General features: G+C 43.5%; 54 protein-coding genes and 6 pseudogenes (2 of these 60 cut by a window edge). 39 read left to right on the top strand and 21 right to left on the bottom strand.

Annotated elements, in window-relative coordinates; all coding sequences use genetic code 11:
• Window positions 1-128, top strand: the 3' end of a protein-coding gene (locus tag XZ46_RS08790) for a four-carbon acid sugar kinase family protein (protein ID WP_008049783.1). The gene continues 1,189 nt to the left of window position 1, outside the view; only the last 128 of its 1,317 coding nucleotides appear in the window; the start codon falls outside the window, past its left edge; its stop codon occupies window positions 126-128.
• An 8-nt stretch (window positions 129-136) separates the two neighbouring features.
• Here XZ46_RS08790 and rpaA read toward each other — a convergent pair whose 3' ends face one another.
• From rpaA to XZ46_RS32120, 3 genes and pseudogenes are all read right to left on the bottom strand, one after another.
• A complete protein-coding gene (gene rpaA, locus XZ46_RS08795) occupies window positions 137-901 on the bottom strand; it encodes a two component system response regulator RpaA (protein ID WP_006620392.1) in 765 nt (254 codons plus the stop codon).
• A 234-nt stretch (window positions 902-1,135) separates the two neighbouring features.
• Window positions 1,136-1,411 (bottom strand): annotated as a pseudogene (locus tag XZ46_RS36410) (IS1 family transposase); the annotation flags it as partial.
• A gap of 19 nt (window positions 1,412-1,430) precedes the next feature.
• Window positions 1,431-2,308, bottom strand: a pseudogene (locus XZ46_RS32120) (IS630 family transposase).
• A 50-nt stretch (window positions 2,309-2,358) separates the two neighbouring features.
• On the opposite strand from XZ46_RS32120, the gene XZ46_RS08810 reads away from it, so the two are divergent.
• The gene (locus tag XZ46_RS08810) at window positions 2,359-2,592 is read left to right on the top strand and encodes a hypothetical protein (RefSeq protein WP_035759725.1); all 234 of its coding nucleotides are present in this window, start codon (window positions 2,359-2,361) and stop codon (window positions 2,590-2,592) included.
• 225 nt (window positions 2,593-2,817) lie between these two features.
• Here the strand turns inward: XZ46_RS08810 and XZ46_RS08815 are convergent, their stop codons facing one another.
• Window positions 2,818-3,153 (bottom strand): antibiotic biosynthesis monooxygenase, encoded by a 336-nt coding sequence (locus XZ46_RS08815; RefSeq protein WP_006615878.1) that lies wholly within the window; start codon window positions 3,151-3,153, stop codon window positions 2,818-2,820.
• Window positions 3,154-3,808: 655 nt separating this feature from the next.
• Between XZ46_RS08815 and XZ46_RS36415 the strand changes: the two are divergent.
• From XZ46_RS36415 to XZ46_RS08865, 10 genes and pseudogenes are all read left to right on the top strand, one after another.
• Window positions 3,809-3,961, top strand: a pseudogene (locus tag XZ46_RS36415) (ISKra4 family transposase); the annotation flags it as partial.
• A 63-nt stretch (window positions 3,962-4,024) separates the two neighbouring features.
• Window positions 4,025-4,900 (top strand): annotated as a pseudogene (locus XZ46_RS08830) (IS630 family transposase).
• 17 nt (window positions 4,901-4,917) lie between these two features.
• Window positions 4,918-5,217, top strand: a pseudogene (locus XZ46_RS08835) (transposase); the annotation flags it as partial.
• Window positions 5,218-5,738: 521 nt separating this feature from the next.
• On the top strand, window positions 5,739-5,957 hold the full coding sequence (gene gvpA / locus XZ46_RS08840; RefSeq protein ID WP_006616598.1) for a gas vesicle structural protein GvpA: 219 nt from the start codon (window positions 5,739-5,741) through the stop codon (window positions 5,955-5,957).
• A gap of 229 nt (window positions 5,958-6,186) precedes the next feature.
• Window positions 6,187-6,642, top strand: coding sequence for a gas vesicle protein GvpC (gvpC, locus tag XZ46_RS08845; protein ID WP_228116518.1), 456 nt, complete (start codon window positions 6,187-6,189; stop codon window positions 6,640-6,642).
• The gene (locus tag XZ46_RS36420) at window positions 6,633-6,770 is read left to right on the top strand and encodes a hypothetical protein (protein WP_008049827.1); all 138 of its coding nucleotides are present in this window, start codon (window positions 6,633-6,635) and stop codon (window positions 6,768-6,770) included. The genes gvpC (XZ46_RS08845) and XZ46_RS36420 overlap by 10 nt, the downstream gene beginning before the upstream one ends.
• Window positions 6,771-7,282: 512 nt before the next feature.
• Window positions 7,283-7,501, top strand: a complete 219-nt coding sequence (gene gvpA / locus XZ46_RS08850; protein ID WP_006616598.1) for a gas vesicle structural protein GvpA — start codon at window positions 7,283-7,285, stop codon at window positions 7,499-7,501.
• 229 nt (window positions 7,502-7,730) lie between these two features.
• Window positions 7,731-8,585 (top strand): gas vesicle protein GvpC, encoded by an 855-nt coding sequence (gene gvpC / locus XZ46_RS08855; protein ID WP_008049836.1) that lies wholly within the window; start codon window positions 7,731-7,733, stop codon window positions 8,583-8,585.
• A 222-nt stretch (window positions 8,586-8,807) separates the two neighbouring features.
• A complete protein-coding gene (gene gvpN, locus XZ46_RS08860) occupies window positions 8,808-9,992 on the top strand; it encodes a gas vesicle protein GvpN (RefSeq protein ID WP_006620381.1) in 1,185 nt (394 codons plus the stop codon).
• Complete coding sequence (locus XZ46_RS08865) at window positions 9,992-10,375, top strand: gas vesicle protein (RefSeq protein ID WP_006670797.1); 384 nt, start codon at window positions 9,992-9,994, stop codon at window positions 10,373-10,375. Before gvpN ends, XZ46_RS08865 begins: the two co-directional genes overlap by 1 nt.
• Here XZ46_RS08865 and XZ46_RS08870 read toward each other — a convergent pair.
• On the bottom strand, window positions 10,372-10,677 hold the full coding sequence (locus XZ46_RS08870) for an ArsR/SmtB family transcription factor (RefSeq protein ID WP_006620379.1): 306 nt from the start codon (window positions 10,675-10,677) through the stop codon (window positions 10,372-10,374). The two genes, XZ46_RS08865 and XZ46_RS08870, sit on opposite strands and share 4 nt — an antisense overlap.
• A 531-nt stretch (window positions 10,678-11,208) precedes the next feature.
• On the opposite strand from XZ46_RS08870, the gene XZ46_RS08880 reads away from it, so the two are divergent.
• Entirely contained in the window at window positions 11,209-11,751 is a 543-nt protein-coding gene (locus XZ46_RS08880; RefSeq protein WP_046320591.1) for a hypothetical protein, read from the top strand.
• A gap of 135 nt (window positions 11,752-11,886) precedes the next feature.
• Window positions 11,887-12,765 carry an alpha/beta fold hydrolase gene (locus tag XZ46_RS08885; RefSeq protein ID WP_006620377.1) on the top strand — a complete coding sequence of 293 codons (879 nt, stop codon included), beginning with the start codon at window positions 11,887-11,889 and terminating at the stop codon, window positions 12,763-12,765.
• 54 nt (window positions 12,766-12,819) lie between these two features.
• Here the strand turns inward: XZ46_RS08885 and XZ46_RS08890 are convergent, their stop codons facing one another.
• Window positions 12,820-14,493 carry a glycosyltransferase family protein gene (locus XZ46_RS08890; RefSeq protein WP_008049841.1) on the bottom strand — a complete coding sequence of 558 codons (1,674 nt, stop codon included), beginning with the start codon at window positions 14,491-14,493 and terminating at the stop codon, window positions 12,820-12,822.
• Window positions 14,494-14,582: 89 nt separating this feature from the next.
• Here XZ46_RS08890 and XZ46_RS08895 point away from each other — a divergent pair, with 89 nt between their 5' ends.
• The 14 genes from XZ46_RS08895 (at window position 14,583) to XZ46_RS08960 (ending at window position 34,839) form a co-directional block, all read left to right on the top strand.
• Complete coding sequence (locus XZ46_RS08895) at window positions 14,583-18,026, top strand: glycosyltransferase (protein WP_048895016.1); 3,444 nt, start codon at window positions 14,583-14,585, stop codon at window positions 18,024-18,026.
• Complete coding sequence (locus XZ46_RS08900) at window positions 18,004-18,249, top strand: hypothetical protein (RefSeq protein ID WP_006620374.1); 246 nt, start codon at window positions 18,004-18,006, stop codon at window positions 18,247-18,249. Before XZ46_RS08895 ends, XZ46_RS08900 begins: the two co-directional genes overlap by 23 nt.
• Before the next feature lie 556 nt (window positions 18,250-18,805).
• On the top strand, window positions 18,806-19,558 hold the full coding sequence (locus tag XZ46_RS08905) for a peptidylprolyl isomerase (RefSeq protein ID WP_006620373.1): 753 nt from the start codon (window positions 18,806-18,808) through the stop codon (window positions 19,556-19,558).
• Entirely contained in the window at window positions 19,555-22,539 is a 2,985-nt protein-coding gene (locus tag XZ46_RS08910) for an ABC transporter transmembrane domain-containing protein (RefSeq protein ID WP_008049843.1), read from the top strand. The genes XZ46_RS08905 and XZ46_RS08910 overlap by 4 nt, the downstream gene beginning before the upstream one ends.
• An 80-nt stretch (window positions 22,540-22,619) precedes the next feature.
• Entirely contained in the window at window positions 22,620-24,497 is a 1,878-nt protein-coding gene (locus XZ46_RS08915) for an HlyD family secretion protein (protein ID WP_006669752.1), read from the top strand.
• Window positions 24,498-24,513: 16 nt separating this feature from the next.
• Complete coding sequence (locus XZ46_RS08920; protein ID WP_048895017.1) at window positions 24,514-26,277, top strand: hypothetical protein; 1,764 nt, start codon at window positions 24,514-24,516, stop codon at window positions 26,275-26,277.
• Window positions 26,278-26,337: 60 nt separating this feature from the next.
• Window positions 26,338-26,886, top strand: a complete 549-nt coding sequence (gene rfbC / locus XZ46_RS08925) for a dTDP-4-dehydrorhamnose 3,5-epimerase (RefSeq protein ID WP_008052766.1) — start codon at window positions 26,338-26,340, stop codon at window positions 26,884-26,886.
• The gene (rfbD, locus tag XZ46_RS08930) at window positions 26,886-27,764 is read left to right on the top strand and encodes a dTDP-4-dehydrorhamnose reductase (RefSeq protein ID WP_008052767.1); all 879 of its coding nucleotides are present in this window, start codon (window positions 26,886-26,888) and stop codon (window positions 27,762-27,764) included. Before rfbC ends, rfbD begins: the two co-directional genes overlap by 1 nt.
• Before the next feature lie 69 nt (window positions 27,765-27,833).
• Window positions 27,834-28,907 (top strand): glucose-1-phosphate thymidylyltransferase, encoded by a 1,074-nt coding sequence (locus XZ46_RS08935; protein WP_008052768.1) that lies wholly within the window; start codon window positions 27,834-27,836, stop codon window positions 28,905-28,907.
• A 233-nt stretch (window positions 28,908-29,140) separates the two neighbouring features.
• Window positions 29,141-29,989: a glycosyltransferase family 2 protein gene (locus XZ46_RS08940; RefSeq protein WP_006620366.1), complete on the top strand. Its 849-nt coding sequence runs from the start codon at window positions 29,141-29,143 to the stop codon at window positions 29,987-29,989.
• 31 nt (window positions 29,990-30,020) lie between these two features.
• Entirely contained in the window at window positions 30,021-30,719 is a 699-nt protein-coding gene (locus XZ46_RS08945) for a Uma2 family endonuclease (protein ID WP_008052769.1), read from the top strand.
• Window positions 30,720-31,185: 466 nt separating this feature from the next.
• Entirely contained in the window at window positions 31,186-32,253 is a 1,068-nt protein-coding gene (locus XZ46_RS08950) for a glycosyltransferase family 4 protein (RefSeq protein ID WP_006620364.1), read from the top strand.
• Window positions 32,254-32,338: 85 nt separating this feature from the next.
• A complete protein-coding gene (locus XZ46_RS08955; protein WP_006620363.1) occupies window positions 32,339-33,487 on the top strand; it encodes an iron-containing alcohol dehydrogenase family protein in 1,149 nt (382 codons plus the stop codon).
• A 140-nt stretch (window positions 33,488-33,627) separates the two neighbouring features.
• Complete coding sequence (locus XZ46_RS08960; RefSeq protein WP_006620362.1) at window positions 33,628-34,839, top strand: aspartate aminotransferase; 1,212 nt, start codon at window positions 33,628-33,630, stop codon at window positions 34,837-34,839.
• Between the two features lie 81 nt (window positions 34,840-34,920).
• On the opposite strand, the gene psbM is transcribed toward XZ46_RS08960, so the two are convergent.
• The 8 genes from psbM to XZ46_RS32130 form a co-directional block, all read right to left on the bottom strand.
• Complete coding sequence (gene psbM, locus XZ46_RS28790; RefSeq protein ID WP_006620360.1) at window positions 34,921-35,034, bottom strand: photosystem II reaction center protein PsbM; 114 nt, start codon at window positions 35,032-35,034, stop codon at window positions 34,921-34,923.
• Between the two features lie 79 nt (window positions 35,035-35,113).
• Complete coding sequence (rimK, locus tag XZ46_RS08970) at window positions 35,114-36,019, bottom strand: 30S ribosomal protein S6--L-glutamate ligase (RefSeq protein WP_006620359.1); 906 nt, start codon at window positions 36,017-36,019, stop codon at window positions 35,114-35,116.
• Window positions 36,020-36,155: 136 nt separating this feature from the next.
• Window positions 36,156-36,644, bottom strand: a complete 489-nt coding sequence (locus XZ46_RS08975) for an SAM-dependent methyltransferase (RefSeq protein ID WP_008049847.1) — start codon at window positions 36,642-36,644, stop codon at window positions 36,156-36,158.
• A 14-nt stretch (window positions 36,645-36,658) separates the two neighbouring features.
• Window positions 36,659-38,650 carry a mechanosensitive ion channel family protein gene (locus XZ46_RS08980; protein ID WP_008049849.1) on the bottom strand — a complete coding sequence of 664 codons (1,992 nt, stop codon included), beginning with the start codon at window positions 38,648-38,650 and terminating at the stop codon, window positions 36,659-36,661.
• 168 nt (window positions 38,651-38,818) lie between these two features.
• Window positions 38,819-39,307, bottom strand: coding sequence for a DUF2752 domain-containing protein (locus XZ46_RS08985; protein ID WP_006620354.1), 489 nt, complete (start codon window positions 39,305-39,307; stop codon window positions 38,819-38,821).
• A 16-nt stretch (window positions 39,308-39,323) separates the two neighbouring features.
• A complete protein-coding gene (locus XZ46_RS08990; RefSeq protein ID WP_006669746.1) occupies window positions 39,324-39,518 on the bottom strand; it encodes a hypothetical protein in 195 nt (64 codons plus the stop codon).
• 21 nt (window positions 39,519-39,539) lie between these two features.
• Window positions 39,540-39,812, bottom strand: a complete 273-nt coding sequence (locus tag XZ46_RS36425) for a DUF5684 domain-containing protein (protein WP_498366212.1) — start codon at window positions 39,810-39,812, stop codon at window positions 39,540-39,542.
• A gap of 1,281 nt (window positions 39,813-41,093) precedes the next feature.
• Window positions 41,094-41,970, bottom strand: a protein-coding gene (locus tag XZ46_RS32130) for an IS630 family transposase (protein ID WP_006667970.1) whose coding sequence is annotated in 2 segments (ribosomal slippage) — window positions 41,094-41,639 and window positions 41,641-41,970 — 876 coding nt in all. Because the reading frame shifts where the segments join, the coding sequence is not laid out codon by codon here.
• A 198-nt stretch (window positions 41,971-42,168) separates the two neighbouring features.
• Between XZ46_RS32130 and XZ46_RS09010 the strand changes: the two genes are divergently transcribed.
• Both XZ46_RS09010 and XZ46_RS09015 read left to right on the top strand, forming a co-directional pair.
• Window positions 42,169-44,226: a sensor histidine kinase gene (locus XZ46_RS09010; RefSeq protein WP_006620350.1), complete on the top strand. Its 2,058-nt coding sequence runs from the start codon at window positions 42,169-42,171 to the stop codon at window positions 44,224-44,226.
• A gap of 116 nt (window positions 44,227-44,342) precedes the next feature.
• Window positions 44,343-44,753, top strand: coding sequence for a hypothetical protein (locus XZ46_RS09015; protein WP_006620349.1), 411 nt, complete (start codon window positions 44,343-44,345; stop codon window positions 44,751-44,753).
• An 11-nt stretch (window positions 44,754-44,764) separates the two neighbouring features.
• Here XZ46_RS09015 and XZ46_RS09020 read toward each other — a convergent pair whose 3' ends face one another.
• Window positions 44,765-45,640: a LysM peptidoglycan-binding domain-containing M23 family metallopeptidase gene (locus XZ46_RS09020; protein WP_006620348.1), complete on the bottom strand. Its 876-nt coding sequence runs from the start codon at window positions 45,638-45,640 to the stop codon at window positions 44,765-44,767.
• Between the two features lie 236 nt (window positions 45,641-45,876).
• Between XZ46_RS09020 and XZ46_RS28805 the strand changes: the two genes are divergently transcribed.
• From XZ46_RS28805 to XZ46_RS09030, 3 genes are read left to right on the top strand one after another with little or no spacing between them, the layout of a single operon-like run.
• A complete protein-coding gene (locus XZ46_RS28805; protein WP_071533505.1) occupies window positions 45,877-46,536 on the top strand; it encodes an IS607 family transposase in 660 nt (219 codons plus the stop codon).
• Entirely contained in the window at window positions 46,448-47,557 is a 1,110-nt protein-coding gene (locus XZ46_RS28810) for an RNA-guided endonuclease InsQ/TnpB family protein (RefSeq protein WP_230428095.1), read from the top strand. Before XZ46_RS28805 ends, XZ46_RS28810 begins: the two co-directional genes overlap by 89 nt.
• A gap of 36 nt (window positions 47,558-47,593) precedes the next feature.
• A complete protein-coding gene (locus tag XZ46_RS09030) occupies window positions 47,594-48,808 on the top strand; it encodes an HhoA/HhoB/HtrA family serine endopeptidase (RefSeq protein WP_048895391.1) in 1,215 nt (404 codons plus the stop codon).
• 43 nt (window positions 48,809-48,851) lie between these two features.
• Here XZ46_RS09030 and XZ46_RS09035 read toward each other — a convergent pair whose 3' ends face one another.
• Window positions 48,852-49,205, bottom strand: a complete 354-nt coding sequence (locus XZ46_RS09035; RefSeq protein ID WP_006620345.1) for a DUF760 domain-containing protein — start codon at window positions 49,203-49,205, stop codon at window positions 48,852-48,854.
• Between the two features lie 48 nt (window positions 49,206-49,253).
• Window positions 49,254-49,778 (bottom strand): SMC-Scp complex subunit ScpB, encoded by a 525-nt coding sequence (scpB, locus tag XZ46_RS09040; protein WP_006669738.1) that lies wholly within the window; start codon window positions 49,776-49,778, stop codon window positions 49,254-49,256.
• Window positions 49,779-49,907: 129 nt separating this feature from the next.
• Here scpB and XZ46_RS35000 point away from each other — a divergent pair, with 129 nt between their 5' ends.
• The 3 genes and pseudogenes from XZ46_RS35000 to XZ46_RS37330 all read left to right on the top strand — a co-directional run bounded on the left by XZ46_RS35000 (window position 49,908) and on the right by XZ46_RS37330 (window position 51,464).
• On the top strand, window positions 49,908-50,168 hold the full coding sequence (locus XZ46_RS35000) for a hypothetical protein (protein ID WP_035758531.1): 261 nt from the start codon (window positions 49,908-49,910) through the stop codon (window positions 50,166-50,168).
• Window positions 50,169-50,329: 161 nt separating this feature from the next.
• Window positions 50,330-51,079, top strand: a pseudogene (locus XZ46_RS09050) (serpin family protein).
• Complete coding sequence (locus XZ46_RS37330; protein ID WP_006620339.1) at window positions 51,069-51,464, top strand: serpin family protein; 396 nt, start codon at window positions 51,069-51,071, stop codon at window positions 51,462-51,464. Before XZ46_RS09050 ends, XZ46_RS37330 begins: the two are co-directional and overlap by 11 nt.
• Before the next feature lie 73 nt (window positions 51,465-51,537).
• On the opposite strand, the gene XZ46_RS09055 is transcribed toward XZ46_RS37330, so the two are convergent.
• Window positions 51,538-52,455: a vitamin K epoxide reductase family protein gene (locus tag XZ46_RS09055; RefSeq protein WP_006620338.1), complete on the bottom strand. Its 918-nt coding sequence runs from the start codon at window positions 52,453-52,455 to the stop codon at window positions 51,538-51,540.
• A gap of 274 nt (window positions 52,456-52,729) precedes the next feature.
• Between XZ46_RS09055 and dusB the strand changes: the two genes are divergently transcribed.
• Both dusB and argF read left to right on the top strand, forming a co-directional pair.
• Window positions 52,730-53,737, top strand: a complete 1,008-nt coding sequence (gene dusB / locus XZ46_RS09060) for a tRNA dihydrouridine synthase DusB (RefSeq protein ID WP_006669735.1) — start codon at window positions 52,730-52,732, stop codon at window positions 53,735-53,737.
• A 12-nt stretch (window positions 53,738-53,749) separates the two neighbouring features.
• Window positions 53,750-54,673: an ornithine carbamoyltransferase gene (argF, locus tag XZ46_RS09065; protein ID WP_006620336.1), complete on the top strand. Its 924-nt coding sequence runs from the start codon at window positions 53,750-53,752 to the stop codon at window positions 54,671-54,673.
• A 208-nt stretch (window positions 54,674-54,881) separates the two neighbouring features.
• Here the strand turns inward: argF and XZ46_RS35320 are convergent, their stop codons facing one another.
• On the bottom strand, window positions 54,882-55,055 hold the full coding sequence (locus XZ46_RS35320) for a hypothetical protein (protein WP_006620335.1): 174 nt from the start codon (window positions 55,053-55,055) through the stop codon (window positions 54,882-54,884).
• 616 nt (window positions 55,056-55,671) lie between these two features.
• Between XZ46_RS35320 and XZ46_RS09070 the strand changes: the two genes are divergently transcribed.
• A complete protein-coding gene (locus XZ46_RS09070) occupies window positions 55,672-56,538 on the top strand; it encodes a pentapeptide repeat-containing protein (RefSeq protein ID WP_006669734.1) in 867 nt (288 codons plus the stop codon).
• A gap of 18 nt (window positions 56,539-56,556) precedes the next feature.
• Here the strand turns inward: XZ46_RS09070 and hpsJ-A are convergent, their stop codons facing one another.
• On the bottom strand, window positions 56,557-57,300 hold the full coding sequence (hpsJ-A, locus tag XZ46_RS09075) for an HpsJ-like protein, cyanoexosortase A-associated (RefSeq protein WP_006620333.1): 744 nt from the start codon (window positions 57,298-57,300) through the stop codon (window positions 56,557-56,559).
• A gap of 35 nt (window positions 57,301-57,335) precedes the next feature.
• Window positions 57,336-57,671, bottom strand: the 3' portion of a protein-coding gene (locus tag XZ46_RS09080) for a cyanoexosortase A system-associated protein (protein ID WP_006669733.1). 321 nt of this gene lie beyond the right edge of the window; 336 of the gene's 657 nt are visible here — the last part of the coding sequence; its start codon lies off the right edge, out of view; the stop codon is at window positions 57,336-57,338.

Genomic DNA, 57,671 nt, shown 5'->3' on the forward strand with positions numbered 1-57,671 from the left:
GTTGTTCAATGGTGAAAACCCCCGCATCACATACCCAATTCCCTAATCTTCCCGTTGTCCTGTTTCCAGGTAATGTGGGTGATGCTAACGGGTTAGTCACTGTCTATCAACGACTCAAAAACCATTGATTGAGGTGCTACACCTGATCAGATACATCAGATAGATCAGTCTCTCCCACCTCTGATGAGTTTTTGCCGTTACCTGCTGGAAGTTCCAAACAGTAACCAGCACCATAAACGGTTTTGATGTAGCGAGGATGACGTGGATCGGGTTCCATTTTGGTGCGTAAATGGCGAATATGAACCCGGATAGTTTCGATATCATCGTCCGGGTCATAGCCCCAAACTTCCTTGAGAATTTCACTGGGGGCTACGGTTTGACCGTGACGTTGTAGCAAACAGTGCAGTAACTCAAATTCTAGGTGAGTTAGTTTGACTGTCTGATCAAACCAGATCGCCTCGAACCTTTCGGGAACTAGGGTAAGAACTCCATAACTGAGGATCTCGCTGTGTTTAGCCGCTTGCGGAATGCGATCGGTGCGTCGCAATAGCGCGCGGACACGAGCCAGCATTTCTTCGAGTTCAAAGGGTTTAGTTAAATAATCATCAGCCCCTGCGTTAAAGCCTTCGACTTTATCTTGGGTTTGTCCCAAGGCTGTCAACATCAAAACCGGGATATCTCCGGTGCGTTCATCTCGGCGTAGACGCTGACAGACGGTGAACCCATCGACTTTGGGCAGCATTAGGTCTAAAATAATCAGGTCGGGCAGTAGTTGCAGCGCTAGTGCTTGTCCTACTATACCATCAGGGGCTAGGGTGACTTCATAACCAGCCATCTCTAGGTTAATCGCCACCAGCTCTGCGATCGCGGGATCATCATCAATCACTAAAATTCGGGGCATTGTCCAAAACTCTGTCTAAAGGTTTTCAGCTTTAACCGCCTATAGGGACTAATCCTTCCCTTCCAGGGAGGCTATGCGAACAGCAAAACTGCCTATATATTCTACCATATATGGGTATTTCACACCTCCCGCTTGAGTTTGATTGACTAGGGCCAGCCCTAAACACTATAAATGCTAAAAAACGTACAGAAATTTGATGTGAACTGCTAGTTTATTATTGATGGTACTGGTCACTTAAGGTGGCAAGTCTCGAAAGCTCCTCAGAGAAAGCATTGGGCCAACACTCACCGCTCGTGAGGCGAAACCGAGCGCCATGGCAGGAGTCTCCCAACTCGACCATCGCGGTCTAACCAAATTATGGATTAAACGCTGTACCGAGAGTGCTCGATCGAGTCCTGATGGCGTTTTGGCGTAGAGATTTTGTCGGCGCCGAAAGGCACTACAACGACGACGTCAGGCAGCATTGTGTGCTTCACAGTGGTTGCCATGGACTTCGCTCTCGGCACTGATATAGCACTAGTCAATGCGGTTAGGACGCAGCCTTGAGAACGGAATCCATGGCATCATGGAGAGAATCAAACTGCTCACGTGCAGTGGCGAATACGGGCTTTCAGCCACGACCAACATTTCTCTATCTTGTTGAGGTCTGGCGAATAAGGCGGAAGATAGAGTAAACGGCATTGAGCTGCCTCCACCAGTTCAGCAATCCGTCCCCCTTTATGAAACGTTGCATTGTCCAATACTAGAGTCTGACCTGGCTTCAATGTTGGAATTAAGATGAACTCCAACCACAACTCAAACACTGTCCGATTACAACAACCCTCAAAGGTAAAGGGGGCTAAGAGTTGTTGATGACACCATGCCACAATCATGCTCACCCTGCCCTGCCTCTTCCCGGATTTGAGGGCATGGAAGCGTTGTCCTTCCTCGCAGTAACCATAAGGGTAATCCGAGTCCTGACTATTCATGCCGGCTTCATCGAGGTAGACCACTTCTTCCGGCTCCATCTGTTCAATCTGAGCCATAAACTCCTCTCGCTGTTGCTCATCACGTTCTTGGTAGCCGTAAGTTTTTTTTTCTGGTGAAGCCAATTTTCTTCAAGGCTCTGGATATGGTGCGAGGAGAGATGTCGTCATCCCAAAGTTCAGCCATTTGAGCTGCTGTTTTGTGGCCATGCTCTTGGGCAAAAGCCTTGAATTTTTGCCAGTCGGTAATTTTGTGGTTATTGCCAGGTCGGTGATGAGGTTTAGGGAGGAAGTCTCCGGTCTGTGCTTTTCTTTGCAGCCAGAGATTAATGGTGTTCCTGCTGACATGGAAAACTTGACTGGCTTCTGTTTTGGGCATACCGTCTAGTTCAATGGCATCAATAACTTTTTGTCTGAGGTCGTAACTATAGGGGGCTGGCATTTTTGGTCTTCTTAGTCATCTCGTCCTCTCCATTATACGTCCTAACTTTCCTGTCTGGTGCTATATTACCTGAGATAGTCAAACTGGGAACTGATGGCATTACCGTTTTTTTAGTCTGGCAGTTAATGAAGCAAAATCAGAAACTGATATCAGAGGTTAACTCCAGAGACAACGAATTAATGAAGCTGATTTACACAATCCTAAATCAATATAGGCAGTACCCAACAGGATTAAGCGATCGCACTAGCCGAATTAACCATCCTAGGGAAAAAGCCAAGGAGTAATTAATCAGACTGACCCAATGGAGGACAACCTACTGGGAAGATGGACAAAATAAGTACAAATTCCCAGCTAGGGCAAAAAAGCGATCGCATTAAGTCCCTTGACACCAATCTGGACTTCTACAATTCCAAGACAACGGTAAACGCTTCTGTTTAACTCAACTCGACCAGGGTGATGATTAATCAAGGTTCATTATCTGCTTTTGAGTTACCAGCCCCAAGTTTTGATTAAACTAGAGATTCGGCGGCGGCACGAATTTCGCTGCGAACTTCGTAGAATGAAGTAGTCGGGGCTTTGGCGAATAGGGGTGTCATTTGATCTAGCAAAGCCTGATATGCTTCACTTTGATTGGCTTCCATGTCTTGGATATTTTCCCAGAAGATAATGGCAATACCACGATCAGTTCCCGGTTCCTGTAGCAAATAAGACCCTTTGAACCCGGTACTGTAGGTTGAAACTGCTTGTTCAAACAGTTCTCGGGCTTCTTCAAATTTACCAGGCTTAAACTCCCCGATCGCAATATAGGCGTGTTTGTGTTTCAGAAAATCAAAAAATTCGGACATAACTAACCACCGGTTATGAGTTGAGAACATTGGACTCCTGGTGCTAGACCAACCGATACATTTTGGCTAACCAACATTCACAAATGCCAGATGCTGAGGTACTTTACGCGCTCTATAGGAAACAAGTCTTGACACCCCCTCTTTTCCGCCACACGGAGAGGAACTGAGCCCAAAACCCATATTAACCCATATAGGTCAATTTTTATCAATTATTCGCTGTTAATTTCCCCTTAATTATCTATACAGCCTTTACCCAAAACACAAAGTACAGTATAATGTATGGGTAGAGTCGAGAATGGAGTCGCCCCCATCCCCTCCCTTTCCCAACCGTACTTGAGACTTTCGCCTCATACGGCTCCTGATGTGGTTGCCCAATTGTTATTGGTATAGTGTTGATTTCACCGCTTGGTCCTTCTTCGTTCAGAGCTATATGCACCACGTAGTCTTTCAACTCGCTCTCGCCGTAAAACTCCTACTTATTGCCGGATTTACATCTACACCGTGGCACGTCTGGTAGGGGTCGAGAATGGAGTCGCCTCCATCCCCTCCCATTCAAAGGGTGCATCTCAGTTAAGAAATGAGTAATTGTACTTAGTGCAACCTTCACCCACAGCCCTACATAATGAGCGAAGCACCACTCACCCTCCCTCTACTCATGGATTCTCAGAAACCAGCTCAACTCCAGCAACACCTTGACGCGATTGCGGCCATTCTCTACAGCGAAGCTAACCCTACTGAACTGACCACCCTTGAAGCCAATGAGAAGAGTGTTCGTGCTCTTACTCAAGAACACGTCTTGCCTCAACTATAGCATAAGACAGGAAAGTTAGGACGTATAATGGAGAGGACGAGATGACTAAGAAGACCAAAAATGCCAGCCCCCTACAGTTACGACCTTAGACAAAAAGTTATCAATGCAATTGAACTATACGGTATGTCCAAAACCAAAGCCAGTCAATTTTTCCATCTCAGCCGGAACACTATCAATCTCTGGCTCCAAAGAAAAGAACACACCGGAGACTTCCTCCCTAAACCTAATCGCCCACCTGGTCATAACCACAAAATTACCGACTGGCACAAATTCAAGGCTTTTGCCTAAGAGCATGGCCACAAAACCTCCGCTCAAATGGCTGAACTTTGGGATGACGACATCTCTCCTCGCACCATATCCAGAGCCTTGAAGAAAATTGGCTTCACCAGAAAAAAAACTTACGGCTACCAAGAACGTTGGAAGCAACAGCGAGAGGAGTTGATTGCTCAGATTGAACAGATGGAGCCGGAAGGGTTGGTTTACCTCGATGAAGCTGGCATGAATAGTCAAGACTCGGATTATCCTTATGGTTACTGCGAGGAAGGACAACGCTTCCATGCCCTCAAATCAGGGAAGAGGCAGGGCAGGGTGAGCTATATGGCCCCATGGTGTGATCAACAACTCTTAGCCCCCTTTAGCTTTGGGGGTTGTTGTAATCGGACAGTGTTTGAGTTGTGGTTGGAGTTCATCTTAATTCCAACACTGAAGCCAGGTCAGACTCTAGTGCTAGACAATGCAACGTTTCATAAAGGGGGGCGGATTGCTGAACTGGTGGAGGCAGCTCAATGCCGTTTACTCTATCTTCCGCCTTATTCGCCAGACCTCAACAAGATAGAGAAATGTTGGTCGTGGCTGAAAGCCCGTATTCGCCACGGTATTGAGCAGTTTGATTCTCTCCATGATGCCATGGATTCCGTTCTCCAATCTGCGTCCTAACCACCTTGACTAATGCTATAGGTCCAAATCAACACATTATGTTAGTGGTTGACCAAGCCGGATGGCATATCAGTAAGAATCTGAAAGTACCCGAAGGACTGCATTTAATGTTTCTACCGTCCCATTCCCCGGAACTGCAACCGGCGGAAAGACTGTGGCCTCTGGTAGATGAACCCATTGCCAATCGCTCATTTGAGAATCTTGAGCAGCTAGAGGAACTCTTGTGTGCTAGCTGCCGAAGTTTGTGGGAACAGCGCGAATTAATTCGAGGCTTGATGAGTTTTCATTGGTGGCCTCAAATCGAGACTTCACTATAATTGATTATCCGGACTTGATATGACGCACCCTACGAGCCGTGTGAGGTGAAAGTCTCAAGCACGGTTTTGAAGGGGAGGGGGAGAAGGTGACTTCTCTCTCGACCCCTAATAATTATTACCAAAATGCTTGACATTATACCCAAGTACTGATAGACTCCAAACCGTTGTCGTAGGATGATGCCCCATAGCTGTTTAAGGGTGGACGTGAAGTACATAGCCTGTATATCTTGGTTTTAAAAAGGCGATTTGTACGTGACAATAGTCCTCTTTGAACAGAATGTTGGAGGCTTTGAGAGATACCTTCACCAATGGCATGATTGCCTCGCTATTGATTGTATCATACTCAGAAGCTTCGGGCTATTGCCACATTCTTGACGGTTAAATCTGTCTGGATTCTGTATGACGGAGGATAACAGGACTTCCCTGGTAGCCTGGTCAACAGTAATACTAGCAACAATCTACCATCACAGCCTGGCTGGACGGTGGGGGTGTCAATATGAAAATTAAGAGGTAATTGACTCATGGCAGTTGAAAAAGTAAACTCATCTTCGAGCTTGGCTGAGGTTATTGATCGTATCCTAGATAAAGGGATTGTAATTGATGCCTGGGTTCGTGTTTCCTTAGTGGGCATAGAACTGTTATCGGTAGAAGCAAGGGTTGTGATTGCATCTGTGGAAACTTACCTCAAATATGCAGAAGCTGTGGGTCTAACGGCTCAAGCTGCTGTTCCTTCTGTATAAAGGGTTTCACAGTTAACTAGCGGTCGGACATCTGATTCTGTCTTCTGATTAAGTCCATCTAGCTACAGCCTGAATCTGAGTCGGAAAGCCAATGCCTGAGTTTCAGGGGGCTATATGATTCTCTAGGGAAGACCCTAAAGTAAGGCTGACAGGAAAGACTACAGAAAACCACAGAAAACCATAGATGTCCGATGCTTAACCACCAACTGGGGGGATATCCTTAAGTACTATGGCGTTACAGGATGATTGGCAACAAAGCCACCTAGAGCGTCGCCAGGTTTTGGCTGAAAGCCAAAAACAGATTTGGGCGACGATCGGTTTATGGCAACGAGAACGATACAGCCAGGCGATCACTCAAAAACAAGATCGACAGGCTTTTGTATCTCAATTAAAACAAGAAAATCAAGCCTTTTTGGCAGACGCTCATAATAACCATCGTCAGCAAGCAGAACAACTAGCTGAGGATTTAAAAGAGTTTGTGCGATCGCTTCAGAAAGAAACTGCTACCTTTCTGGAGGAGAGCGCCCAGTCCCGAGCCGAAAAAGCTGAGGAATTAGCGCAGGAGTTACGGGATTTTCGGGCGGAACTTCGAGATACGGTTGCTCAATGGCAACAGCAGTGGCAACAACAGAAGCAGGAAAGAGCTGCCGGTCGCCGAAAACTCGCCCAGCAGGTATGGCAATAGTTCAATATGATCTGATCCGCACCATTATGGCTGAAAACTTGCTACAGCCAATCCAAGAGGCGAAAGCCGAACGCCTAGCAGGTATTCAGTCCATGTTTGAGGATATGGGTAAGTTTCGGATGCAATGACGAGAGTATCGTCGGGAACGGGAAAAGTCGGTTTGGGGTGGTGAAAGGGTGAAATCGACCCCAGCAACGCCTTAGAAGGCGAAGGCTAGTCAAACCCTAATAATTATTACCAAAATGCTTGACATTATACCCAAGTACTGATAGACTCCAAACCGTTGTCGTAGGATGATGCTCCATAGCTGTTTAAGGGTGGACGTGAAGTACATATCCTGTATATCTTGGTTTTAAAAAGGCGATTTGTACGTGACAATAGTCCTCTTTGAACAGAATGTTGGAGGCTTTGAGAGATACCTTCACCAATGGCATGATTGCCTCACTATTGATTGTATCATACTCAGAAGCTTCGGGCTATTGCCACATTCTTGACGGTTAAATCTGTCTGGATTCTGTATGACGGAGGATAACAGGACTTCCCTGGTAGCCTGGTCAACAGTAATACTAGCAACAATCTACCATCACAGCCTAGCTGGACGGTGGGGGTGTCAATATGAAAATTAAGAGGTAATTGACTCATGGCAGTTGAAAAAGTAAACTCATCTTCGAGCTTGGCTGAGGTTATTGATCGTATCCTAGATAAAGGGATTGTAATTGATGCCTGGGTTCGTGTTTCCTTAGTGGGCATAGAACTGTTATCGGTAGAAGCAAGGGTTGTGATTGCATCTGTGGAAACTTACCTCAAATATGCAGAAGCTGTGGGTCTAACGGCTCAAGCTGCTGTTCCTTCTGTATAAAGGGTTTCACAGTTAACTAGCGGTCGGACATCTGATTCTGTCTTCTGATTAAGTCCATCTAGCTACAGCCTGAATCTGAGTCGGAAAGCCAATGCCTGAGTTTCAGGGGGCTATATGATTCTCTAGGGAAAACCCTAAAGTAAGGCTGACAGGAAAGACTACAGAAAACCACAGAAAACCACAGATGTCCGATGCTTAACCACCAACTGGGGGGATATCCTTAAGTACTATGGCGTTACAGGATGATTGGCAACAAAGCCACCTAGAGCGTCGCCAGGTTTTGGCTGAAAGCCAAAAACAGATTTGGGCGACGATCAGTTTATGGCAACGAGAACGATACAGCCAGGCGATCACTCAAAAACAAGATCGACAGGCTTTTGTATCTCAATTAAAACAAGAAAATCAAGCCTTTTTGGCAGACGCTCATAATAACCATCGTCAGCAAGCAGAACAACTAGCTGAGGATTTAAAAGAGTTTGTGCGATCGCTTCAGAAAGAAACTGCTACCTTTCTGGAGGAGAGCGCCCAGTCCCGAGCCGAAAAAGCTGAGGAATTAGCGCAGGAGTTACGGGATTTTCGGGCGGAACTTCGAGATACGGTTGCTCAATGGCAACAGCAGTGGCAACAACAGGACCAGGAAAGAGCTGCCGGTCGCCGAAAACTCGCCCAGCAGGTACAAGGGGATTTGCAAGAGTTCAATATTATCCGCACCATTATGGCTGAAAAATTGCTACAGCAAACCCAAGAGGCGAAAGCCGAACGCCTAGCAGGTATTCAGTCCATGTTTGAGGATATGGGTAAGTTTCGGATGCAATTACAAGAGTATCGTCGGGAACGGGAAAAGTCAGTTTGGGGTGGTGAAAGGGTGAAATCGACCCCAGCAACGCCTCAGAAGGCGAAGGCTAGTCAAACATTGGTTCCTCAAACCAAGCCGAAGGCGGTTAAATCAGCGCCTAGTACTACCACAGCAGCCCAATCAACAACACCTACCGCTGTGGTGGTTGCTGAACCAACAAAACCAGCAGTTCCCCCTAATCAGCCTAAACCAACTACTGTTGTTCCTCATCCCCCTAACCCCGGATGAACGGGTTTATGATTACATTTATCAGCAGTCGAGGGTACGATTGACTGATATTGAGGAGGATTTGCAGTTAAATCGCATTCAAACCGTTTATGCTTTGCGATAACTTCTGAACCAAGGTTGGATTGTTCAGAGCGTTCAAGCCTACTATGCCAACAGATCAAATGAAAATAGGGTTCGGGACTAAAATATCCCTAGCCTGGTAGCTTACAATCTAACATTAATATGACCACTGTGCTTCGTGCTGTTCCTAAAGGATTTGTTAACACTCCAGCCATTGAAAGAATTACAGTTAGGGCGTTGCGGTATCTTCAATCAGGGTTTTCTGTGCATTTGCGCGGACCAGCGGGAACCGGAAAAACTACCCTCGCCCTACATTTGGCAGATTTGCTTAATCGTCCGATTATGTTGATTTTTGGGGACGATGAACTCAAGTCCTCCGATATGATTGGTAATCAAACTGGTTACACCCGTAAAAAAGTGGTGGATAACTTTATCCACAGTGTAGTTAAATTAGAAGACTCACTCAAGCAAAACTGGATTGATTCCCGTTTAACCCTCGCCTGTCGCGAAGGATTTACCCTCGTTTATGATGAGTTTAACCGTTCCCGCCCTGAAGTCAATAACGTTCTGTTATCGGCTTTAGAGGAAAAACTATTAGTGCTGCCTCCCAATAACAGCCGTTCCGAATATATTAGGGTTAACCCCCATTTTCGGGCGATTTTTACATCTAATCCTGAAGAATACTGTGGCGTTTATAGCACCCAGGATGCTTTACTTGATCGCCTCATTACCATGAATATGCCGGAACCGGACGAGGCTACCCAACAGGAAATCCTCATCCAAAAAGTGGCAGTTACACCGGAAGAAGCCCAAACTATTGTAACATTAGTGCAGCAATTCCGAGAGGCTACCCATGCGATCGCCCCTAGTAAAATTCAGACGGTAGCCAGACAACAAACTAACGCCGATAAAGCCTCTGGGTTGCGACCTAGTTTGATGCTAGCCAGAATATGTCAAGAACATAATATCCCTATTGTTCCCATTGACCCCGATTTTCAAGAGGTTTGCCGTGATATCCTCTTATCGCGCGCTATTGGAGATATTGCTGAATTAGAAAGCCGACTTCATCAGATATTTGACCATTTATCAGGACTGGAAAATGACCAGATTATCGCTTTACCCCCTAGGGAAGAATTGACCACTTCATCAGTACCTAATAATCTTTCCGATACCGAACAGAAAATCTATACTTATATCAAAGACTCTGATGGGGCGCGAGTCTCCGAAATTGAGATAGCTTTGGGGTTAAACAGGGTGCAAACTACTGATGCTTTGCGCTCGCTGTTAAGAAAAAGTTATTTGACACAACAGGATAATCGCCTGTTTGTTGTTTATGAGGGTGATTAATGACATTACAATCACGTTCATCTAGTCCTCAGCGCGGAGTGCCGATGTCTACCTCCGGTTCATCCCTCGCGGATATCCTAGAGAGGGTTTTGGATAAAGGCATAGTTATTGCTGGGGATATTTCCGTCTCGGTCGGGTCTACGGAATTGTTAAGTATCCGCATTCGTTTATTAATTGCTTCCGTAGATAAGGCTAAGGAAATTGGGATTAATTGGTGGGAAAGTGACCCTTATCTTAGTAGCCAGGCGCAGCAATTATCACAGTCTAATGAACAATTGTTAGAGGAGGTTAAACGACTACAGGAAGAAGTGCGATCGCTTAAAGCCTTGACCTCCCAATCATCACAGCCAGTCACTCCCCCTAACTCCGAAAATGATGATTAATTTGAGCAAGGTAAAGCCGGAACCACTGGACTAAATCGCCGAAACTCCCCTAGATATTCTTCTAGGATAATCATTTGACTCAGGTTAATGCTATAATATATCCAGCGGCCCTCTTGTCGTCCTTTGATTAATCCCACTTCTTTGAGCGTTTTGAGATGAAAGGACAGTTTCGACTGGCTAACCTCTAAGGTTTCGCAGATTTCGCACACGCATAATTCCTGGTGGCGTAAGAGTTCTAGAATCTGAATCCGTAGGGGGTCAGATAGCGCGTGAAAGCTCAGGGAAATGTCTGTGTTGACCATTATTCGGAATCTTAACATATTCTCCACTTTAGCAAATTAATTGGGGGATTTCACACGCCTCACTTGTCCACAAAGTAGCCCAGCTAATATGTAAATTTTTGTAAAAAAACCCATCATTTGGGGGGTATAGGTTGACTTATCCCTTGACCATGGGTTAATATTTTACATAATGGGAATATGCATAATTTTTTTAGTGTTTTATACTCAATTATAAAACACTATATCCAATCTTATCACGGATTCGGGTTCTCGTCAACCCCTGGAAAGGCGGAAGGCGCACCAGTTTTTAAAAACATATCAGACAACCGGGGAAGGGAAAACTTGTGGGGTCTTACCGGACTTGATGAGATAGTGCTGCTAGGGGTTCCCCCCAACTCAAATCGCCCTATCCCTATGGCGGTTGATGAAGGTTAGACTCAGGGTAATCAGTAAGGTATCTCATACACTCTGCTGACCACCCACCTCGCGGGTTGCGCCTGATATCTGATCATATGCCCTAGGAGTAGCCCAGAGCAAGTATTGGGGGAATTCATGACTAAATATTTGTCAGATATTCAGAGGAAGATTATGTTAAAGAAATTACCAGTTTTGGGGTTAATGATAGTTCTAATTGCTGGATTAGTGTTTGGCGTTGGTACAGCAGGGGTTTTAGCGGATACTTCTTTACCACAACCTAATGATAATGGTGATTATATTGGCAATTCTAGTCACCTATATTGGCAGGTAGTTGACCCCGACCCCAATGGCTTAAATTGTCGCATGGGTTCTGAATCAATTAAAGAAGTATGGAACCCGGAAAAATCTGGTTTTCCTAACATTATCAATTTTCCGGTGGTTGAACGTTTACAGACTGATGAGGTATTTACTGGTAAGTTGAGTTATGGTGGGTTTATTGTCACTTTGGATTCTGATTTGAAACCGTGGATATATATTGAAGAAAAAGCTGACGGAACTCCCGCCAATTGTTTTGTTAGGGCTAATAATTTATTTGTTAAACCCATCGAAAAACCGACCATAGAAGAAACCATAGAAGAAACCATGGAAGAAGTCGAAGAAGTTATCGACAATGGATGATTGATAATTGTCTGATAGGGAATGATCACCTCATAATTACCAAATTCTGCCATTCCCTGTTACCTATTAGCCATTCTTAATCATTGAAGATTGCTATAATTATCGATTATCAATTATTCAAGATTAACTGTTCCCATGACAACAACTACCGTAGAAACTCAAACTTGGCTGTGGAAAGGATTTCCTATCTGTTATAGCGCCGCTGGAGACACAGGACCAGCGGTAGTATTAATTCATGGGTTTGGTGCAAGTTGGGGACACTGGCGCAAAAATATCCCTATTTTAGCTAATCAATGTCGGGTATTTGCGATCGACCTTTTAGGGTTTGGTGGGTCAGCTAAACCTTTACCCTGTAGTAGCCTATCTTATACCTTTGAAACTTGGGGTGATCAAGTGGCAGATTTTTGTCGGGAGGTGGTCGGAAGTCCGGCTTTTTTAGTGGGAAATTCTATTGGTTGTATTGTGGCTATGCAGGCGGCTGTCTCTCACCCAGAAATAGCGATCGCTGTAGGTTTATTAAATTGTTCTCTGCGACTATTACACGATCGCAAAAGGGCAGAAATACCCTGGTATCGGGGTATGGGTGCAGAATTAGCCCAAAAAGTGTTAGGTTTACGATGGGTTAGTCAGCTATTTTTTCGACAACTTGCTACTCCTAAAACTGTCCGTAATATCCTCCTACAGGCTTATCGGCGCAAAGAGGCTGTCACCGATGAATTAGTGACCATGCTTATCACCCCCGCCAATGACCCCAATGCTGTCGATGTTTTTGTGGCTTTTACTACTTATTCTCAAGGACCTTTACCAGAAGATTTACTCCCCATTCTTCCCTGTCCGGCGATAATTTTATGGGGGACAGAAGACCCATGGGAACCGATAAAACTTGGACAAGAATTAGCTAAATTTGACACAGTAAAACAGTTTATTCCTCTGGAGGGGGTTGGACATTGCCCCCAGGATGAAGCACCGGAGTTGGTTAACCCTATCCTGTTAAAATGGGTGTTAGATAGTTAACAGTTTATCTAACAGTTTATCCCCCCTATATCACTGACATGGGGGGATTTATTTCTAGGGATTATTAAACAGTTCCGGGACTCTTTGCTGGAGTTGTCTGTTTAACTCTGGGAGGCGATCGCACATTTCTAAATACCAGCGGTGACGCTGTTGGTAATGGTGACAAAGTAGCCGATTTTGTTTAACCCAATTATAGGCATTTTCGGCAATTTGGCGGCGTAAGGTATGGTTATTAATTAGGCGGTTGAGTTGGGTTTCAAATTCTCGGATCGTCCGATAAATTAACCCGGTTTTGTCCGGCTGAATAGATAATTCATAAACGGTAGGACTCGCGAGGACGGCTACCCCACTACCTGCACATTCTAGGAATTTTAAATCTGATTTCATGAGATTAACTGGTGTGGGGGTCAGGGGAAGTAAGGCGATATCGGAGTTTTGCAGAATTTCTAAATAGCGGTTATAATGGCAGAAAGGTTCAAAGGTTTTTTGGTCGGTGGCTAAGGCTTCAAAAAATTGGCGATCGTGAACTACTCGCACCAGGACTCGACCGGAATTGGCTGATAAAACTTTATTTAGAGATGCCATAATGGGTTCCCAGTCCTTCTCGCGGTTTAATGCACCAAAAAATAGACTGATTTTCTCGTTGTCATAATTATGGCGTGGGGGGGAAACTTCGGTTAGTTGGTTAGGAAAAACTGCTATATTAGGATTAAATTGTTGCAGAAATACTCCCAAAGGTTTAGTGGAGGTTTGGACACCGTGACAGCCTCGATAACTCAAATAATTATGATCTGCATATTCTCGGCGACGTAGGGGGTTATCATCAATTTCAGCAATGATTAAATAGTTTTCCTGTAGTAGTCTTTTCAGCACGGAAAGATGTTCTCCCGCTGACATGATGGTGCGCTGCCAGATGAAAATTTTGGCTTCCTGTGGTATAGTGGGTATAATTCGCGCTGATCTGACTGAAGAAAAGGTGCGGACTCCAGGAATAGTGGCACTAAAGCGATCGGGGTCTAAAACTCGAATCCGATCGCACCCAGTTGGTGCCATGATTGCCGTTTGGATTAATAGCCGTCTTGGGGGGTGACTCGACTTGATGCCCCGCACTAGATAGTTTTCCGCTACCGTTTGCGCTCTATACTCTTTCAGGTAGACAACAGTAGAGGGATTGGCTGATTTCTGTCTCTCTAAAAACTGGTTAAACTCCCAAGTGCGATCGCCTTTTGTCCGCACTTCATAGATATATAATCCCGCTTGGTTAAAATGCGATCGGATTTCCTGTAAACTTAAACCTACACCCGACAACTGTGGCTTATCCAACGGTAAACTAACTAGCCGCCGCCAATATTGACTGTTAGGAATATCAGCGATAAATTGACCGTTAGGTTTCAGCCAGCGACTGTAATCATTGACCAGTTTACCAAAATCCTGATCCGGAGAATTGACACAGCCATAAACCAAAACATCTATCCTCCCCATCGAATCACAAATTGTGCTTTTTGTCAAGTCCTGATGGGGAGAAATCTGCCAATATTGGCATTCTGGGTTATTCCGCAGATAGGCTGACTTCAGATCTGGGTTAGGGCGATCGCTAATTTCAACAATGACACGGGCATCTATAGGTAACACCCTCAACAATTCCGAATTCAATGTCTTCACCCAATGATTGTTTAAACTATAATCCTGTTGGCTATAGTGCGCCCAAATATTCGCAATTAGACACACTTTCCCACCATTTTACCATGATCTCCCCCTTGTCAAAACCCATTGACAGGGAGTAGAGTATCGTCTGTGATTAATACAATCGGTAAATTATGCAGTGTAAAATTTGTGACTCCGCTACGATACCCTTCGGTAAAACCATAGTTTTGAACAGATATAATGTTAACTATTTTCAATGTCAGAATTGCGGATTTGTGCAAACCGAAAATCCCTACTGGTTGCCAGAAGCCTATAAGCACCCCATTGCTAACAGCGACGATGGTTTAGTTTTCCGTAATCTCATGTTAGCGCAACTAACCAGCCAAATCATCACCAAATTTTTTAATCCCGATAATCAATTTCTCGACTATGGTGGCGGTTATGGTTTATTAGTCCGCCTCATGCGAGATATCCGCTTTAAATTTGACTGGTATGATAGCTTCTGTCCCAATTTTTTAGCCACCGGGTTAGAAGCCAATTTAAACCCAGACAACCCCTATGAACTCATCACCGCCTTTGAAGTATTTGAACATTTCGCTAACCCCCTAGATGAAATCAACAAGATCCTGAAATTATCTAAAAATATTCTCTTCTCAACCGTACTTATCCCCCCCCATAATCCTCACCCTGGTCAGTGGTGGTATTATGCACCCCAGGAAGGACAGCATATAGCTATTTACACACCCCAATCATTACAAATAATCGCCCAAAACTTCGGCTTGAATATTTACTCTAACGGTTCATCCTTGCACTTATTAACCGAGAAGGCTATCCCACCAGAAGAGTTTACCGAAATCACTCAATATAACGCCGCTGAGTTACGAAGATTATTGTGGTTTTCCCGTAGTTATAGCCAAACTTTAGCCAATTTAGAAACAGTCGCACCTTCCCAAAAACCGGAAGTTATAACTCCCGAATTAGGTGTTAATGTCGCTGGCTTTGTTAATGGAGAATTTGGCATTGGTGAAGGAGTACGCGCCACCTTGAGGGCTATGGAAGCGGTTAACTTAAATGTGGCAATTAATAACTTTACCGGGAGTCCTCACCGGAAACAAGATCATAGCTTTGACAATTTTACTTCCGCACATCCTTATCCCATAAACTTAATTCAAATTAATGCTAATGATGTGTTGAGATTTGCTCAACTTGTCGGTGCTGACTATTTTAAAAATCGATATAATATCGGTTTCTGGGCGTGGGAATTACCAGAGTTTCCCCCAGAGTGGGTTAAGGCATTTTCTCTATTTCACGAAATCTGGACTTATAGTGATTATTGTGTCTCTGCTATTCGGCGGGTGTCGCCAATTCCCGTAATTAAAATGATGCCTACCGTGTCACTGCCAGAGGTAAATTTAAGTCGGGAAAATTTATCAATTCCCCCCGACAAGTTTATCTTTTTATTTATGTTTGATTTCTATAGCCGCATAGCACGCAAAAATCCCTTGGCAGTAGTAGAAGCCTTTAAAACCGCTTTCGGAAATCATCCTACTAATGTGGTGTTAATCTTAAAGTGTTCTAACTCTGATCGTTTCCCCAAAGAAAGAAATCACCTTTTTCAAGCGATCGCTAATTGTCCAGCCATTCAAATTATTGATGGCTATTTATCACGGGAACAAATTAATGGTTTAGTTTATAACTGTGATTGTTATATTTCCCTACATCGTTCCGAGGGTTTTGGTTTAACCATGGCGGAAGCTATGTTTTATGGTAAACCCGTCATAGCTACTGGCTATTCTTCCAATACGGAATTTATGAATTTAGCCAATAGTTTTTTGGTCAAATATCGGCGAGTTTTAATTGACCAAACAGACGGACCCTATCGACCGGGGAATGTGTGGGCTGCCCCCAATATTAAACAGGCAGCTGAGTTAATGCAATATGTGGTTAACTACCCAGAAGCTGCTCATCAAATTGGTCAGCAAGCAGCTACCGATATCAGAACCCAATTAAGTCCTCAAACTATCGGCGATCGCATTTTGTCTCGCCTGCAAATTATTCACAATGCTACCCAAAACTTTACTGATATACGTTCAGTTCCCATTATGGAATTGTCACCGGAAACGACAACTCCTCCCTTGGTCAGTATTTGCATTCCCACCTACAACGGCGAAACCTTTATTAGACAAGCAATTCTCAGCGCCTTAAACCAGACCTATAGTAATTGTGAAATCATCCTAGCCGATGATGGTTCCATAGATGATACTATAGCGATCGCCAAATCTTTGCAAGTCTCATCACCTATCCCTTTTCGTATCCTCACCCATATTAACTATGGTTTAGTTGATAACCTCAATTTCTGTATTTCCCAAGCTCAAGGAAAATATGTTAAATTCCTATTCCAAGATGATACCCTTGAACCCAACTGTATAGAACAACTCGTGGCTATGGCTGAAGCCAACCCAGAAATTGGTTTAGTTTTCTCCCGCCGCCATATTATCCTTGATGATAATTCCCAGACTCATCCCCAATGTCAAGCCGCCTACAAAGGAACCCAAAACCTGCATCAAGACTGGTCAAACTTAAAAACCATTCAACCCGGTTCCCAATTATTATCAGACCCTAAATGCTTCCGAGGTCGGTTAAATAAAATCGGCGAACCGACAACTGTTTTAATTCGGCGTAATGTCTTTGCTCAATTAGGAGGCTTTGACCCCGACCTACATCAATTATTAGATGCAGATATGTGGTTTAGAATTATGGCAGATTATCAAATAGCCTTTGTTGATAAAGCCTTATCTACCCTGCGAATTCATCGCCAACAACAAACTCAACTCAATATTATCGCTGGTGAGAATATCCGAGACTATAGCCGACTATATCGGAAAATGATTATTGACCCTGACTATCGGTTTTTGGGGTTAAATATCAAAGAATATATCTTTTATCAACTGTTGTCTAAGTCTCCCCAAGATTATCTAAACTTAGCCGAAGAATTGGTTAATCAATATCGTCATAACCCCCATCATCAACCTACCCAGCAACACCTTCGACTCCTGCGAAAACTGACGGCTATGCTCTGGCTTAAATCTGAGGCTGCTTCCTTGCAAAAATTATCTGATGGTGTTCAAGGAAAAGTGCATAAAATTATCCTTAATAGTGGTATCCGTGAGTTGACATTGACCCCCAGCGAATCTGAGTTTGTCGAATCATTAAAAATCCGGGTTTCTCAGGGGTTTTCTGTTCAAAATGGTTGTCAATCTTGGTTGGCTGCTATGCTATATAAGCCGGCTTATCAATTGGGGATAAATTATCATAATGCGGTGATTCCTAATGATTTATTTGAGGATTTTCTGAAATTCATTTTCTCCCCTAGTTACCACTTTACTGATGACAAAGATAGGGGTGATTATGTGAATTTTACTCGCGGAGTATGGAAATACTTAAAACGCCATATTGACGAATCACCTTCCCAAGTCAGTCTCTGGGTTTATGTGGCTAAAATTGCTTTAGAATTATGGGATGAACGACCTTTGATGAACCTTAATCAAGATATCAGTGAAATATTGAGCGATCGCCACGCGGTTTGGGTTTTTTATGGTCGCCACCACACTCCCTAATTTTGACCGCCAATTATCCCGTAAGTCTGCTTTACAACGCCTTAAATTAATCGCCAATTCCCGGTTAATTGTGATTAGTTCAATTCCCGAAAAGCGCCTTTTATCCTATTGTCAGAAAACTTTATTTTTTAGGGACTTGACATTATCATTAAATTTTGTACAATATAGGAAGGTAAAATGGTCGTGTTTTATGCAAATTTCCGCTAATAGCCCATATCACTGAGACTTGGAGGGAGTTAACCCGAAACACGAATCACTAGCAAAGCCAGATATATAAGGAGTTTCCAGGTATGCTATGGTTACCTAGTGCTGGGTCGGTCAGCCAGTGTCCCCCGCCTAGCCACTGCGCCAATTATGGCTGGCGCGTCACGAGTTTTGGGGTTAATGGCCATAACGGGGTATGGACTTACCACCCTGACTAAGTGTAAGCTGTATCACAAAACACAGAATTTGTCAATAGCAAAAATAAAAAAATGTTGAAATGTTGTGGAGTCAATTAATGTTCCTGACGCGATCGCTACAGATTGGGAATGGTATATAAGGGAGAGTGTGAATATAGTCTGATGATGCAACATATAGAATATATTAGGCAATAATTTAGGGAAGCCAGTGGTATGGCAGGCGGAACCGAAACTTGTTTTGCTTCGTCAGGACAGGAGCGGCAAAAGGTCTGTTATCATCGGTGCATAATATGAAAAACTTGCGTAAACACAATCATTGCCCTAGGGTAGTGAAGCGATAAAGGCTCAGGGGGAAGCCCCAGTCAGTGGGAGAGAGCAATGACCGGAGTGTACAAAGTCGGAGAGACTATTATTAAGGCAGAGGAGATCCCCTCGCGACTAAAGCACTATCAGATGATGGTGCAATTTGTGCGGGAGGTAATTTTAGACGAAGCGATCGCCGACATTACCTGTACAGAAGAGGAAGCAGCGGCGGCGCTGGAAAAATTTGCAGCCCAACACCAACTGACCTCTCCAGAAGCTCAAAAAGCCTGGTTAAACTTAAATAAACTAACCTTAGAGGAAGCTCAGGCGATCGCCGAGCGTCCGATTAAAATAGAAAAATTCAAGCGTGAACGGTGGACTAACAAAGTAGAAAGCCACTTTATCACCAGGAAAAGTAGCTTAGATCATGTAGTGTATTCTTTAATCAGGACCAAAAATCCCGGACTAGCCCACGAATTGTATTTTCGCATATCCGAAGGAGAGCAAGAATTTTCCGAAGCGGCACGGGAATACTCAGAGGGGCCAGAATCCCGCACCGGTGGAATCATGGGGCCAGTATCCTTGGCTCAACCCCACCCGGCAATTAGTAAACTGTTAGCAGTAAGTCAACCGGGACAACTGTGGCCCCCGCGTCCCTTATCAGAATGGATGGTAATTATTAGACTAGAAAAATTTATCCCAGCCCAACTCGATGAGTCCATGCGCCGTCATTTAATTGACGAACTATTTGAGACTTGGCTCCGAGAGGAAATAGCCAAAGTTGGCTGTCTTGAACCCCTGCATACTGAGGTGTCTTCCGTATCATGACCACATCTGCCGTTTCCAACCTACAGATCCAGGAATTTCTGCTGGAAATTAGCCCCTTCGATCGCATTAGCGAAAAGGGGCTACGAGACATATTACCGCAATGTCAGTTATTAAGCTACCGGACAGGACAACCAATTTTTGAGCGAGACAAACTCCCCACCCAGGTAGCAGTAATTTACCAGGGACAAGCTCGACTGTTAGCATACGACTCCAGAAGCCAACGCCATACCAGCTTACAACTACTAGGAGCCAAAGAAATCCTGGGATGGGCTGGTTTGCTAAGGGGAGTTCCCTGCGAAACAGTGATCGCTTCGACAGAGATGATTTGTATAAGCATCCCGGCGGCGGTCTTTATGAAACTAATGGAGAAAGAACGCCAGTTTGCGGAAGCATTTACAGACCATGCAGCCATATCAGAAGTATTTGAATTACTGAGCCAAAACCTGGAACAGGTGGCGAACTCCGGCGGTAACATCAAAGAAATGACCAAAGAATACTGGCCAGATGCGATCGTCGTTAACCTGCTAAACGGTCAAACCAAAGGCTCTGATCTAAAATTCAGACTAGATGCCAATCGTCTCTGGTTAGTCAGTAGCGGAGTGGTGGGAGATTACTCCGTCGGAAATGGCATCAATTTAGAAACCTTGGGTAAAAGCCTGAAAGTCGAAGGACCGAGGGGAGCGCGACTGGTAGGTTTGCGAACAGCACCGACGCGGACGGAAGTAGTATCAGAAGAAGACACCTCAAAAGACGGGTTAAAAGCATTATTACCCAATGTTATCCCCGCGCCAGAAACCCCGCCAGAGCCAGAACTAGACTCGTCCCAACAAATTCAAAGATTCCCCCTAGTGCGGGGACGGGGTACTGTTGACGCTCCCTTAGCTTGCTTCAATATGTTGAGTAAGCATTTTCGGGTAAATTTCCGCAAAGAACTAATTAGGCGCATCATTGAAGGTCAGCTAGAAACGGCGGGTTCTCTAACCCTGCAAGCCTGTGGTGCGATCGCTCAAATGATGGGAATTACCGCCCAGTTAGTGCAAGTCCCCTCCAAAGCCTTATGCCGACTGAAGGCTCCCGCGATGATCCCGTGGCGCAATAGCTTTGCGATCATTTATAGCATCAGTGAAAAAGAACTGGTCATGGCATCCCCAGAAGAAGGGATAGTAAGGATGCGCCCTGGCCAGTTTGTGGAAGTTTACGGAGAAGCCTGTCAAGTTCTCCTACTCCAAGAAACCAAAGGCGACCAGCAGGAACAGTTCAGCTTCTGGTGGTTTGTTCCAGCCATTATGGAACACCGGGGAGTATTTGTAGAAGTCCTGCTCTCCTCCTTCTTTGTGCAACTCTTCGGCTTGGTGAACCCCCTGCTGACCATGATCATCATCGATAAGGTGATGGGACAGCGCAACATTGACGCTCTCAATATTTTGGCATTTTTGATGTTGGGGGTAGCTCTATTTGAAGCCTTGCTGTCTGCGCTGCGAACATATCTGTTTGTTGACACCACCAACCGACTCGATGTTAAACTCAGTTCCGAAGTAATTGACCACCTATTACGCCTACCTCTCAACTATTTCGATAACCGCAAGGTGGGAGACTTGATGGCACGGGTGGGGGAACTCAGTAATATCCGTAACTTCCTCACAGGTACAGCCTTAACGGTAGTGTTGGACGCGGTGTTCTCCGTGGTTTATGTGGCGGTCATGTTCTATCTGAATGTGACTATGGCTCTAGTGGCTTTAGCACCCCTACCCCTGTTTGCTCTGATTATTATCATCAACTCCCCCATTATCCAAAGACTACTCAGGAGAAAAGCTGAGTTGTACGGTCACTCCCAAGCCTATCTGGTGGAGGTGCTTAACGGTATGCAAACCGTGAAGGCTCAAAATATTGAGTTGACCTCCCGCTGGGAATGGCAGGGACGCTATGCCCGTTATATGAGCTCTAGTTTCAAAACTATTCTCACCCAGACCGCGGCTAACTCCATTAGTGGGTTTTTGAATAAACTTTCAGCCTTGGCTCTGTTGTGGGTAGGGGCCTATTTGGTGATTAATAATGAACTGACTATCGGGGGATTGATTGCCTTCCGAATTATTGCTGGAAACGTGACCGGATCTCTGTTGCGCTTTGTCAGTGTGTGGCAAAGTTTCCAAGAGGTGGGAATGTCTGTAGAACGTCTGCGAGATGTCTTAGATACGGCTCCTGAAGCTGACGAAGCCGATCGCAATAATATCCCCATGCCGGAAATTGATGGCTCTGTTATCTTTGAAGAGGTATCTTTCCGTTTTGGACCCAGTGGCCCTTTGCAATTGGCAAATATTAATTTAGAATTCCCGGCCGGCTCCTTTGTGGCAATTGTGGGGTTGAGTGGTTCCGGTAAAAGTACGTTGATGAAACTCCTCGAACGTCTCTATCCACCTATGTCGGGCCGGATTAAAATTGATAATTACGATATCAATAAGGTGGAACTATATTCCCTCCGTCGTCAAATTGGGGTGGTGCTTCAGGATACTTTGCTATTTAGTGGGACAGTACAGGAAAATATCGCCCTCACTAACCCAGAAGCTAGTACGGATGAAATTATCCGAGCAGCTAAGGTGGCTGATGCCCATGAGTTTATTATGGGTTTACCTAATGGGTACAATACGGTGGTGGGTGAGCGTGGTTCGGGTCTCTCTGGTGGACAGCGACAACGGATTGCGATCGCCCGCACGGTTCTACAAAAGCCAAGACTATTGATTCTTGATGAGGCAACTAGCGCCCTCGATTATCAGTCAGAACGCTTAGTTAGTCAAAATCTCAGTCAAGAATTTCATGATCGGACCGTGTTCTTTATTACCCACCGCCTCAGCGCTATCAAAAATGCGGATGCTATCATTATGATGGATCAAGGCTCCATTGTAGAACAAGGAACCCATGATGAGTTAATGGCTATCAAAGGACGTTACTATTGCCTGTATCAACAACAAGAGGCACAACAGTAAGGCGGTCAACGTCATTGGTGGTAGAGGAGTCGAGTTTTTAAGCATTTTCTATTGGTATTGAACAACAGATAACAGGACTTATGAAATCAGCATCTATTTCTGAACAACCGGTCATCCTAGAAAAACCTGGCCTCCTCTCCCACTTGTTTCTGTGGATGATTATGCTAGTAAGCACCACATCGGTCATTTGGGCTTATTTTGCTAATATTGAGCAAACGGTTCCAGCTATGGGACAATTGGCCCTGACATCGGGAGCTAGGGAAATTCAAGCCCCAACTACTGGCGCGGTGGTCCGCTTGCACGTGGAAAATGGCGATCGGGTCGAAAGAAATCAGCCTATACTTACTTTTAGCCCCACTAATCCTAGCGCTGATCTGCGCGCGGTTGAAACTTTGCGAGCTACCCTAGAAAAGGAAAACGAGTTCTATGAGAGCATTGTTAATAATCAAATTACTACTAACTTACCCCCACAGTTAGCAGATTTGATCAGAGACAGAGAAGCTCGCAGTCAAGAAAATCAAACTCTACAATCCTTGGTGGACGAACTTTACCATGGCCGAGGAACTGCTATGAGTTTTAGCCCGGCTATGGCTGGTTTAGTGGCTAACTATCGCGCTGAATATCAATCAAGAGTTGCTACCGGCCAACTGAAAATTATAGAACTGGAAAGACAGCTTCAGCAAAATCGAGATTCTTTGCGTGCTGCCACCGAAAAGCTCGAATATACACAAAATCAATTGACTTATTCGGAACAGCAGTTGAACTTGGCTGGCAATCAGTTATCTAAGTCGGAGGAACTCCTGAGTGTTAATGAGTCGATTTTAGCTCAGATTTCTCCGTTGGTTGAGCAAGGGGCTATGTCTGACCTGCAACGCAAACAGCGGGAACAGGAAATACTCAGAAGTCAAAATGAAGTCATCGGACAACAAGATAGAATTGAACAGCGCCAAGGTGAAATTAACCAGCGCCGTCGGGAGATTCAAGAGCAACGGGCAGAAATTCAACGCCTGGAAAATGAAGAACAGCGCACTCTGGCTTCCATCTCCCGCGCTCAGGAAGAGTTGCAAAATACTAAGGATTCCTGGGCTAGAGATATCTACAATCGTATTCAAGAAAATCATAAACAAATTGCCAGCTCTGATTCTCAACTCAGCCGCTCACGATTGGAGAATGAAAAAAGAATCTCTGACATTAAGTCTCAAATTGAAAAGTTGCAGGAACAGAGAAATACTCAGGTTTTGAGAGCACCTGCTTCGGGGATTATCTTTGAATTGGAGCCTTCGACTAAATCTAATGCTGCTTTGGATATGAATCAGGATGAGATTTGCTCCTATGTCATCAATTCCATTCTCCGGCCTGGCGATCCTATGCCTTCCCGTTGTGATGAAGCCTATTTTGAGGCTCAACAAACTCAACCTCTGGTCACGATTTTAGATGATGATGAAGGCTTAAAAGCAGAGGTTCATATCAATAACAGTGATATGGCACTGGTGTTAAATGCTCTGAGGATGAAACGGGAGTTGTTGACTCCTTTTGATGGTAAGGAAGTGGCAGGAGAGGTGATTGAGTGTCAGGTGGAAAAAGACTGCATCTGTCCTACTTCGGCGGCGGCACGAGAGGAAATTGGCATTGCTGATGAGCAGTGTATTGGGGTGGAAGTTAATATTGATGCCTTCCCTTCTAATGAGTTTGGCACGGTTCCGGGTGAGTTGATATGGATTAGCCAAAATGCTATTCCTCCAGAAGAAGGTCGCCCATTCTTTTCCTTTAGGGCAAATATTAAGTTGGAAAGACAATATTTTATGCTCAATGAAGATATACCAGGACAGGAAATTCAGATTAAATTGCAGTCTGGTATGGCAGTCAATACTAAGGTTAATATCGGTAAGCGCACGGTTCTGCGAATGCTGTTTAGCCGACTCACAGGTAAGTTTGAAAGTATCACTGACTTGAGATAAGCCTAATTGACTTTAAATGTTTGATACCCCTCGGCGATCGCTACTTGAATTTCATCCTGGATTGTGGATTTGTTATCTCCTTCCTGTACTATGTGCGATCGCTTTTGTGGGGTACTTTGCTGTTGATGTGCCTTCCTTTGACCAGTGGGTTTTACCCGGTTTATTTGAAAAGACCGCTACCGGGAACTTAACCTTTGCTGATTTGTTTGCTCTCCATAACACCCATAGAATTCTCTTTCCTAGACTGATTTTTATCGGTCTGGGTTTCCTCTCCCAATGGAATATTAAAGCCGAATTATATTTTAGTCTGGGTCTGGCAATTATCTCGTTTTTGGGGTTATATAAATTATCAGTTTTGGCGAATGGGGTAACTCATATTTATCTCTTTCATCTGGCTAATTTGCTCACCTGTATCCTGTTTTTTTCACTCAATCAAGAATGGCTTTGGGGGTTTCAAATCCCCATTTTTTTGATTAATTTTTGCCTGATTTTCGCGGTGTTAATCTTCATGCCAAGTCCCTTAAATCATCACTATAAGTTCTTGATAGCTGCTGGTTTATGTGCGATCGCTAGTTTTTCCTCCGCCCAAGGTTTGGTGTCCTGGTTGGCGGTTATCCCTTCCCTAATTTCTCTACCAGGAAATGCTACACAGCAAAGAAAGCGATCGCTTATTTGGTTACTCCTCTTTTTGCTATCCTGTGGATTATATGCCATTGGTTATCAACGGGAACCATTATCTATTACCCTCTCCGGTTGGGAGCGAGTTTATACCTTTATTCATTTCTGGTTAAATGTTCTGGCTGCACCCATAGTTCAATCTCCCCAAATCTCCTGGTTATTGGGGTTGGTAATTCTGATATTTTTCCTGTATTTACTATACTATCATAGCGGAAAATACTGGAAATTTCAAACTTTTTTAGATGCTAGTCCCTGGATTTCTTTGGGAATATTTTCCCTATTAACATCTCTATTAATGAGCTGGGGAAGAGTTGATTTGGGCGCTAACTACCCGCTAACAGCCGTTCGCTATACTAGCCATAGCACATTATTACTAATTGCCATAGTTTATCTCAGTATTCAGTGGATTTCTGAGAAATATCCTAGTTTTAACTTGCCTATTCCTACTTTAATTTATAGCTTTATTTGTGGGGTTTTATGCTGTTTAGTTTGGGTGAGTTCAGGAAATGCGATCGCCAGAGTTCAGACCAATTTATTTTATAGCCAAACCGCGCAAACTTGTCTATATTTATTTCCCTATTTGGACTCACAATCAACCTTTTTTCAAAACTCACCTCAACGTTGTTTGCTCCCCCTCAGTAGATCGACTTGGTGGATTCAAGAAGGTGTCGAATCTCTGCAAAATATCGGCTTTAGAAATTTCGCTGACCAACTTCAATTCACCGATCATCCTGAGTTAAACTATGGTTATATTGACTTTCCAATAAATACTAATTCCCCCCAAGTCATTCAATCATCAGAATCCTTAACTCTCAGAGGTTGGGCAATTTTACCAGACCGAGACCAACAACCACAATTAGTATTTTTATCTAAAGACGACCAACAGCTATTTTTTGCTAGTGCTTATGTGAACTTATACAGTCCTGACTTAGCCGATATTCTCCAAAGCGATCGCTACCAACAATCAAGATGGACAACCACCCTCCCCCCCGAATCTCTACCACCCGGAGAAACACAAATCAAGGCTTGGGTTTATGACCCAGATAAACATCAATTTGTCCGCCTCAATGGAAAGGTAATTGTGCAAATTACTCAACTTTAATGATTTGATATCCCCCCATATAGTAAACTAGATATTGATGCCATTTTGCGGAACTGTCAAATGAACGTTATTCCCACGAAAATTCCTGATGTTTTCCTGGTAGAACCCAAAGTTTTTGGAGACGATCGCGGTTTTTTCTTTGAAAGTTTTAACCAGAAAGTATTTACCGAAAAAACAGGTGTAACCACAGACTTTGTACAAGACAATCATTCTCGGTCTAGTCAAGGAGTGTTGCGGGGTCTCCATTATCAAATTCAACAAACCCAAGGTAAACTACTTAGGGTAGTCCTAGGAGAAGTTTTTGATGTAGCAGTAGATATTCGGAAAAGTTCCCCAACTTTTGGTCAGTGGGTAGGCTATTATCTGAGTGCTGAAAATAAGCAACAATTGTGGATTCCTCCCGGATTTGCTCATGGTTTTTTAGTAACTTCTCCTGTAGCTGAGGTTCTCTATAAAACCACTGATTATTATGCACCACAGTATGAGCGATCGCTTCTCTGGAATGACCCAGATATCGCCATTGAATGGCCCCTAGAATCCCTAGAACCTAAGTTATCTGAAAAAGATAAAAATGGCAACACTTTGACCAATGCAGAGATTTTTGAATAATGCGTATTTTACTAACTGGAAAAAACGGACAATTAGGGTCAGAATTACAACCTTTACTCACTCCCCTGGGTGAGGTTTTCGCCGTCGGACGAGATACCCTAGATTTAGCTAAACCTGATGCTATCTCATCATTAATGGCAGAGATTCAACCCAATATAGTCGTTAATGCCGCCGCCTATACAGCCGTTGATAAAGCCGAAACAGAAACCGATTTAGCCACCGCTATTAATGGCATAGCACCCGGTATTTTAGCCGCCGAAAGCCAGCGGATTAATGCTAAATTAATTCACGTCTCCACCGATTATGTCTTTGATGGAACCCAAAGTCATCCCTATGTCGAAACCGACCCCACTAACCCATTAGGACAGTATGGTGCATCAAAATTAGCCGGAGAACAAGCCATTTTAGCTACTGATGCGAATTATGCCATTATTCGCACCGCCTGGGTTTATGGCGCAGGAGGAACCGGAAACTTTGTCAAAACTATGCTGCGTTTAGGTGGGGAACGAGAAGAGTTGAAAGTCGTCATGGATCAGGTGGGGACTCCCACTTGGACAGGAGATTTAGCTACCGCAATTGTCCGGTTAATTCCCCAATTAAATTCAGAAACATCTGGTATCTATCATTATACTAATAGTGGTGTTACCAGTTGGTATGATTTTGCGATCGCTATTTTTGAGGAAGCTAAATTATTGGGTTTACCTCTGAAAATTCAACAGGTTATTCCCATTACAACCGCTGAATATCCTACTCCCGCGCGTCGTCCGGCTTATTCGGTTTTGAATGGTAAAAAGTTAGCCACCCTCCTGGGAAATCATCCTCCTCAGTGGCGGTCTGGACTCCGAACTATGCTCAAAACCCTAGTTAACCAAGGCTAAAACATCACTAAAACAGGCTTCTAGCCTGTTAAAAACTTTTCTAAAACAGTCCTAATTAGGTGAATTTTCATGAAAGCATTAATTCTTTCTGGTGGTAAAGGAACTCGACTAAGACCCCTCACTTATACTGGTGCAAAACAACTCGTTCCCGTCGCTAATAAACCTATTTTATGGTACGGAATTGAAGGAATTGTCGCGGCGGGAATTACCGATATTGGCATTATTATTAGTCCTGAAACTGGCGAAGAAGTTAAAAGTTGGACAGGTAAAGGCGATCGATTTGGCGCAAAAATTACTTATATTTTGCAAGATACCCCTGCTGGTCTCGCTCATGCCGTAAAAATTGCCCAGCCTTTTTTGGGTAATTCTCCCTTTATTATGTACTTGGGAGATAACCTAATTCAAAATCCCCTATCTCCCTTTTTGGAACAGTTTACACAAAAGCAGCTTGATGGTTTGATTTTGCTGCGACCCGTCGAAAATCCCACCTCTTTCGGTGTCGCCGTTGTCGGTGATAATGGTCGGGTATTACAGTTGGTAGAAAAACCCCAAAATCCTCCCTCAAATTTAGCCTTGGTCGGGGTTTATTTCTTTGATAATACTATTCATGAGGCTATAGCAAATATTCAGCCTTCCGCTAGGGGAGAGTTGGAAATTACTGATGCGATTCAACAACTAATCAACACTGATAAGCAAGTCGATGCTTGCACCCTCGATGGTTGGTGGTTAGATACGGGTAAAAAAGATGATTTACTCAGTGCTAATCAGATTATTTTGGATGAACGTTCTACCTATAATGTTGAAGGAGATGTTGACCCCCAAAGTCAGATTATTGGACGAGTTAAAATTGGTCGGGGAACTAAGTTGATTAACTGTACTGTTAGGGGTCCCGTCATAATTGGCGAAAATTGTCACCTGGAAAATAGTTTTATTGGTCCTTATACCAGTATTGCTGATGCTGTAAATTTGATTGATGCTGAAATTGAGCATAGCGTGATTTTATCCGAGGCGAAAATTGTTAATATTAATCACCGCATTGTTGATACTCTAATTGGTCGCCGCGCTCAATTGACTACCGCACCACAAAGACCCAAGGCTTTACGATTTATGTTGGGAGATGATTCTCAGGTGGAATTGACTTGATGGGATTTTCTTAATCTGTTCATCTCTTACCTTTTCTGCGTAGGAGCAATTTCCCCATTGTTCCTACCATCTTTTTTTCATCCCTACTATTGACAAATTATCCGACTTGACTTACTATATAAGAATGGGAATATGTGCCGACATATATATGCTGTTTTCAACTTACTTAATTATGGCTACCCTGGGGTTATTTCTATAAACCCAAATTATGATTATATCTAAAACCAGCTTTTGTGATTTATTGGATAGTTGTTAATTATCACTCTACTGATTTGATTGAGACACTCATTCAATCTATCGCTAATAGTTCAAGTCTTGACCATCAGATTATTATTGTCAACAACTCCCCCCAAGATAAAAGCATCTGGAAACTACACACAAAACAAGTCATTATTTTAGATGCTTCCCACAATTTAGGATTTGGTCGCGCCTGTAATTTGGGGTTACAGTGGGTTTATCAGCGAGACAACAATGCTTGGGTGTGGCTAGTTAATCCTGATGTTGTCATTCCAGAAGATACCCCTAACCAAATTTTAGCGGTCTTGAGGAAAAATCCCCAATTCTCAATTTTGGGAACATTAGTTTATCAACCTGATGGACGGGTTTGGTTTGGGGGAGGAGAATTTATACAGGAAACTGGCTTGATTGTCCAGCAACAGCATCTCCCCGCATCGGTCTCTGATTGTATCCCCACTACCTGGGTTACCGCTTGTAGCTTGTTAATGAATCTCAAAAAATTCGGAAACTGTCCTCAGTTTGATGAAGATTATTTTTTATATTACGAAGATTTTGACCTGTGTTTGCGTTATAGTAAACTCGGACATCAAATTGGGATGACTCCCCACATTGGGGTAATTCACCATCCCTCATCGATTACTGGGAGAAATCCTCATCTGAAACTCAAACATAGTATCTATAGCTATCTGCTGAGTTTAGAAAAACACGCTAAAAGTTCGGCTTGCTGGTATCGAATACTACGGATTACTGTGGTTTCCCTAATCACTTTTCCCCGTTATTATCAGGCTAGTTTAGCTAAATTAATGGGAGTTGTAGACTATGTAAAATATAGGTTTTTGAGATAAAATAATTTGCAGTAAATAGTGGTTAGTTATTATGGATATAAAAAAGTGTAAACAGCCCGGAGATAATCACAGCTATCATCAGCTACAGTCGGAATTATTTGGCTTCACTTTTGCACCTCCTCAATATTCGAGAGATCGGATTTTGATGGCTAATAATATGAGTCTCTATTATGACCCTAATCACCCCACCTGGTGCGAATATCCCGATTGGTTTGCGGTAGTTGGTTTATCTGAGTCTCTAGTTGATTTACCTCGGAAACAAGGCTATTATACCTGGCAGGAAGGACGACGACCAGCAATGGTTATGGAGTTTCTCCCTAGCCGAGATGAATCAGCCAAACAACCATCATCACCTCAACAACCTACAGCTTGGGAGGTTTATGAGCAAATTCTGGGGATTCCTTTCTATGTGATTTTTGACTATACTACCAATAGTTTACAGTTGTTTAAGCTGTTAGGCGATCGCTATCAGAAACAGGAGTTAAACAACAATCAGTTTTGGTTTCCTGGATTAGATTTGGGTCTCGGCTTGTGGTCTGGAGAATACCAAGGCTTAAAGCGCTTTTGGCTGCGTTGGTATGATAGCCGTGGTCATTGGATTCCTCTCCCAGAAGAGTTACCGTCAGACACATCAGCATCGGTTTCTGTAGAGGATAGCCAACCCTCTCAGACACCATCTAAACTCGGTCAGCATTTACAACAATTGGGAATCGTTACCCACAAGATTTAACTTAACTCCAGAGGCTAAAAATGGCTTAGGTCTCACTTATAGCCTAAAATTCTCAAAAAAACAGCCACGATACCATGTGTATGATATTTTTTCACAAAAACTGGTTTTTGTCAAGCATACAGCCACAAATGGCTAGGTTGTTGATAGAAATTATGACAATTTAATGGACTTCATCGAATCCATATAAAATATTCATTTAACCTCAGATATATCTGGTTATGAAGTGCGATCGCTTTTGACTAAATACCCATAATTACCTATTGACAAACTCCCTTTATTGACCTATTATAAGAGAATGGGAAATAGTGGCAGGAAAAATTTATGTCCACATCCAAAGTAAAAGTTATCGGCTCTTGATGGAATATTGACATAAATGAATATATCCTCAAGGAGTAAGTTATGGAATATGGGGATATTAAGCCAGGCGATAATTACTATTTATAGAGATTTATTGAGGAGATGATAATTGAAGGGTAAGTTAGCAATTAATCTATCAGTTTTAATACCGAAAGCCACAGGTATATCAGTATATGCTTCTAATCTTATACCCTGGTTGAAACCCCTAGAGCCTTTATTGCTAACTGCTGATGATATAGGTGGTTATGAATGCCAGAAAATTCCGAATAATATGACACCTGACCATGGTACAAAGGGACATTTGAGGCGATTAATTTGGACTCAATTTAAGTTACCATTAATCTATAAAAAATCAGGCGCTACGTTGTTATTTTCACCCCTACCAGAAGCGCCTTTATATACAGGTTGTAGGTCAATAGTAATGGCTCATGATTTAATTCCGCTAAAATTTCCGAAGCGAGGGTCGCGATTAACAGCTTATTTTAAATCCTATGTTCCGGCGGTGCTAAAACAAGCGGAACATATTGTTTGCAATTCGGAAGCGACGGGGAATAGTTTAGTGGAGATGTTAGGAATTAGTGCCAGGAAAATCACTCCAATTTTATTAGGGTACGATCGCCAGAGGTTTCAATTTTTAGATTTACCGACGCAAAACTACTTTTTGTATATTGGTCGCCATGATCATTATAAAAATCTACCGAGGCTAATTACAGCATTTTCCGAATTACCGAAAGATTATGAACTGTGGTTAGCGGGGCCGAGTGACAGCACCTATACACCCCTATTAAAACAACAGGTAAAAGAATTGGGACTAAGGGAACAGGTAAAATTTTTAGACTATGTGGCAGCGGGGGAATTACCGTCAATAATTAATCAGGCGATCGCCTTAGTTTTCCCAAGTTTATGGGAAGGTTTCGGGTTTCCGGTGTTAGAAGCTATGGCCTGTGGAACCCCTGTAATCACGTCAAATTTAGCATCATTGCCGGAAGTAGCTGGAGAGGCAGCCCTACTGATAAATCCCTATGAAGTAGAAGAGATCAGCGCCGCCATGAAAACCCTAATCAGCGATCCACAAATGGCGGGACAACTTAGACAAAAAGGACTCAGTAGATGTCAAGAATTTTCCTGGCAGAAAACCGGAGAGCAAACGGTGGAAGTTTTAGCCCAATGTATGTAAAATCAAAATTAATGGGATGAGATCTTCCCAGTTATGAGTAAAATCGGCTAGAATTAGCGACTTAACGAATTTTGCGAGGGCCTGTATGGAACCTTTATCCTCTCCCCTATTGACCAAAACCACTTATATCAGCCCAACTCCGGCATTAAGTATTGCCCCAGCCCAAGTAATTCGAGGAGTTGACAGACTGGCGGAGGCGGGAGAGGCGATCGCCGCCTTTGGTAGTCGTCCGGTAATAGTGGGAGGCGATCGCACCCTAAAATTAATTCAACCCCATTTACAACCGATTATAGAAACCCATCAACTCAAGGCTAATTGGGCTAACTATACCCCCGACTGTAGCGAAAGCAGTTTAGAGAAACTCCAACAAATTGGCGCGGACCATCAAGGGGACTTGGTGATCGGAGTTGGCGGCGGAAAGGCTTTAGATCTTGCCAAACTCCTAGCTTATAGGACGAGAGTACCCATTATAACTATTCCCACCTCTGGGGCGACCTGCGCCGCCTGGACTGCCCTATCAAATATCTATACAAATGAGGGAGCATTCTTGTATGATGTAGGGTTAGCCAAGTGTCCTGATTTGCTAATCCTGGACTATAGCCTGATTCAAACAGCGCCAATGCGGACTTTAATTGCTGGTATTGGAGATGCGATCGCCAAATGGTATGAAGCGTCAGTCAGTAGCGGACATTCAGAAGAAACCCTGATTGTGGCAGCAGTGCAACAGGCGAGAGTCCTGCGGGACATTTTGTTTCAAAAATCCGTAGCAGCCCTCAATGAACCCGGAAGCCAAACCTGGCGAGAAGTGGTTGATGCCACAGTTTTACTGGCTGGGGCGATCGGTGGTTTAGGGGGGGCGCAGTGTCGGACTGTAGCGGCTCATGCCGTCCATAATGGTTTAACTCACCTATCTGCCACCCACAAGACCCTTCACGGAGAAAAAGTCGCCTATGGCATTTTAGTACAGTTGCGCCTAGAAGAAATGTTGCAAGGAAATCAACTAGCAGCTTCTGCTAGAGGGCAACTGTTGAAGTTTTATAGCGATATCCACTTACCCCAAACTTTGGCGGATTTGGGGTTAGGAAATATTACCTTAGCCGAGTTAAGGCATGGGGCAGAAATTGCCTGTGGTGAAAAGTCTGACATTCACCGACTACCCTTTAAAGTTTGCCCAGAATCATTAATGGCAGCCATGGTTTCTACTACTGTACCTGTGGGCGCAACTAAGAGTTAAAGGTTAACTATGGGCGGTTTAATCTGTCTTCAGGTCTGGGGCAATTAATCACTAATCAAAATAAATTGCACTATCAACTCACCTGTCAAACCGCCCCCTATTCCCTCGACTGACTTTTAAGTTAACAACCAGAAATCAACATGAATTTAGATTGGATTACCCCAGCAGATCGGGTTAAACAGCTTCCCCCCTATGTATTTGCGCGATTAGATGAATTAAAAGCCCATGCCCGTGAACAAGGCCTTGATTTAATTGATTTGGGTATGGGAAACCCGGACGGACCGACTCCTGAACCTGTAGTAGAAGCGGCGATCGCCGCCTTGCGAAATTCAGCCAATCATGGCTATCCACCCTTTGAAGGGACTGCTAGTTTCCGCGCGGCCATTACTCGTTGGTATCACCGTCGCTATGGAGTTAACCTAGACCCCAATAGTGAAGCCTTACCCCTATTAGGGTCTAAAGAAGGTCTCACCCATTTAGCCTTAGCCTATGTCAACCCTCAAGATGTGGTTTTATCGCCAGATCCGGCTTATCCCGCCCATTTTCGGGGTCCGTTAATTTCTGGGGGGGATGTTTACAAAATTCGCCTGAAACCAGAAAATGATTGGATTATAGACTTAGCAGATATCCCGGATCATATTGCTGATCGCGCCAAAATTCTCTATTTTAATTATCCTAATAATCCCACAGGTGCAACCGCCCCCAGGGAGTTTTTTGAGGATTTGGTGGCTTTCGCCCACAAACATCAAATTCTATTGGTTCATGACCTCTGTTATGCGGAACTAGCTTTTGATGGTTATCAACCGACTAGCTTACTAGAAATTCCGGGAGGTAAAGAGATTGGGGTAGAGTTCCATACCATGTCAAAAACCTATAATATGGCGGGTTGGCGGGTAGGTTTTGTGGTGGGAAATTCGCGAGTAATTCAGGGATTAAGAACTCTGAAAACAAACTTAGATTATGGTTTATTTTCGGCTTTACAATCGGCGGCAGAAACAGCTTTAAATTTGCCAGATTCCTACTTAGAAGAGGTACAAAATAGGTATAGCACCCGCCGGGATTTTCTAGTCCGAGAATTGGGAGAATTAGGCTGGAATATTCCTAAACCCAAAGCGGCGATGTATTTGTGGGCTCCCTGTCCCGTGGGTATGAACTCAACGGATTTTGCCCTATCAGTCCTGCAACAAACTGGGGTGGTGGTGACTCCAGGTAATGCTTTTGGGGCGGGAGGAGAAGGCTATGTTAGGATTAGTCTGATTGCTGATTGCGATCGCTTGGCGGAAGCGGTCAAACGCCTAAAAGAAGCCAATATTGGCTATCAACGCCAGATGGTGGCAACGGGAATGCTTTAACTAAAATCATGACTAAAAAAGCGCTATTGGCTAATAGCCTCGGCGCTTTTTTAATTGGGAAAAAACTGGCAAAATGTGAGTTTATCCTTCTTTGCCTTCGCGACTCTGGGTTTGGATATACAGAATCAGAAGAAACACGGCAGGAACTAGCACAAAAAGAATGCTGGCAACAAATCCTAGGTCATTAACTTCCATAATTATCCAACTTTGTTAATACACAAAAGAAACCTACCTCCCTAGGATATCATTAAATTGGCTAGTTGGATCGTAAATTTTAACCTTGGGTGCGATCGCGCGCATTACCTTGTGCGGCATACTTTTCCAGAAACTCCATAATTTTCCTAGGTACATCTACTCCTGTTGCTGTCTCAATTCCTTCTAGTCCCGGTGAGGAGTTAACTTCCATTACCACAGGTCCATGATTGGATCGTAATAAATCCACCCCCGCCACTTTCAGCCCCATAATTTTAGCAGCGCGGACAGCGGTTGATCTTTCCTCTGGGGTTAATTTGACTTTTTGGGCGCTTCCTCCCCGGTGAAGATTAGATCGAAATTCTCCTTCTGCGCCTTGGCGTTTCATGGAAGCCACCACCCTTTCACCAACTACAAAACAGCGTAAATCTGCCCCCCCAGCTTCCTTAATAAATTCCTGGACTAAAATATTGGCATCAAGTCCCCGAAAAGCCTCGATTACAGACTTAGCCGCCTGGTATGTTTCAGCTAAAACTACACCAATTCCCTGGGTTCCTTCTAACAGTTTAATCACTAAGGGGGCCCCACCAACTACGTTAATCAAACCATCAATATCTTTGGTAGAATGGGCAAATCCTGTCACCGGAAGACCTATGCCTTCTCTGGCTAATAATTGCAAGCAACGCAGCTTATCACGAGACCGAGAAATGGCTTGAGACTCATTGGGAGTAAACACACCCATCATCTCAAATTGGCGGACAACAGCAGTACCATAAAAGGTTTTAGATGCACCAATACGAGGAATAATGGCATCAAATCCTTCTAGGGGTTTTCCCCCATACATAACCATGGGTTTATGGGAGGTAATATTCATGTAGCAGCGCAGGTAATCGATTACGTGCATCTCATGGCCCCGCTGTTCCCCTGATTCTTTCAGTCTCCGAGTAGAGTAAAGGGAACTATCTTGAGATAGAATCGCAATTTTCATGGTAGAGTATTAATAGCATCTTAGGTTTTTGTGGTTGCCGATCGCTGTGTGGAATAACCGCGCCCTAAATAACCAGCAACAAACTAACATTGTTCCCATTTCACCTTCTGGTTTTTACGAATCTGAATAACAGTTATTATTTTACCGGACTTGGGATACTCCAAAAATAGAATGTGCATTCCTCTTCGGGGTGGGTTAAATGCAGTACAGCGTCCGGGGTCCATTCTCCCATATCAAAGTCGCGGGAGACAATGCGGGTTCCCGGCTGTAGTTGTTGGAATAATTGGGGTTTTAAGCGTAGGTTAAGCTGAGGTAACAGATAAATAAAGATAACTGTGGCTTCCTGAAAATTACTGTTAAACAGGTTGGCTTGACGGAAGATGACGCGATCGCTAACTCCGGCTATTTTGGCATTTTCTGTGGCTTCCTTAATGCGATCGGGGTCAATATCAATACCAACTCCCCTCGCGCCAAATTTTTCGGCGGCGGCGATCGCTACCCGTCCATCTCCACAACCTAGGTCATATAAAACATCATCAGCACCAACTTTCACCCAACGGAGAACATCCTCTAGCAAATCTTGAGGGGTAGGAACATAACCAATATCGGGTTGATTAGAGTACATAAATTAACTAATAATCAGGGCTTGAGCAAATTAAGGAAATCCTCAGAAGTTTGATTATCATGTTTATGATACCATAAGGAACGCTGAGGAACACCTAGGGCAATTTCTGCTTCATCTAAGGCTTGTTTGAGTCGTAACCGCAGGGTCCTTGCTGCCGCCCATTGTTGGCTAGGTATAGTTTTAACCAGAAACCGGATCACAATCCCCTCATGGGAAATATCATCAACTCCCAGAATCTCAGCAGGTTCTAAAATCTTGTCTGACCATTCCGGCTCATTTTGCATCTTTTGACAGACTTTAAGAATAATTTCCATAGCCTTTCTGATGTCAGCATCCCAGGCAATTTTCAAGCCTAGGTTAACCCTTGACCAGTCTTTAGTATTATTAATAACTGTGGTGATTTGACCATGAGGAATAGTTATTAATTGACCATCTAAATTGCGGAGATTAGTACAATACAAATTCATGCTTTCTACGGCTCCGGCTAAATTGCCAATTTGGACTACATCACCGACAGCATAACGGTCTGTAATAAAAATTAAGATGCCATTTAACATATTTTCTATTAAATTTCGAGATAGAAAAGCTGTCAATAAAGCGAAGGCTCCTGCCCCGGCTATGAAAGCCGTATTGATGCCCATAATTGCCACAGTCAAATAAATTCCCAGACCGGAGAAAAGCCAACTTTTACCACCTTTTAGCGCCGGAGAATAGGTGCTAACTCTCATAGTGTAACGGTTAGAATTAGGATGGGATTCTTGTTTTTCTTTAGCCCAACTATTTAAGGTATTATCAATGAAAAAATCTAACAGCTTATCAATTAAGCTAATACTAATCCACAGGCTAGGTATCAGAATTGCTTGATAGGCAAACATAATAATTAAAGGACGAGTTTGCCGAAATACAAAACAAATTAAACTGATACCCATTAAAATAACTAATAATTCCCCTATAAACAGAAATCTCCGCAATAATTCTACTAAGTTTTTTTCTTGCTGAAGTGATACTTGACTATTTAATCTCCTGGCGATCAGTTTAGGGATTTGATTGATTTTTTCATGAATCTTTTGATTGAGATAACCTGAACTATAGCGTTGACCATTACTTTTCACATCCTCAACTTCATCGGCATCATAACTGATGTCTTCATGCTGGTTAACTACAGCATCAGAAATAGTTTCTCCTGATAAGGTCTCGGGGTTAACTTTCGCCTCATCGACCAGATATTTTAATTTTATTTTAATTCGAGTGCGCCATTGTGTTAGTAATTTGCTTAACCCCGAAATCAGCCTCAGACATAGGAAAGTAAATCCCACAATAACCAAGCTGATTGTAATTCTTGCTAAAGGATATTGAGCATCAAATTCTTTGCCCCATAATGCCTCACTAGCATATTGGGTGATTTGGTCTCGCCAAACTGATGCTAATTCTTCAACTGTTGTGCCATTAACAATGGCATCATGATTATTGACGGTTATTACTACAACTCTAGGGATGCGTAAATCAGGATCTGGTTGAGTATAAATTACCGTTTCATTATTCTTAATACCTATATTTAATTGCGGCGTAAATGGATGGAGAGGTTTATCATTATTAAACAACCGCCAAAACTGCCAATCTTCTCGATGATATGTTGGTGGTAATTCTTGATTTCTGCTAATATTGCGGAGACCTCGATTAAAGGCTTCCTGTACTAATTTTGCACGTCTTTCTAAGGTTAAGGCAGTTTCGCGGTCATCTTGTTCTAAACTCCGTCGCGCACCGAGGGTTAATCCGCCACGAAAACCTTGGCCACCTAAATAAACTTTGCTACACCAACTAGCACCACAGCTATAAGCGCGGTTGACATTCCACAAAAAGGTTTGACTTTGCTGATCAGTGGTTGATGAGGCGGGAGATAAGGAAAATTGAGCGAAAGCGGGACTGTGAAAAGCGACATTTAAGGAAAATGTCAAGACCAAAATGCTGATAAAATAAGTGATTTTTCGGAGTATTTTATTATTCATGGTTACCCCCTAGGGATTTGTCTAAACAAGCGATCGCCTCTAGGGGTAAAATCCACGACCAGGTTTTCATGATCCTCCTCAGTTAGCAACAATGCCTACACATCATAACTGAATTCTGGAAGATTGGCAAATTTTTGATGATCATAGCCTTCAGATGCTATCGGAGATTTAGCTAAGGAGCAAGCGTCCTATCGGGGAGTTTAGGAAAGATGGATACAGTTTACCAATTTGCCACAAATGTTGCAATCGCACACTGTGATAGCCGAGTAGAATCAGAAAAATCAAAATTTGTACCTGGGGATTAGTTAACCAGTGAATATAAAAAATATCTAATTTTCGATTTTTGATAATTTCCAAAATTAGATGAATAATAGCAATCACAAAACCCAAGAAAATTAGGGGACCGAATAAATGGTAGGCGATCGCCTGATTTAAGTCACCTCTGACTGTAGCCATTAACGATCTAGTTAACCCCCAGGCTGGACAAGGAACCCCCACATATCGCATTAGCGGACATCTCAAAAACTCCAGATGAATACCTAGGTTAAACCCTATACTACCGATAATAGGTATTAAGGCGATCGCTAAACTAAACATCCGTTTTTGTCGCTGTTGGCGAGAAAGCAGAACAGGCGATTTGAGTGTTTTACCTACCATTATAATTCCCCATCAATTAGCGACTTTTTAGCAAATCTACCCCAAAACAGGTTAGGTAAATGACCACGGTTGCCAATTGCTGAAATAACACAAGTTCAAAAGTTTTCACGAAAAAATTAATCTCTGACTGGGAATATACCGCCATGGAACTCCCAGCTAATAAGGCAATCAAAAACCAAAATATCGTTTTTCTGTGCTTGAGTTTTAGCATAATTTTGATTCCCACATTAACTTAACCAAAAGCGAGATAGGAGTAGAAAACTAAGGTTCCTACCACAGGAACTATCCACAAAAGAATTAACCATGGAGTTTTTTCTAGTTTTTTACAAATTCTAATCCAGGCTTTAATGAACCAAATTATGGCAATAATATTGACGCAGGGAATGAACATCAAAATTGTCCATAAAATCGGGTTATCTTCATCCCCAGCCACGAAATTTATATAGGTTCCTAAAATGGGAATCCAAGCAAACCAAGCATTTTCTACTCCACATCTTTGATAAATTTTCCATGATCAAAAACCAAACACTAAATAGCCAATTAAATAGCCGAGCAATATTCCTGGGTTTGGTTCTACTTGCTCGTAGGGAATATCTAGTTGTGGAACTGTATTCTGTTGACCTAATATAACTGGGACAAGATTAATCACTACATGAGCCGGGGGGAATATACTAATGTCAATCATCAATAAGTTACTGATAAACTACTGTTATCAGCAAAGTGTAAGGGATGTGATCTGAAAATACCATGTATTTTAGATATTGTTAACAAAAATCAACATTATCAGAAAATCATAATAATATTTAGTATTTGAGACTTACAGCAATATAGTTATCTGTTGAGAGACTATATTCTCCAGGCGATCGCTATATAAATCCCCCCTTCCAGCTATAATCTAGCTAGGCTATTATTGACAACCCAGACATCTACATCTGTAGGAAATTACCCCCATTGATGAATGTCCTAGTATCAGATAGATAATGGCTAGAGTCTTTCACCATAGTAATATTTGGGAAAACTTGATGATGAACACGCCTAATTTTTTGTCAATTCAATCCTGGAAACAGTCAGAATTTTGGCTGATGGCGATCGCCGTTGCCCTTTACTCTATGCTCAATCGGTTCACGACTCCCACTAGACACTTCGTTTATGACCTTGGGTTCCCTGCCTTGTTTGGAAGGTTGAATTCCAAACGTTGGGACATATAAACAGTTATAGGGATGGTCAGAGATTAACCTCTTATATCCAGCGACTAGGGGCTTAAGTCCCCACCAGGTAGTTATTTCGGGCATCTCAGCCCTATTTCATACCTGAACTTCTCGCACGCATATCCCAATCATTACAGTTGGGCATTGGCTTCTGGCTACATCTCACATCCTCTAGGAGTTAGGGGTCGAGAGTGAAGTCACCTTCCCGAACTCCCATTCAAAACCGTGCTTGATAGTTTCCCATCACACGGCTCCTGATGTGGATACCCTTTTGTCATCGGAACAGGGTTACTACCCCCTGCTTTCGTACTTCAATGTTCAGAGCTTTATGCAGCACGTAGTCTTTGAACTCGTTCTCGCCACTATACTCCTAATAATCGCAGTATCTATATCCACACCGTGACCTGTGGGCATATCCCCACCATGACAATTGGGCTTTAGCTTCTGGTCACATCCTTCACCCTCTAACCATGCGCTTACATTTTTCACTACTGCCTTGTGAATAGCATTACTCACTTGTTTATAGGCAGAGCATTAGAGGGGTTACAACGTTCCGTTTATAGCATTAGTCAAGGTGGTTAGGACGCAGCTTTGAGAACGGAATCCATGGCATCATGGAGAGAATCAAACTGCTCAATGCAGTGGCGAATACGGGCTTTCAGCCACGACCAACATTTCTCTATCTTGTTGAGGTCTGGCGAATAAGGTGGTAGATAGAGTAAACGGCATTGAGCTGCCTCCACCAGTTCAGCAATCCGCCCCCCTTTATGAAACGTTGCATTGTCCAATACTAGAGTCTGACCTGGCTTCAATGTTGGAATTAAGATGAACTCCAACCACAACTCAAACACTGTCCGATTACAACAACCCTCAAAGCTAAAGGGAGCTAAGAGTTGTTGATGACACCATGCGGCTATCATACTTACCCTGCCCTGCCTCTTCCCTGATTTGAGTGCATGGAAGCGTTTTCCTTCCTCGCAGTAACCATAGGGGTAATCCGAGTCCTGACTATTCATGGCGGCTTCATCGAGGTAGACCACTTCTTCCGGCTCCATCTGTTCAATCTGAGCCATAAACTCCTCTCGCTGTTGCTTCCAACGTTCTTGGTAGCCGTAAGTTTTTTTTTCTGGTGAAGCCAATTTTCTTCAAGGCTCTGGATATGGTGCGAGGAGAGATGTCGTCATCCCAAAGTTCAGCCATTTGAGCGGAGGTTTTGTGGCCATGCTCTTGGGCAAAAGCCTTGAATTTCTGCCAGTCGGTAATTTTGTGGTTATTGCCAGGTCGGTGATGAGGTTTAGGGAGGAAGTCTCCGGTCTGTGCTTTTCTTTGCAGCCAGAGATTAATGGTGTTCCTGCTGACATGGAAAACTTGACTGGCTTCTGTTTTGGGCATACCGTCTAGTTCAATGGCATCAATAACTTTTTGTCTGAGGTCGTAACTATAGGGGGCTGGCATTTTTGGTCTTCTTAGTCATCTCGTCCTCTCCATTATACGTCCTAAGTGTTCTGTCTTGTGCTATACCTCCGTTTTGAGTCACAGTTTCAGCCCCAAATCAGAACCCGATGATTTGTCAAGTGATTCATAACGCCAGGGTTCGCGCTACTATGAGAATTGGGCAGCCCTGAGCCATAGCACCTCTGTTTGATGTGAATTATGTCTAAACGCGGTCAATCTTCATTTCGCCGTCTTCTGCTATCCCGGATTTTGCTGTTAAGCCTTCCGGTGTTGTTGGTTGGACAATATGTGACCTATCGCAAAGCTCGTTCAGCTTTACTAGAAACGGCTCGTCTGAACTTAACTGAAAGTGCAGTTAAAAAAGCTGCGGGTATTGATGAATGGGCGAAGTCCTTGAGATCAAGTTTGATTTTAGTGGCTCACAGTTCCGTTTTGCAGTCTGGAGAAGAGGAGAATTTTCAAGGTTTTCTCGAAGAGGTCGTCTCCGAATTACCTTTTGAGGTCAACTGTCTGCAAATGACTAATCTGGAAACCAATCAGATGGTAGCTAGTACCTGTGACGAGGGGGCGCGGGTTCAATTTCCCCAGGATTTATGGTCTGCTACTCAATCTCAGAACTGGGCTGTGAGTCAGTCGGAAGCTCATATTATTAATGTGGGAACTGCAGAGGCTGACAAAGGCTTTTTTCCCCAACATCTCGATGATAGTGAGTCCGATAGTCCAGAGGGAAGTAGAGTTTTACTTCGTCGCCAAAATAATCAACTAAGTTTAATCTCTATTGCTCCGGTTTATATTGCTGATGGAGAAGTTAATCGACTCCGTTATGGATTAAGTCTGGAGTCTTATTCTTTACTCAGAGGTGAACACACCCCGAAATCTTTAACAGGTTCGACTGTAATTTTAGATGAAGCTGGAACTATTGTAGCTCATCCTAATCCGCAGTGGGTGGGATTAAATATTAGAGATCACGCTGATTCTCAGCGGCTAGAGAGTTTACTGCGTAGTGCGTTGGCGGGTCGTACTAATTTTATTCATTTGTTTGCTTTTGAACCAAATGGGGAAGAATTATTGGCGGGATATCATGCTATTGAAAGTCCGGTTTTTCCCAAGAATTATGATAGTCAATGGGTTATCTTGGCGGTGGCGAGTTTAGATGATGCTCTCTATGGCTTAAAGGATATTAATTCGGTTTTAGTTGTGCTAATTCTGAGTTTAATTATAGCGATTATTAGTGCAGCATTATATCTATCTAGGGATTTGGCGCGTCCTTTAGAAAAACTCCGAGATTATGCTTTACAAGTTAACAGCATTGAATCCCATGTAGAGGTTCCCAAAAATCTGAAAATCCGGGAAGTTGAGCAGTTGGCTCAGGCTTTGCGGACTATGGTTGATCGTTTGCAGTCTCGCGCTCAAGCCTTGGCTTTTGCGACTAAGGAGGCGCGGGTGGCTAACCAGCTAAAAGATGAATTTTTGCGGGTTATATCCCATGAGTTAAGAACCCCGCTTAATGGCATTATTAATTCCCTGAATTTGATTCAGGAAGGATTTTGTGACGATCGCGATGAGGAAATGGAATATTTACAGATGGCTAATGACTCGGCTCTGCATTTATTTGATATTGTTAATGATATTTTAGATATTGCTTTGATTGAGGAAGGTCAACTATCTTTATTTTTGGAACCGACGGACTTGGGGGTGATTCTCCAAGAGGCGATCGCTTTACAAACTCTGGATCTTCAGCAGAAAGGTTTAGATTTAAACTTAATGTTATCCCCTGAACCTCTGGAAGTACAAGCAGACCGAGATAAACTTAAACAGGTTTTTATCAATATTATTAATAATGCTGTCAAGTTCACCAAAGCTGGTAGTATCACCATTTCTAGCAAACTTGAACGCTTCCCGAATTGGGGGAATGCGATCGCTTCTAATTCCGGTCAGATTATCAAAGCATCTGAACAGGTAATTGTAACTATTGTTGATACAGGAATTGGGGTAATCCCAGAGAAGCAAAGCCAACTATTTCAGCCTTTCGTGATGGTTGATGGTTCCACCACTAGGGAGTCGGGAGGAGTGGGTTTAGGATTAGTGATCGCGCGTCGTCTCATGGAAATGATGGGTGGCGGTATTAAACTTGACAGCGCCGGACATGACCAAGGTACTACAGTTACTATCGCTATGCCAACTTTACAAGCAGCAACACCACCTTCTCAAAATCAGAAGACTACCAGAAAATCTAAAAAGAAAGTTAAAAGTTGACTCATAATTTGGTCTGGCACGGATCATTGGTTATCCTAGAGAAAGAAATAGTCCTCATTATACTGTGTTCAGATTTCGCCTAGGAGTATGTCAAAGCCAAATTTCTGAGTCTCATCATGGATAAAATTAAATTTCGCAGATATAAAAGAACAGCAGTTATCACCCTAGTCCTGATAGCATCAGTCGGTCTGGAAGCCTGCGCCTCTTACCATAAAAGACGAGAAGTATATAGAAATCTTCAGGACTGTCACCAACAATGGGGTGAAGCTGATCTATGTGAACCAATTACCGATGGTTCCTACCCCGTAGGTTACCATTATGGTCCTTACTATAAACATCGCGGGGGTCGCTACTATTACTATCGTAGCTTTAATTCTAGCCCTCGTGCTGTTCCATCTAGTGCAGGTATTCGTAATACCACTCCTGGAGGTAGAAGTCCCTCTGTTGGTGGTGTGACACGAGGTGGTTTTGGTTCCGGTGGTCGCGGCGCTACATTTAGAGGTGCAGGAGGGAGTCGAGGGGGTTAAATTTAACCAGCCTATTGTCGGCGGACTCGGCGTTTATACTGGCTGTCTGCTTCTTGAATATTTAAGTAAGGACTAGGATCTTCGGCAACCCATCCTAAATTGGAGTTATAGCGGACTTCAAAATGAAGGTGGGGGCGATCGCTACTTGGTCGGCCCGTCTGACCCACTAATCCTAGAGTTTCCCCTAATGCTACTTGCTGTCCGGTGTCAACCACCGTTTCCAAAAGGTGAGCGTAGCGGGTTTGTTTTCCCTGGGCGTGATTAACTACCACCAGATTACCATAGCCCTCTCTATATCCAGCAAAAGCTACCACACCTTTGCCTACAGCTAAAACAGGAGTTCCGGTAGGTGCGGATAAATCAATACCTCCATGAAATACTACTTGACCACTAACAGGATCTAACTGCCACCCATAGCGAAACAGTACCTCAGTCATCATTGGCAAGGGATGACCAGATAACAGGTCAGGGGAGAGGGTAACTGGCGGCGCAGGGGCCCAGTTGACTCCGGGAATAAATACTACCCTGGGTTCCGGTTGACAGCCATTGACTTCAAAAATTACATCCGCCCTGGTATTATGGGCGCGGGCTACATCCACCCAGGTCTGACCGGGTTCTACTTCTATCTGAATGCCATTGTAGGGGGGAATCAGGATCTCTTGTCCGACGGAGACTACACCATCGCGTAAACTGGGATTCAGACCCATGAGGGTAGCAGCAATTAAATTGTACTGTCGCGCAATGGTTTCTAGGGTTTCGCCTGGGGCGACACGATGACGTTGCAAACGGGATAAAACCGGAGTTGGACAAACTTCTCGCGCTTCCTGGGAAAATACGTTAGCTAGTCCCACAGGGGCGATCGCACCTAGGAGGATAACAGAGATCAAGGCTGACTTGCAGATCATATTCAGTCCATATTAATTTTGTTTCATGGTAGCAGCCGGGCAATATTGGCTTTAATATAGCCGAGGCTGGGATACAGTTGCTAGAATTGAGGGAAGGAACTTAGCTTGATGGCTGGGGTTCATTTGATTGAGAGCATGATTTAATCTCAAATTAGGTTAACATTTTAGGGCAATACGGTATAATAAAATAATAAGCGAGAAGAGTTGAGGATAAACCTATTGCCAGATATGTCAAACCCAAGGAAGCGGCCAAAATCCTTGGAGTCCATGAAAGAACACTCCGCAGATGGGACGAAAATGGCTCAATCGAGACCATCAGAACCCCCGCTGGGCAACGACGATACAACGTTGAGTCATATTCTGATTCCATTTCAGGCAGTGACAAACGCAAAGTCGTTATCTATGCCAGAGTTAGTAGCCGCGCCCAGCAGTCCGACCTCAACCGACAGGTGGCCGCACTGTCCAACCTCTACCCCGAAGCAGAAGTCGTCTCAGAAATCGGAGGCGGGCTCAACTTCAAGGGAAAGAAAATGCTGGCCTTACTGGGACATCATTTGTCAGGAGATGTCCGCATGGTTGTCGTTGCCCACCCAGACCGATTGGCCAGATTTGGATGGAACTGGTTTCGATGGCTCTGTGAGCAAAACAGGTGCTCACTCATGGTTCTCAACCAGACAAGTCTCAGTCCAGAACGACAAATGGTTGAGGACATCCTCGCCATCCTCCACTGCTTCAGTTCCCGATTATACGGACGGAGTAAATACAAAACTCAGGTCAAAGAAGATCCGGATTTACCCCAGCCCGGAGCTAAATCAAGTCTGGCGCAAATGGTTAGCCGCTTGTCGGTATTGCTACAACCAAGCAATTGCATTATCTAGGAGTGGTAAACGACTAAGTAAACTGAAATTACGCAATAAAGTGATGCAGAGTGACTTACCCGAATGGGTCAAAGAAACACCCTGCCACATTCGGCAAAATGCCATCTTTGATGCCTATCAGGCTTTGACCGCTAGTCCTGATGCAAGGTTTAGAAGTTGTCGTGACAGCTCTCAAGGGATTAAGTTCAATAATACTAATTTCTCTTCAGGGAGTTGTTATCCAAGACTAACGAAAGGATTAACTTTCATGGTTTCCGAACCCATCCCTAAAACTTGCGGGCAAGGGACTCAGTTGGTGTTTACCAAAGGTCGATGGTTGGCGATTTTCCCTGAACCAGTTGCCGTTACCCCAACTGACGCTACTGGCGTGATTGCATTAGACCCGGGCGTCCGAACTTTCATAACTGGGTTTGATGGTTCACGATTTCTGGAATTGGGCTCCGGAGATATAGGACGCATCACTCGGTTATGTCAACATTTGGATGATTTGATGAGCCGAATCGCCAAGGAACCCTGTCGTTCAAGGAGGCGACGGATGAGGCAAGCGGCTCAACGAATGAGAACCAAAATCCGCAATCTAGTTGATGAAGCCCACAAACAAATTGCTCACTACTTGACTCACAACTGCAGCCTAATTTTTTTGCCCACCTTCGAGACTTCCGATATGGCCAGTCAGGTGAAGCGTCTAATCAGGTCTAAGACTGCCCGCGCCATGCTGACATGGGCGCATTATCGATTCAAACTAACCCTGAGACATCAAGGGGAAATAACTGGAACCACAGTTGTAGATGTGACGGAAGAATACACCAGCAAAACCTGTACTCACTGTGGTCATGTGCATTCCCAGCTAGGTGGCTCAAAAGTGTTCCGATGTCCTGAGTGTGGGTTCACTCTACCCAGGGACTGGAACGGTGCTTTTGGAATCTTTCTAAAAGCTTTGCGGGATACCGCCTCTGTTACCTTAACGGGTAATAGTGCTATCGTCGCATTGTCAGGCAATAGCCGGATAAATGTCGCGTAAATGTATCAGATATCGATCCGGTCGGAATATTTAAACATGGATTTATCTTTTAGGCAGCTAACCGTGTATCTGGCCCTACTTTCGATCGGGGGCGGTACTGGTTTAATCGGTGGTCGCTATTTGTATGCTAATCATCTGGTGACTAATTCTCCCGCCGTCCCCGTGGTTCGAGAAGTGTCCCCGGAAACTCAACCCTACTACCGTCAGAGTCCTATTGCTGCTCGCAGTAATTCCAATTTTATCGCTGAAGCTGTACAAAAGGTAGGACACTCGGTTATTCGTATTGATGCTGTGCGGACTGCTTCTAAGAATTTACCAGATGCTTTGAATCATCCCCTGTTTAAACGATTTTTTGGCGATCGCATTCCCCAGGACTCTGAACGGTTGCAGCGGGGAACTGGTTCTGGATTTATTATCAGTTCTGATGGTCGTCTGATTACTAATGCTCATGTCGTTGATGGGGCTAATATAGTCCGTGTCACTCTTAACGATGGTCGCGTGTTTCAAGGTCAGGTGAGGGGGGTCGATGAGTTAACTGATATTGCTGTGGTCAAAATTGAAGCCCAAGACCTACCTACAGCCCCTATTGGTGTTTCTGAGGGGTTGATTCCCGGTCAGTGGGCGATCGCTATTGGTAATCCCCTCGGTTTGGATAATACCGTAACTGTGGGAATTATTAGTGCGATCGGGCGATCGAGTTCTCAGGTCGGTATCCCTAATAAACGGGTGCGCTTTATTCAAACTGATGCTGCTATTAACCCTGGTAACTCAGGAGGTCCCCTGTTAAATGATCGGGGTCAAGTTATTGGCATTAATACCGCTATTCGTTCTAATGCTCAAGGTTTGGGCTTTGCTATCCCTATTGAAACCGCCCTGCGAATTGCTAATCAATTATTTGATAACGGAAGAGCAGACCATTCCTTCCTAGGGGTGAAAATGGTAGCCCTTAACCCCACCATTAAGGACGAGATGGATCAGCAACTTAATCTTAAACTGACTAAGGATCGGGGAGTGTTGGTGGTTCGGGTGGTCGAAGGTTCACCCGCCGCTAATGCTGGTATTCAACGGGGAGATATCATTAATCGAGTCGCCGGAACCCCGGTTAGCACCCCCACCCAAGTCCAAGAGCAAATACAATTGACCCTAGTGGGACAAGAGTTGGAAATTGAGATTGACCGCCTTGGAAAAACCGAAACCATGAAAGTGCAGATGGCTGCAGCTCCAGACTCCGCCCTATCAGGAGTTGACTGATTTTTGGGTAAATTACTATTACCCGTTAATCCGGTTAATCCGGTTAATCCCGTTCTGGTTTAGTTGATTGGGAACGCGAAGACGCGGTCCTGGATATATTTTCCTCCAGGTGCATACGTTGCTCCATCTGACGGAGAAAATAACCAGTCATCATGGCTGAAGCTAGTAAGCCAGCCAGGTTGTCTCTATTGGTTGTGATTTGTACGTCGAAGTCATCTGAGGGTAAAACGCCTACCAGACCTTGGACATTGCGGGAAATTATTTCTTTGATCTCTGGACTGGCTGATTGAGCAATGTGGGCTAAAACATCGGGATGTTGATGTTGTAGATAGTGCAACAGGGGGTTCTCAGAGATTTCTTGGTCATTAGACGAATGAAAGTCGGAGTTAAAAACCATGAGGTGACTTGTTAGTGTCTGCTGTACTTTACTTCTAGTTTAGTCGATTTAACTGGATGCTGTGGTATCTTCGGGCAAATTTGCTTTTAAATTTAGCGACAGTTGCTGGGGAAGTTGGTCTAGTTGAAAGTATTGATGGAATTTTTTACTTACCTGTAACCAATAGGAACGGGCTTGGGGTTGTCGTCGTTTGGTGACAAATTCTAATTCTACCAGTTCCTGAACGTGCTGATAAGCCCCCGAACCTCGTAATTCTACGAGATCGGTTTGGGTAATGCCACCATTAAGGGCGATCGCTGCTAAAGTCCGTAAAGCCCCTACACCTAATTCTGGTGGTACTAGGGTGTGCATTAGTTCCCCGTAGGCTTGGCGCAGTTGCAGGCTGTAACCTTTCTTGGTTTCCACAATTTCTAAGGCAGTATCCCGGTGGGCATAATCTGACATTAGTTGAATTATGGCCTCTTCTGCTTCGGCGCGATCGCATTGAGCTAATTGTACAATCTCGGACAAGGACAAGGCTTGACCTTTCAGGTACAAAATCGCTTCAATCTTAGCTGGGAGACTAATGGACATAAAACTGTCGGTACTTTATAACATTTCCCATTAAGTTGGGAACTATGCCACAATTATAGCCACATGATAGCATAAATTATCCTCCCTAGGGCAATTTACGTTAACAAATAATCATTATTTACTGGATCTATGAAGGTTAAATTAGTGGCATCTTGGGCAGCAATTGTCCCATCTCTTACCCCCCTAACCGCGATCGCTTTTTTCACCTTCACTACAGAAATGGCTGAGTCCTCCCCAACTCCCCCCAACTCCCCTGGGACCTTAACTCCTACCTGGCTGGGGCTAAGGCTGGGATCGAGAGAGATATTTGGATGCGATAATTGGCGGATTTTTGATGACTACATAGATATCAATAATAGTAGATCTTTAGACAGGATCGCTGCCCAATGATTTGAGGTTATTTTATGAAAAAATTATGGGCTAATTCTTGCCAATACATCGGATTATTAATAGCCACGGCTGTCATGGTGGCAGTCAGTGGTTGGGCTGTTGATCAAATTCCAGATTCCCATTTAACATCGGATTTAAGCGCACATCAAACTACGGAAAATATGAGGATTAATTACCAAGTCGCGGCGGCTTACACCGGTTTTGCGTTTAACCTGTTTGATCATGTTTATCAGCATCAAAGTCAGGAAAATATTTTTATTTCTCCGGCGAGTATTACTAATGCTCTGGCTATGACCTATAATGGGGCGGCGGGAACTACTCAAGAGGCGATCGCTGAAACTTGGCAAGTTCAGGGTATCAGTTGAGCAGAACTCAATCAGGCAAATTTGGCTCTCAAGAACTCAATTTCAGCCATTAATCAAGATGTGCAAATTAATATTGCTAATTCTCTGTGGTTACATGAATCTGCTTTTTTCTTACCAGATTTTCTGGATAGGGTAAATCAGTTTGATCAGGCTAAACTCACAGCAGTTGATTTTAGTAGTCCTGATACGCCATCCCAAATTAATGATTGGGTTAAACAGGAAACTAATGGCAAAATTGCTCAGATTGTCAAAACTATCCCCAATCAAACTATTCTGTATCTAATTAATGCCATATATTTTAAGGGGAGATGGTCGGAAAAATTTGAAGAAGAACTCACCGAATCACAGCCTTTTACCCTGATTGATGGTAGCACTAAACTTCATCCCCTGATGTTTAAATTTGGCAATTATTTGTATCTGAAAAACTCTGATTTTCAAGGAATTAGCCTTCCCTACGGTGATGACGCTAGATTTAGTTTATATGTATTTCTCCCCCGTGAAAATGTGAGCCTCGATCGCTTTTATACACGGTTGAATGCACTCTAGGGAAGAGTGGATTAATCAAATGCGATCGCGACCAGGTTCGCTCCGACTCCCCCGGTTTAAACTGGAGTATGAAGTCGGTTTAAACGATAGTTTGAAATCCATGGGGATGGATATAGCTTTTCACCCGAATCAAGCTGATTTTTCTAATATGACTTTAGATAACAATGTACGCATTTCTGAGGTTAAACATAAGACTTTTGTAGAGGTTAATGAGGAGGGAACAGAAGCCGCTGCTGTCACTTCAGTTACGGTATTATCAGAAAGTACCCCCTCCATAACTGAACCATTCTCAATGGTGGTAAATCGTCCATTTTTCGTAGCCATTCGCGATAATCAAACCCGCACCATTTGGTTTATGGGTTCTATAGTAGACCCAGAATTATAGGTGCGTCAGTTTTTAAGAATTGGGTGATGATTGGGATTGACCTATTCTGACGCACCCGACGAAGCTGCTTTTTTTAGGAATTCCCAAAATTACGGGAACCCGTGTAACCGCTTAATTCGGCTAAACGTTCTAAAGAAATTAACCCCGGATGTAATTCGCCGTTAATTTCCCAAGCTGGATATCCGGGAATACCCTTAGCTTGACACAGCTCTGGTTGAGGGTTTTCTCCAGCGGGGTCGCATTCAATATAGGTAAGATAATTGATAGCTTGCCTACCAAATAACTGTTTTTGTTGTTCACAGAAATTACACCAGTAAGCACCATACATCGCAGCACCCACATTAGTTAAATGTTGAGCTAGGGAGATATTATCTGGATTAGAAACTGAGGTGATATTGTAAGAATTTTGACTACCATCAGTGAGGGAGGGGTTATTAATGGGAGCATAAATAGCCAGAGTGCTAATTATAGTAACCATAGCGACAATGACACCTAAAAAAACCAGTTGACCGATATCTTCCCAATTACGGCCAATAATAGTTAATGCTAACAGGCTGAAAGAGGCGATCGCTGAACCGATACAAAACCAGCAAATAGATTGAATTTCAAAAGCCATGATATACATCAAATAGCTACTGAAAATCGCCATAGAACACCCACCTATAAACATCAGTAGCCAGGTGTAATTTTCGGCTTTCTTCCGCCAAGTTGTCTGAGTTTCTGAACTAATCAATAGTGGGATAACCGCCATAGCAATCATATAGACATAAGCCAGAAAGCCAAACAAAGCCAGAGGTAAGCCAAAAACTTCCGCATAGGGACTATCTAGGACACTCTCACAGCCTTCTGTAGGACAGCTAGTCGGTCCTTCCTGTAGTGCTTGTATGGTTAGATAAGAGGTAATAGCAGCACCAAAAGCACCAATTCCAGCAATAATCAAACGTGACTTTTGTTGAATCCAGGGAGTTGAACGCTTACGCATTTGAATCATCTGTAATTTCTCCTAATTAGAGGTTCCAGGGAATGATGGCGGTATGGTAAACCACAAGAGATATAATTGTAACAATTTAGATTGTAATCTGGTATGGCGACTCCTATAACTATAACAGTGAGGGTTGAGCCACGGGGTCTCATCTACCACAGAAACCCCTCCCGGTTGTCTGTGGCTGGCTGGTAAATGACCGCCCCAAGGATTTATGAATGATTGCAGTTTATTATATATTAGTGTATAATGAAAGTTTGATTTGCTTAATTGTCTGCCTGCTATGTCTGCCCTATCTGCTGAATTAAAAGAACGGCTATCCTCACCCCTAAAAATTGGTAAATTAGAGGTAAACAGTAGGGTGTTACAATCGCCTCTGTCAGGGGTGACAGATTTGGTATTTCGGCGCTTGGTGAGGCGCTATGCTCCCAATTCGATGATGTATACAGAGATGGTACACGCTTCCCAAATTATTCATGTGCGGGAGTTACCAATTCTGATGGAAATTGACCCAGGAGAACGCCCGATTAGTATTCAATTATTTGATTGTCGCCCAGATTTTTTAGTGGAGGCGGCGCGAAAAGCTGTGGAAGAAGGGGCGGATACTATTGATGTGAATATGGGTTGTCCGGTGAATAAAATTACTAAAAATGGCGGCGGTTCTTCGCTGTTACGACAACCGGAAATCGCTGAGAAAATAGTGCGATCGCTTAACGAAGCTGTATCAGTTCCCATCACTGTAAAAACTCGTTTAGGTTGGGATGAGGACGAAATCAATATCCTAGATTTTAGCAAACGCATGGAAAATGCGGGAGCGCAAATGCTGACCATTCACGGACGCACTCGCGCTCAGGGTTATACAGGGAAAGCTAACTGGGAATGGATCGCTAGGGTCAAGCAGAATGTATCGATTCCAGTAATTGCTAATGGGGATATTGTCTCGGTGTCCTCGGCGGTTCAGTGTTTACAGGAAACTGGCGCTGATGGAGTTATGTGTTCTCGGGGAACTCTGGGTTATCCGTTTTTGGTGGGGGAAATTGATTATTTCCTGAAAACTGGCCAGATGAAGACAGCGCCGACGGTGGTTGAACGTTTAGAATGTGCGAAGGAACATTTACAAGCACTTTGGGTGTACAAAGGTCAGCGTGGTATTTATCAGTCTCGTAAACACATGACTTGGTATGCTAAAGGTTTCCCAGGAGCAAATGAACTGCGGGAACAACTGGCTAAGGTGGAGACGGTTCAGCAGGGATGTGATTTGCTCGATGGGGCGATCGCCATATTCAAATAATTAGGAGCAATTATGGAATCATTAAAAGGACGAGATTTGCTGAGTTTGGCTGATTTGACTGTGGCTGAGTTACACTCGGTTTTATCTTTGGCGATTCAGTTAAAGTCGGGAATGCGGAAACTACAGCGAAGGAAGGTTTTGGGGTTGATGTTTTCTAAGGCTTCGACTCGCACCCGTGTCAGTTTCTCGGTGGCTATGTATCAATTGGGGGGACATATAATTGATTTAAATCCTAGTGTTACCCAGGTGAGTCGGGGGGAACCTTTGGTTGATACGGCGCGGGTATTGGGTCGATATTTAGATGCGATCGCTATTCGGACTTTTGAACAAAAGGATTTGGAAACTTTTGCTAGTTATGCGGAAATTCCGGTAATTAATGCTCTCACAGATCGGGAGCATCCTTGTCAAGTTTTGGCAGATTTGATGACGGTTCAAGAATGTTTTAATCGCATGGCTGGACTGACTTTAACTTATTTGGGAGATGGGGCTAATAATATGGCTCATTCTCTGCTTTTGGGCTGTGCTATGGTGGGGATGAATATTAGAATTGCTACCCCATCTCAGTATCCGCCAAATCCCGAAATTGTCGAACAGGCTAAGGCGATCGCTGCTGGTAAAACTGAGGTGATTATTACCGATGACCCCGCTGAAGCTGTCCAGAAATCTCATGTGTTATATACTGATGTTTGGGCGAGTATGGGTCAGGAGAGTGAGGCGGATGATCGTATTCCTTTATTTATGCCTTTTCAGGTGAATGACAGTCTATTAGCTAAGGCTGATGATGATGCGATCGTTCTCCATTGTTTACCTGCTCATCGAGATCAGGAAATTACTGATGGGGTAATTGAAGGTGTGCGATCGCGGGTTTGGGACCAGGCGGAAAACCGAATGCACGCCCAAAAAGCATTATTAGCTAGTTTACTTTCTGATGATTAATTAACCGATACTTGCACATTAACCCGGTTCGGGCTGCACCCTATACCTCACCCACCGGGTTGATTATGTCAATTATTATTGGCAATTTAGAGATGCCAAATACAGCAAAATTAAGCTGATTTATCCCTGCCAAAAATCAAAATATCTGAGGTTTTATCTGGTCTCATTAATCATGATTAAGTGGGTATAATTAACTGGAAATTCAATCCTAATCATCATCTGGATCCCCCCAGTCGGCGGGGACTTTGCTGTTGGTGGTAACCCTTTTGAGAATTTTCTTGTCAACATAAAATCGCTTGGGAGGTGCTGGTTTTTTGGCTGGAGCGGGTTCCGTTCGCCATATTAATCCTAGTAAGATAACACCAATGAGAACAGCTTCCATATCTTGAAATTCCTCACTAAATTACGATGGAGAGTACCTGCTACGCGCACGGTACGCGATCGCTTTTTACTACAGCCTCGGTAGGGTGATTCACCCCTCATATGGCTGTAGTTTTTCTGTATTTAACACCAGTCTAATCATCGATTTAGGCAATGTCAATAAAAAGGCCCACTTTTTAGTAAAAAGTCACCACTATCCCTACCGGGTGCTGATTGAGCCATTGTTACTACGGTTCAACCTGGTTGTGTGCTGTGGTTAATGTAATATTAACAACTGTATAATCATGGCTGTGAGGATTAATTTAAAGTTAGCGATACTAGCAATTATATCTGAGGCGATCATCATTCTCTAGGTAGATGTTTTCTAGGCCATTAGGGTGCTACACTCATCAGTGTAAATTTAAGTATGAAAATTGCTTAAAATTACTTCAACAACTAACTCCCACACCTATTAAGTATATATACCATTTAGCTGAAGGGGAAATTAGATTGATATGGCTCCCTATATATATCTCCAACCATCCATAATTTATTTTTATATAAATAAAATTGATGATATGATCGCCTCAGATATGTTTTATAACTACAAATAATCCCATAAATTGAGGGTAGTATGTATGTCCCAATTAGCAACTTTTAAAATTCCTGAATATTCAGTAGAATCTAAATTAGGGGGTGGCTTAACAGTGGTAAACCAGGAACAGTTAACCTGCTTGAGACGAGGGGTTGCATTTTGGAACAAATGGCGAGAAGATTACCCGGAAGTACAGCCGGATCTGATGAATGCTAACCTCAAAGGAATGTATCTCAAAGGGATTAATTTTAGAGAAACTAACCTCACAGATACGGATTTAAAAGGAGCCTATTGTTTAAAGGGAAGTTTCCAAAATGTTGAGGGTGATCAAGCTCATTTTGATGGTAGTTATTTGAAAGAGGCTGATTTTACTGGGGCTTATTTGCAAGGGTCAAGTTTTAAAGGTGCTGACTTGCGAAATGTCAATTTTACTAATGCTCATTTGGTGGGTGTAGATTTTCGAGGTGCTGATATTCAGGGTGCTGATTTTAGTGGCGCAAATCTTTACCGATCGCAATTAATGGGAGCGATCGCCAGTGAAACTAAATGGTGTAAAGCTAATCTATTAAGTGCTAATTTATTAGGTACAGACTTACGGTCGGCTAACCTGGAAAATGCTAATTTAACTCGCGCTAACCTCGAAGAAGTAAATTTGTCAAATGCTTTAGCTTTCCATACAAATTTTGAGCAAGCTACACTGACCGGAGTATGTATAGACCAATTAAAGATTAATAATCAGACTAATTTCCGGCGGGCTGTCTGTGATTTTGTTTATCTGAAAGCTGATAGACAAGGGCGTTATCCTTTCCCTTCTAATTATCAATCTTTAGAAGAAGATGCGATCGCACTAATTTCTCGGATTTCCTCCAAGTTGATACCCATGCGATCGTCTAGTTCTTCCCCCGTTTAATAGTCGCTGAGTAACTGCTTAAACTTTTTTCCTAGCCCAAGCTGTTCCTCTCCAAATAGTCACAAATAAGACACCGGAAACCAAAGCCCCTATATTCCACTTAACCGAATTTTTGAAGAGGGTAATTCTGCGGTTTCTGCGGGTTTGTTCTGCTTCAATTTGAGTCCTTTGCGCCGTAGTAGACAGAAAACCAGAAAGCTCTTCTTTAATTTGGTTCACCTGTTCCCGGTTTTGAATATCAGGAGAGCGTCCTTGGGTATCCAGACGGCTGATAAGTTCCCGCATTTGGTCTTCTGATGTGGTCTGTTCTAACTGCTGCTGAACCGTTTGAATATCCGTGATGCGTTGTTCCACTTGACTATCAATTTGCTCACTGCTTTGTTGCTCAATTCTCAGAGTGTTGAAAATCCCTAGGGGAACCATTAAAATAAATAGTACACCTAACAGTAAGGAAAACCAGGACATGAACATTAACAAAGGTTCTTCAAATCGACCTCGTAAATTGCGTTCCCCAAAGAAAATAAACACCAGAGAAATGAGAGGAACAGCAGACCTTTCCACAATCCCCCCCATAGTTTGAAACTCCCAAACCGGGTTCATAAGTTGGGGAGGAAGTATAATGGTGAGCAAATCTAGCATTGATAAAAATAATAACCCGTAGCCAACCGCTCGCAGGGGAGGAATAGTTTTTAACAGGTTAGAGCTGAACTTCCAAAGTACCTCTATTTTATCATTAAGAGGCTTGCCATCAGATTGAGTCATAGGTTTAAAAGTTGGTAAATTGAGAACGGGTATAATCAGCGCTCAAGTCGAGGGAAACGAGGATGCCACCACTGATACCACACTTGCCAAACTTCCTCTAAAATTGGGTAAGTTTCCTCAAAAGAATTATTGGAAATTGGCAGTGATAAATGAGACCACAAACATCGGTGATCTCTTAGGGGTTCTGCTCCCATGATAACTGGTATAAGTCGGGAAAAGTGTAAGTCATAGGTATAGCGGTTTTGAATGAACTGTTCGTAGGTGATAGCACTAGGCGATCGTGGATTAATACAAGATCGAAGGTAGACACGGTAATTGTCAACCGAAAGGCTATAGGAACCTGTATTATTGGTGCGAGTTAGTGTCGGAAA

Source organism: Limnospira indica PCC 8005, from assembly GCF_000973065.1.
GTDB classification, from domain to species: Bacteria; Cyanobacteriota; Cyanobacteriia; order Cyanobacteriales; family Microcoleaceae; genus Limnospira; species Limnospira fusiformis.

Excerpts from the sequence above, each read along its gene's own strand:
- rpaA (WP_006620392.1), bottom strand. The coding sequence starts at position 901 with ATGCCCCGAATTTTAGTGATTGATGATGATCCCGCGATCGCAGAGCTG.
- XZ46_RS08815 (WP_006615878.1), bottom strand. The coding sequence starts at position 3,153 with ATGTCCGAATTTTTTGATTTTCTGAAACACAAACACGCCTATATTGCG.
- gvpA (WP_006616598.1), top strand. The coding sequence starts at position 5,739 with ATGGCAGTTGAAAAAGTAAACTCATCTTCGAGCTTGGCTGAGGTTATT.
- gvpC (WP_228116518.1), top strand. The coding sequence starts at position 6,187 with ATGGCGTTACAGGATGATTGGCAACAAAGCCACCTAGAGCGTCGCCAG.
- XZ46_RS36420 (WP_008049827.1), top strand. The coding sequence starts at position 6,633 with ATGGCAATAGTTCAATATGATCTGATCCGCACCATTATGGCTGAAAAC.
- gvpA (WP_006616598.1), top strand. The coding sequence starts at position 7,283 with ATGGCAGTTGAAAAAGTAAACTCATCTTCGAGCTTGGCTGAGGTTATT.
- gvpC (WP_008049836.1), top strand. The coding sequence starts at position 7,731 with ATGGCGTTACAGGATGATTGGCAACAAAGCCACCTAGAGCGTCGCCAG.
- gvpN (WP_006620381.1), top strand. The coding sequence starts at position 8,808 with ATGACCACTGTGCTTCGTGCTGTTCCTAAAGGATTTGTTAACACTCCA.
- XZ46_RS08865 (WP_006670797.1), top strand. The coding sequence starts at position 9,992 with ATGACATTACAATCACGTTCATCTAGTCCTCAGCGCGGAGTGCCGATG.
- XZ46_RS08870 (WP_006620379.1), bottom strand. The coding sequence starts at position 10,677 with ATGGTCAACACAGACATTTCCCTGAGCTTTCACGCGCTATCTGACCCC.
- XZ46_RS08880 (WP_046320591.1), top strand. The coding sequence starts at position 11,209 with ATGACTAAATATTTGTCAGATATTCAGAGGAAGATTATGTTAAAGAAA.
- XZ46_RS08885 (WP_006620377.1), top strand. The coding sequence starts at position 11,887 with ATGACAACAACTACCGTAGAAACTCAAACTTGGCTGTGGAAAGGATTT.
- XZ46_RS08895 (WP_048895016.1), top strand. The coding sequence starts at position 14,583 with ATGCAGTGTAAAATTTGTGACTCCGCTACGATACCCTTCGGTAAAACC.
- XZ46_RS08900 (WP_006620374.1), top strand. The coding sequence starts at position 18,004 with ATGGTCGCCACCACACTCCCTAATTTTGACCGCCAATTATCCCGTAAG.
- XZ46_RS08905 (WP_006620373.1), top strand. The coding sequence starts at position 18,806 with ATGACCGGAGTGTACAAAGTCGGAGAGACTATTATTAAGGCAGAGGAG.
- XZ46_RS08910 (WP_008049843.1), top strand. The coding sequence starts at position 19,555 with ATGACCACATCTGCCGTTTCCAACCTACAGATCCAGGAATTTCTGCTG.
- XZ46_RS08915 (WP_006669752.1), top strand. The coding sequence starts at position 22,620 with ATGAAATCAGCATCTATTTCTGAACAACCGGTCATCCTAGAAAAACCT.
- XZ46_RS08920 (WP_048895017.1), top strand. The coding sequence starts at position 24,514 with ATGTTTGATACCCCTCGGCGATCGCTACTTGAATTTCATCCTGGATTG.
- rfbC (WP_008052766.1), top strand. The coding sequence starts at position 26,338 with ATGAACGTTATTCCCACGAAAATTCCTGATGTTTTCCTGGTAGAACCC.
- rfbD (WP_008052767.1), top strand. The coding sequence starts at position 26,886 with ATGCGTATTTTACTAACTGGAAAAAACGGACAATTAGGGTCAGAATTA.
- XZ46_RS08935 (WP_008052768.1), top strand. The coding sequence starts at position 27,834 with ATGAAAGCATTAATTCTTTCTGGTGGTAAAGGAACTCGACTAAGACCC.
- XZ46_RS08945 (WP_008052769.1), top strand. The coding sequence starts at position 30,021 with ATGGATATAAAAAAGTGTAAACAGCCCGGAGATAATCACAGCTATCAT.
- XZ46_RS08955 (WP_006620363.1), top strand. The coding sequence starts at position 32,339 with ATGGAACCTTTATCCTCTCCCCTATTGACCAAAACCACTTATATCAGC.
- XZ46_RS08960 (WP_006620362.1), top strand. The coding sequence starts at position 33,628 with ATGAATTTAGATTGGATTACCCCAGCAGATCGGGTTAAACAGCTTCCC.
- psbM (WP_006620360.1), bottom strand. The coding sequence starts at position 35,034 with ATGGAAGTTAATGACCTAGGATTTGTTGCCAGCATTCTTTTTGTGCTA.
- rimK (WP_006620359.1), bottom strand. The coding sequence starts at position 36,019 with ATGAAAATTGCGATTCTATCTCAAGATAGTTCCCTTTACTCTACTCGG.
- XZ46_RS08975 (WP_008049847.1), bottom strand. The coding sequence starts at position 36,644 with ATGTACTCTAATCAACCCGATATTGGTTATGTTCCTACCCCTCAAGAT.
- XZ46_RS08980 (WP_008049849.1), bottom strand. The coding sequence starts at position 38,650 with ATGAATAATAAAATACTCCGAAAAATCACTTATTTTATCAGCATTTTG.
- XZ46_RS08985 (WP_006620354.1), bottom strand. The coding sequence starts at position 39,307 with ATGGTAGGTAAAACACTCAAATCGCCTGTTCTGCTTTCTCGCCAACAG.
- XZ46_RS08990 (WP_006669746.1), bottom strand. The coding sequence starts at position 39,518 with ATGCTAAAACTCAAGCACAGAAAAACGATATTTTGGTTTTTGATTGCC.
- XZ46_RS09010 (WP_006620350.1), top strand. The coding sequence starts at position 42,169 with ATGTCTAAACGCGGTCAATCTTCATTTCGCCGTCTTCTGCTATCCCGG.
- XZ46_RS09015 (WP_006620349.1), top strand. The coding sequence starts at position 44,343 with ATGGATAAAATTAAATTTCGCAGATATAAAAGAACAGCAGTTATCACC.
- XZ46_RS09030 (WP_048895391.1), top strand. The coding sequence starts at position 47,594 with ATGGATTTATCTTTTAGGCAGCTAACCGTGTATCTGGCCCTACTTTCG.
- XZ46_RS09035 (WP_006620345.1), bottom strand. The coding sequence starts at position 49,205 with ATGGTTTTTAACTCCGACTTTCATTCGTCTAATGACCAAGAAATCTCT.
- scpB (WP_006669738.1), bottom strand. The coding sequence starts at position 49,778 with ATGTCCATTAGTCTCCCAGCTAAGATTGAAGCGATTTTGTACCTGAAA.
- XZ46_RS35000 (WP_035758531.1), top strand. The coding sequence starts at position 49,908 with ATGAAGGTTAAATTAGTGGCATCTTGGGCAGCAATTGTCCCATCTCTT.
- XZ46_RS37330 (WP_006620339.1), top strand. The coding sequence starts at position 51,069 with ATGCACTCTAGGGAAGAGTGGATTAATCAAATGCGATCGCGACCAGGT.
- XZ46_RS09055 (WP_006620338.1), bottom strand. The coding sequence starts at position 52,455 with ATGATTCAAATGCGTAAGCGTTCAACTCCCTGGATTCAACAAAAGTCA.
- dusB (WP_006669735.1), top strand. The coding sequence starts at position 52,730 with ATGTCTGCCCTATCTGCTGAATTAAAAGAACGGCTATCCTCACCCCTA.
- argF (WP_006620336.1), top strand. The coding sequence starts at position 53,750 with ATGGAATCATTAAAAGGACGAGATTTGCTGAGTTTGGCTGATTTGACT.
- XZ46_RS35320 (WP_006620335.1), bottom strand. The coding sequence starts at position 55,055 with ATGGAAGCTGTTCTCATTGGTGTTATCTTACTAGGATTAATATGGCGA.
- XZ46_RS09070 (WP_006669734.1), top strand. The coding sequence starts at position 55,672 with ATGTCCCAATTAGCAACTTTTAAAATTCCTGAATATTCAGTAGAATCT.
- hpsJ-A (WP_006620333.1), bottom strand. The coding sequence starts at position 57,300 with ATGACTCAATCTGATGGCAAGCCTCTTAATGATAAAATAGAGGTACTT.